This window comes from [Clostridium] citroniae WAL-17108 (assembly GCF_000233455.1).
GTDB classification, from domain to species: domain Bacteria; phylum Bacillota; class Clostridia; order Lachnospirales; family Lachnospiraceae; genus Enterocloster; species Enterocloster citroniae.
This window is the reverse complement of record NZ_JH376427.1, coordinates 1-57,671: the sequence shown is the minus strand read 5'-3', so window position 1 is coordinate 57,671 and position 57,671 is coordinate 1. Positions and strand designations below refer to the sequence as shown.

Genomic DNA, 57,671 nt, shown 5'->3' with positions numbered 1-57,671 from the left:
CAAAAGGGGCAGATGCGGCAGCGGAGGAATTAAAAGCGGAAGAGGGGGCGGAAATTGAAATCGCATATTGGGAAGGATCCACTTCTGACAAAGACGCATGGGATGAGTTGATCGCAAATCTTCAGAAGGACCATCCGGAGATTAAGATCATTCCCCAGACATATCCGTCTTCAGATTACAGAGATATGCTGGACACCAGGATTGCGGGAAATGACTGGCCGGATGTAATGCGTTATACCTATCAGAGACTTGGTAAATTCAAACAGGCGGACGTAATGCTGGACCTGAGCCCTTATATTGCCCAGGAGAGCCTGGATGATGTTTCACCGGCATTTTTATCCGCATGTACATATGAGGGAAAACTGGTAGCCATGCCTCATCATACGGATACAGTGGCAATGTTTTACAACAAGAGGATGTTTGAGGAAGCTGGGATAAGGATTCCCACCAGTGTGGAAGATGGTTATTCATGGGAAGAAATAACTGATATTGCAAGGACCTTAAAGGATAAATACAGCCTGCCTTATGCATTTGGCGGTATCTGGGAGAATAACAGCGGTTATCGCTATCTTCCGTTCATTTACATGAATGGCGGATCTGTGCTGAACGAGGCCCAGGATGCTGTTACAATGGATTCACCGGAGGTATTAGAGGCAATCAAACTGTATGAGGATTGGAGAAAAGAAGATCTGGTTGCCAACACTGCATTTTCAGGAGCCACAACCACCAACTCATTGTTTGTAGCGGAGCAGACTGCATTTACATTCTCAGGAAGCTGGCATTGCTCCTATATGCAGGAGAACATGGGCGACAAATGGGGAATGACATATATGCCGGTCCGCAATGGAAAAACAGGATCTGATATGGGCGGCAACGCAGTATTTGCATATTCAGAAACAAAATATCCCAAGGCAGCGGCAATTGTCATTGATTATATCACCAATGCTGAGAATATGAAGACATTCTGCGAGACAGGTGCGTTCATTCCTGTAAGAACCAGCCTTTTGGAGGGCGGTGTAGAATATAAGGTATTCCCGGACGAGATGAGGATCTTAAATGAGATCGTGGCAACGATTGATCCCAAGATGGCGGCAGATGAGACTTCCGTATCCTTCCAGCAGCTAAATGAAGTATTTAACGAAGAGATGGATCCGCTGGCAGTGAACAATTCTGCAACAGCGGAACAGGTGGTGGCAGCATGCCAGGAGCGTATGACAGAAGTTTTGAATGAGCAATAATACAGGATGTGGAAAGGGGCACAACATGGCTTTGAAGATTACATTTCTGGGCGCAGGAAGTTCCGTATTTGCCAGAAATGTTCTGGGTGACTGTATGATCCATCCGGAACTTGAAGATATGGTATTTTCATTATACGATATAGATGAGCAGAGACTGGAAGACAGCTATCTGATGCTGAATTCCATGAAGCATCATTTTGGGAAAAACGTAACACTGGAAAAATATGTGGGAGAAGCAATGCTTCCCAATGCCCTTACAGGATCTGACTTTGTGATCTGTGCGGTTCAGGTTGGAGGGTATGACCCATGTACCATTTCGGATTTTGAAATCCCGAAAAAATACGGCTTAAGGCAGACGATTGCAGACACGTTGGGAGTGGGAGGCGTATTCCGCGCATTAAGAACCATCCCGGTTCTGGAAATGTTTGGAGAACATGTGGAGAAATATTGTCCCAATGCGGTTTTCCTTAATTATACGAACCCAATGGGAATGTTAAGCGGATATATGCAGCGCTATTCCAATGTGAATTTTATCGGCTTATGCCATAGTGTTCAGGTCGCAGTGCCAAAGCTTTTTGACGGCATCGGCATGGAGTATGACGATAAGGTGCAGTGGAAGATTGCAGGGATCAATCATATGGCATGGCTTTTGGAAGTCAGCCGGGACGGGGTGGATCTGTATCCGGAGATCAAACGCAGGTCAAAGGAGCTTGGATATCCGGAGGGAGACAAAGTACGCCACGAGATCATGCACCGGTTTGGATATTATGTCACGGAATCCAGCGAACATAATGCGGAATATATGCCGTACTTTATTAAAGATAAATATCCGGAATTGATCCAACGGTATAATATTCCCCTGGACGAATATCCAAGAAGATGTATCAGGCATATTGAAGAGTGGCAGAAGATGAGGGAGGAGCTGATCAATTCACCTGATCTGGGACATGAGGCGTCCAAGGAATATGCAGTTCAGATCATCCACTCCATTGTGAACAATAAGCCGTTTAAATTCGGCGGAAATGTGATCAACCATGGAATGATACCCAATCTTCCGGCCAAGGCATGTGTGGAGGTACCCTGTATCTCAGATGCTTCCGGCATTGCGCCGGTTTATGTGGGAGAATTGCCGGAACAGCTGGCGGCATTAAACAGAACCAACATTAATGTTCAGCTTATGACCATCGAAGCCGCGCGTACAAAGAAAAAAGAGGCGGTATACCAGGCAGTAATGCTGGATCCCCATGTGGCGGCGGAGCTTTCCATGGATGATATTACAGCTATGTGTGATGATCTGTTTGAGGCCCATAAAGATTGGATGCCGCAGTACAGGTAGCAAGGGAAAGGGGGAGCATATGACAGCTCCCTCTTCCTTTTTAGGAGGAAGATCCTGCAATGATCAAAAAATTGCGTTTGGGGATACATTTGGGGATACATTTGGGGATCCCCTATGTGGTTTTACCCGGAAATGCAGGCAGGACGGAAGATTTAAGAAAGGCGGTGGGCGGATTGGAAAAGAATGAAAAACCTGTTGTGGCAGTATTAATAGGAGATGGAAGCGGTGTTGGGCCGGAGCTGACGGCAAAACTGGCAGCAAAAGGGATTTTGAATGAACATGCAAGACCCGTTGTGATGGGGGATGTGCATTTATGGAAATACGCATTGGAGACATTTGATCTGAATGTTAACTGGAAGCTGTTTGATTCCATGGATACGGTTGACTGGGAGCATGGGATACCGGTGATCCATGTGGGGGACCAGGATCCGGGGATGATCGAGAAGGGGAAAGTAAATCAGATATGCGGCAAAGCATGTCTTGATATGATCTGCTATGCTGTGTCATTATTTAAAAATGGAAAGATCCAGGGAGTGTGTTATGCTCCTTTAAATAAAGGGGCCATGAAACTGGCTGACAGTCCTGCGGCAAGTGAGACAGAACTTTTTTCCATGCTTTTGGGACAGGAGGGTGAATGCGGTGAGATCAATATGCTGGATCAGGTATGGACAACAAGGGTGACCAGCCATATTCCGGTATCAGCAATCAGCAGCCAGCTGACAGTGGATGGGATCGTACAAGCGATCTGTCTGGCGGATAAGACGTTAAAAAAAGCAGGATACCGCCATCCGAAGATCGGAGTATGCGCTTTGAATCCCCACGCAGGTGAAGGCGGTCTATGCGGAGACGAGGAGGGCAGGGTGATCTCTCCGGCGATCCGGGAAGCGTCTGGAAGGGGAATTGATGCACAGGGGCCATTTGCATCGGACACTCTGTTTAAACAGGCCTTTGACGGAACATATAATGCGGTGGTGACCATGTATCATGATCAGGGGCAGATCGCCTTAAAGCTAAAGGGATTTGAACGGGGGATCACGATTGTGGGAGGACTGAACATGCCGGCAACAACCTGTGCCCACGGAACAGCCCATGATATTGCCTGGAAGGGAATCGCATCCACACAATCGCTGGAGAATGCTTTTTGTATGGTTTGCAGGATGGCGGGAGAATCCATTTAAAAATAACGTTTGTAAAATAAAAACCTCGGACTGCCTGATAGGCAAGCTTTCGAGGTTTATCAGTAGCAAAAGGGAGACATGAACTCTCGACATAGGCCCATAAAAACCAATAAAATAAGGAGATTTGAGCACATCATCCGAAAGTGTAATGAAAGGTGTAATCAAAAATCAAGTATTTGGACATCTGAATAAGTCCATGAGTATGTAATCACTACACATATTCCTGGACTTATTTTAGTGCTCAAGGTAGCTGCTTAGAACGACCAGATAATTGCTGGGACGATAATAACCTTGTGGAGGAACGTATTGATGGTAAAAAACTTAATATGTACATGCGAGGTATCGATGTAATTGCCGCAGAAGCAGATAACGTGGTATACTACTATATATTGGACGAGCATGGGGACGTATCTGAGCTAAGAAATCAAGGTGGAATCTGCAAAGCCTCATATGAGTATGACGCGTTTGGGATTGAGAGAAATTCTAACAAAGAGGATGATAATACAATGAAATAGGTAGGCGCCAGGGGGAGGGGATGATCCAAATCGGATAGTAAAATGGGAAGATATACTAATGGATTTATCCGATTGGGGTAATCACTAAAATTTGGAGGCAATTATGTATATATTAAGAGAAGGCGATGAGCCAATGGAACTGCCAGTAGACAAGGTGAAAGAAAATGTCTTTGATGATATTTGTTTTTCAAGATGTATATTTACAAACCTGGATATGAGTCATTCCAGCTATTTGAACTGTGATTTTAGATATGCAGAAACAAAATGTACTCTATTTAATTATTCTAATTTTGAGAAATCGAGATTGATCGGGATGGAATCTGCTATGGCTGATTATAGCAAGGCAAATCTGAAATCGACTTTAATTATTTCCAGTGATTTTTCTGGAGGAAGCTTAAATGGAGCAGATTTAACAGGTTCAACACTTTCCAACGTAAACTTTAACTTTTGCGACTTAAGAGGCGCTATTTTAGAGTGCGAGGGACTGGATACATGTACTTTCAACAACGCAGTATATGATGATAGTACAGTATGGAGTTTGGGTTTTAAGCCTAATTTATTTGGTGCTAAGTTAATCAGCTCCTCTTATTTTAATGATGCATCAAGCAACGATAATGTAGCTAAACATCTTCTGCATTATTATAAGGACGAGGGTACAACAATGTGATTCTATTACTTAATTGCAGTGTTGCATACATATGAGGACTACAAAATATACTCAAATATGCGTATAAATAGCAATTAAATAATGATTGGAGGAATTAATATTGGATGAAATATTAAAACAATTAACAATCGAGTATTTAGAGGCTGTTGAAGATAGGTGTAGTCTTCTTTTTCAAGCATTAAATGTAAAGAATAAGTTTGAATTAGGTCCTATTATGAGGCAGTGTCAAGAACCGCGAAAAGAGTTTTTTGTGAACGGAAAACGGTACGAAGCTTATTTGCATGGTAGAGGGTGCAATGTATTTGATGGACAAATAAATATTGATTGGGATTTTGATGCTGTGGGTTATGGTATCAACCCACATTTGCTATCGTATTATATTGAGCAAAGTGCACCAGAGTTAAATAAGTTATATCCTGAAGCAAGAATAAAAGATGAGTTTGAAAAGGCATTAACCACTGGAGAATTAGTCAAGAGATGTTTTCTTTATTATTATGTATAAATTTATGAACTGATAAAGTTATTGAAAGTATCATATCAATAAAATGATGATAAAATACCACAATAGTAAAAGCAAAAAATTAGACTACCGCACCAGGAATGATAATAGATAGAACTTTGGATCTATTAAAAAATTGGGAGGTTAAGCTTATGAATTTTCATTTTAGCGAAGAAGAGATTTCGCTTATAAAAGATTTGATTGAAACATCATATGCCTGCACGTTAGGAGGAAAAGAGTTGACATATGGAGAAAAACTGGAGAAATTGTTATCTTACCATGGATAAAGTGGTTTTAAAATCAAAAGGGTTTGCTTTGACCTTAGTTGCGGAATCAGATTGGCAATGCCACGTGTATTTTTCAAAACGCAGTAGCTTTAAAAAAGTTTATCTTGGGATAGAAAGAGTTGAATATGTTTGTTCACACTTGATATCTGGATTAACGAAGAAGTTGATGGAGGGAGAGGGGATATACAAGCATGGAGATATAGATGTTTTTTGGATCATGTCACTATTTGTCGGACATGCCAGTCTTTATGGAAATGTATCCGATATGGGTTTTAAACTCTTTTGTGTTGAGGATGGAGGGCATTATCTTCCGACAATTACTTTAACTCAGCAGTGCATAAATGATTGGGTTGCACAGTTGTCAGATCTTCGCATGAAATATCAATCAGAAAGTTAATTGAACGATTTCAAGCATTAAAAAATGGTTGCTTCAAGAAAATCCTGAACACACCATCGTATGATCAGGTTTTTCCCAAAATAGTACATTTGGATTTGCAGTTGTGGAATATTAAAAAGGGGCAGCAAAGAGTGCTGTTGTATCTAACGGAATGGGAATAGCGAAACACTATGGTTCAGAAATATGGAACAATATTAATTATTACACACCATATAGTTGCAGTAATTCCATAGATGATGTTTTGTTGAAAAATTATGACTTCATAGATCATACTGTGAAAATGATGGCACAACGGCAGAATAAAGTGGATGAACTATTAAGATCTCTAAATCCTCGTTACCATAAAGAAAGTATTTTAAATCAGATTTAATGTAATAACGGTTGATTAAGTTCATTTCCAACGAAGTTATGTGTTTTAATGATATGTGCTTTGTTGGCAATGGTATGAACAGAAAAAATAAGTTAGGGAGATTATAACAGTGAAAAAACAATTTTGGATGGCTGCTTTTTATATGACATTATCTATATGTTTATTTATTTCTATCTTTTTCCTTCCAAAAGAAACAGATGATATATTAATCCTTTCTCTCTTTACTATAAGTTTTTTGTTTCTTATTTTGTTTGGTGCGATCTTTGCGGTAACCTTGTTAGAAGTTATACAACCATATAAATTTCTTCTTGGTAAAAGAGAAGATATGGATGAGTGTATTGTACGAAAAGAAACTAATATTGTTTCAATAAATAATCTATGCGATGAAATCAGTAAGAAAGGTTATGTTTTAGAAGAGAAGCTATCCTGTGAAATGGGAAATATAAAGATTTTTCAGCAAATTGAACACAGAAAGAGAAGAACGATTGTGAATTATATAATTATTATGGATTATTTTCCGGATATCAGTTCTTATCAGTCTGAAAATGTTCAAATATTAATGGATTCAGCAATAGCTAAAAGTGAAAAAAGAAAAAAGTTAAAAGGATTGATTAACAGGAAGTATATATTATGTGTATTTTCAAACAATGTGAGTAAGGATAACATTAAGAAATTCATATTTAGTGCTAATTTTGCGAATACGATATATTTGCCGTTGATAGTAGATACTGAGTCTAAAGTTGTTTACCATGCATCAATATTATTAAAATACGATAGTGGGAAAGTACTTGAAGAGTTAACACAAAGAGTTTCTTCTATTTTTTATAAGTAGAGCTTGTCCGATAAAGGTATAACACGGACAAATGGAAGGGGCGTGGCATGAGGCTATAACTTTGCATTAAATATGGATATTATGATGAAGGTTACCTTTTTATTGCCAGCAGAACTAGAAAGAGGGGGACAGGTAGAATCTTTACAAAATATCTGGAAAGCTTATGTAACTGGACATGAAGATTAAAAAAACATTGCTGAATCATTATTGTTTTGATCAGAAGGATGTGTCAGATAAAGAACTTGGACTGGAACAAGCAGCAAATAAAAGAATGATTATATGAGTGTAAACAAAAGTAAACATGGTTTTTCAAAAGCAAAAACCCCGAAACACTTGATTTATCAAGCTTTCAGGGGCATTCACAAGTAGCGGAAGGGAGACTTGAACTCTCGACACCACGGGTATGAACCGTGTGCTCTAGCCAACTGAGCTATTCCGCCATATTAGATTTTGGTAGGTAGTGGGGCCTACAGGGCTCGAACCTGTGACCCTCTGCTTGTAAGGCAGATGCTCTCCCAGCTGAGCTAAGACCCCACATTCCAAGGCTTTCGCAGCAGCTTAATCGCGACTGCCTGTACAGTATATGATAAATTGTGGTAATTGTCAAGACTTTTTCTGCAATTTTTTTTTATAGAAATTTTCTTAGTGTTTTATAGGGGATTATGGTATAATATCGGAAGGCAATATGTAATTGTAAAGAACTAGGAAAGGACCCCTGATACCGCTTATGTATAACTTTATTGTAAACCCTAATGCGGGAAGCGGCAGAGGCATGAATCTCTGGAAAGTCATGGCCCGCTATATGGATAATCATAATATAGAATATGAAGCTTTCCTGACAGAGGGGACCGGCGATGCCAGATCCATTGCCAGGAAGCTGACTGATGGTGTGCGGGAACCGCGGTATATCATCGTGGTGGGCGGCGATGGGACCATGAATGAGGTCCTGGACGGCGTTTCTTTCCATGCCCCTTTAAGCCTGGGGTATATACCGGCTGGTTCCGGCAATGATCTGGCCAGAAGCCTGCATATGCCCAGAAGTGTGATCAAGTGTCTGAAAAAGCAGCTTACACCCAGACATTTTACCATGATCGATTATGGAGTCCTCTCTTACGGGGAACAGGAACTGTCCCACAGACGTTTTCTGGTGAGCGCAGGCATCGGATATGATGCGGCTGTGTGCCAGGAGGCGCTGACATCCAGATGCAGGCAGCGTTTAAGCCGCATGGGATTGGGCAGACTTTCTTATATCATTTTAGGCATCCGCCAGTTTTTCAGATGCAAGTCCTCCAAGGGCTACATTGTGCTGGACGGTGTCAAGAAGGTAGAGTTTAACAACATACTTTTTATCTCATGCCATATCCAGCCTTCAGAGGGCGGCGGTTTTTTGTTTGCCCCCAAGGCGGATGGATGTGATGGAAAGATGAATATATGCGTGGTCAGCCACGCAACCAGGACAAAGCTGATCCCGGTGCTTTTGTCAGCCTTTGCAGGCCGCAGAGGCAGGCAGAAGGGGGTCAGGAATTTTGAGTGCAGGGAGATCGCTATCCACACGGAGGCAGCCCTTCCCGTCCATGCGGATGGGGAATTCTGCGGGCTTCAGACAGATATCCAGGCAGGATGTATTGCCCGGAAGGTGCGGATGATGATATAATACTGCCAAACCGAGACGGTTATAGTGACAGTTATAGAGACAGTTATAAGGAGATATTATGAGAATCGGACAAGGATATGATGTGCATAAGCTGGCAGAGGGCCGCAGGCTGATCCTGGGCGGTGTGGATGTGCCCTATGAAAAGGGGCTTTTGGGACACTCAGATGCGGACGTGCTGGTACACGCAGTGATGGATGCCCTGCTGGGGGCTGCTGCCCTGGGTGATATCGGACAGCATTTTCCGGACACGGACCCGGCATACAAAGGGATTTCCAGCATAGAACTGTTAAAGAAGGTGGGGGAACTCCTGGAGGAAAAGGGATATGTCATAGAAAACATTGACGCCACCATCATTGCCCAGAGGCCGAAACTCGCGCCCTACAGGCTCCGGATGGCATCGAATATAGCCGATGCACTCCATCTGGATGTGTCCAGGGTCAGCGTCAAAGCCACCACGGAGGAAGGACTTGGTTTCACAGGAACCGGGGAGGGGATTTCTTCTCAGGCAATTACCTTATTGACGGAAGTGGCTGATTACTGCTATGATAATAAAATGATGGCAGAGGGCTGCAAAAGCTGTCCTGGCTGTGGCCGGGGATGAGATCAAAAGATTTATAATGATAAGCAGCTTATTAGGATATGAAGGTAAAACATAACCCTTGTCCGCTTAGGGTATGCAAAGCAGAGAAAGAAATAATCCATGAGGAGAATGAGAATATGAAAATATTTAACACATTAAGCAGAAGAAAAGAAGAGTTTGTACCCCTGACGCCAGGTGAGGTCAAGATGTATGTCTGCGGCCCCACTGTCTATAATCTGATCCATATCGGGAATGCAAGGCCCATGATCGTGTTTGACACAGTGCGCAGATACTTTGAGTACAAGGGATATAATGTGCGCTATGTCTCCAACTTTACGGATGTGGACGACAAGATCATCAAGAAGGCGATCGAGGAAGGTGTGGATGCGGATACGGTTTCCCAGCGCTATATTGAAGAATGCAAAAAGGACATGGCAGGCATGAATGTTAAGCCGGCCACCGTTCATCCCCAGGCAACCCAGGAAATCTGCGGTATGCTGGAGATGATCCAGACCCTGATCGACAAGGGCCATGCTTATACGGCTGCGGACGGAACCGTTTATTTCAGGACAGGTTCCTTTAAGGAGTACGGCAAGCTGTCCCATAAGAACCTGGATGAGCTTCAGTCCGGTTTCCGCGAGATCAAGGTGACCGGTGAGGAAGGTAAGGAAGATCCCAGCGACTTCGTGCTGTGGAAGCCGAAAAAGGAAGGGGAGCCATACTGGGAGTCCCCATGGTGCAAGGGCCGGCCGGGCTGGCATATTGAGTGCTCTGTGATGTCCAAACGGTATCTGGGTGACCAGATCGATATCCATGCGGGCGGCGAGGATCTGATCTTCCCTCACCATGAGAATGAGATCGCACAGAGTGAATGCGCCAATGAAAAACCGTTTGCAACCTACTGGATGCACAATGCATTCCTTAACATCGATAACAGGAAGATGTCCAAGTCCCTTGGAAACTTCTTTACAGTGCGTGAGATCAGTGAAAAGTATGATCTGCAGGTACTGCGCTTCTTTATGCTCAGCGCCCATTACCGCAGCCCGCTGAACTTCAGCGCGGATCTGATGGAGGCGTCCAAGAACGGCCTGGAGCGTATCTTAAACTGTGTGGATAAGTTAAAGGATCTGGATGCAAAGGCTGAGGGTGTGGACGTTACCGATGCAGAGAAGAATAATATGGAAGAAGCAGGCAGGCTGCTTGGCAAGTTTGAGGAAGCCATGGATGACGATTTTAATACAGCTGATGCCATTTCCGCAGTGTTTGAGCTGGTGAAGCTGGCCAACTCCACGGCGGATGCTTCCAGCACCAAAGCATACGTGTCCTATCTGAAAAAGACCATTGAGGATCTGTGCGATGTCCTGGGCATTATCACAGAGAAAAAGGAAGAAGTGCTGGACAGCGATATCGAGGATATGATCGCGGCCAGACAGCAGGCAAGAAAAGATAAGAATTTTGCGCTGGCAGATGAGATCCGCGGAAAACTTCTGGATATGGGTATTGTCCTGGAGGACACCAGAGAGGGTGTAAAGTGGAAGAGAGTGTAACCACAACAGATTTTCTCACATATTATAAACAGTGTATGAAGCTTGAACCAGTGGACGCGAATTCCTACTCGCCACTGGTTCTGGCCTATATTGGGGATGCGGTGTATGAACTGATCATCCGCGCCAGGGTCATCAACCAGGGCAGCATGCAGGTGAACAAGATGCACAAGCGCAGTGCCCAGCTGGTAAAGGCACCCACCCAGGCCGCCCTCATAAGGGCGGTGGAAGAACTGCTGACAGAGGAAGAACATGGGGTGTACAAGCGTGGACGCAATGCAAAGTCCGCCACAACGGCAAAGAATGCTTCGGTCATCGATTACCGGACCGCTACCGGAATGGAGGCCCTGGTGGGCTGGCTGTTCATTAAGGAAGAGTTTGAACGTCTGGTATACATTGTAAGCCAGGGCCTGATCCGGCTGGGGGAACTGCCTGTGGAAAGCGGGGCTGATCCGGCTGGAAGGACTGACTGTGAGGACAGGGACGGAAAATCCACAGGAGAAACCGAAGAAACAGGAGACATGAGATGAGATATGAAGAACTGACCATAGAAGGGCGCAATGCAGTGCTGGAAGCCTTTCGCTCCGGCAAGACCATTGACAAGCTGTTTGTACTGGACGGCTGTCAGGACGGGCCGGTGCGCACCATTGTCCGGGAAGCAAAGAAACATGACACGATCGTCAATTATGTGACCAAGGAACGTCTGGACCAGATGTCTGAGACAGGAAAGCACCAGGGCGTTATTGCATCTGCCGCCGCTTATGAATACGCAGAGGTGGAGGATATGCTGAAGGCCGCTGAGGAAAAGGGGGAACCGCCCTTTTTGATCCTTTTGGACGGGATCGAGGATCCCCATAATCTGGGAGCCATCATCAGGACAGCCAATCTGGCCGGCGCCCATGGAGTCATTATCCCAAAGCGCAGGGCCGTGGGACTGACAGCCACGGTTGCCAGGACTTCCGCAGGGGCCCTTAACTATACCCCGGTTGCAAAAGTTACCAACCTTACGGCCACCATGGAAGATCTGAAGAAAAAGGGCATGTGGTTTGTGTGTGCCGACATGGGCGGTGAAGTGATGTATAAAGTGAACCTGAAAGGACCCATTGGACTTGTGATTGGCAATGAAGGGGAGGGTGTGGGCAAGCTGGTGAGTGAACACTGCGATATGACAGCATCTATACCCATGAAGGGTGATATTGATTCGCTGAACGCCTCTGTGGCAGCAGGCGTGCTGGCCTACGAGATCGTAAGGCAGCGCACCATGGCTTAACACCGGGGCGGTCCGCAGATATACGCATGAATCCCATTGATTTAGTAAGAGGTGATCTTATGTTGAAAATAATCGGTCAAACATCTGTTAAATTAACGGCATTCCTGGCAGCGGCCTGTGTGGCCGCGGGTGGGATCTCATCACCGGCGGCCCTGGCCCAGTCCGGCAAGGCGGCGGTGGAGATAGACGATGCCCAGGTGCCCCTTTACAGCAAACCGGCCGGAAGCTATGTGCGCACGCCCATTGCGTCCGGCACAACTACTTATAAGAACGAAAAGGCTACTCTGGACGCCTCCAATGTCTCAGAGGGTTATATCATGGTCAAGTACACGGGCAGCGTTGGGAAGATCAAGATACAGATAACCAAAAGCGGCTCCGAGACTTATACATATGATCTGAACAACAGCGGCGTTTATGAGGTGTTCCCACTGTCGGAGGGCAGCGGATCCTATCAGGTAAAGGTGTTTGAGAATATTCAGGGCAACCAGTATTCCCAGGCCTTCAGCCAGAGCATTGACGCGGGGGTCACCAACCAGTTTGGTCCGTTCCTGTACCCCAACCAGTATGTGAATTTTAATGCTGCCAGCGCAGCGGTCCAGACAGGTGCGGCGGTTGCGGCAGGTGCATCGGATCAGATCGGGGTAGTGACAGCTATTTACAATTACGTGATTGACAACGTATCCTACGATACGGCCAAGGCCACCTCCGTTCAGTCGGGCTATCTTCCCAATGTGGATGTGGTGCTGGCCCAGAAAAAGGGGATTTGCTTTGATTATGCGGCACTGATGACGGCCATGCTCCGTTCCCAGGACATTCCCACCAAGCTGGTGGTTGGTTATACAGGGAACCTGTATCACGCATGGATCAACGTGTACCTGGAAGGACAGGGCTGGGTGGATAACATTATTTATTTTGATGGGAACAGCTGGAAACTGATGGATCCCACATTTGCATCCTCCAGCGGCCAAAGCCAGGAGATCATGCAGTACATTGGCAATGGCGCCAATTATAAGGCAAAATACAGCTATTAACAGGAGGCAAGGAGATGGCAAAGCAAGGAGAGGCGTATTACCGCTATTCCTACCGGGAGCTGTCCGCGTTCTGCCTGCAGATATCACTGCTGCTGGAAGCCGCGGTGCCGCTGGATGAGGGTCTTTCCATTATGGCCGAGGACGCGGCGGACAAAAAGGAAAAGGATATGCTGCTCTACATGGCGGAGGGCGTGGAACTGGGAGATCCTTTTTTTAAGGTGCTGGAAGACGCAAGGGTATTTCCCGACTATGTGGTGAAGATGGCTAAGCTGGGCCAGCAGACAGGCACCATGGACCAGATGATGCAGTCCCTTTCCCAATATTATGATAAGGAATACCGCCTGATACAGGCCATCAAGAATGCAGTGACCTATCCCATTATGATGGTTGTCATGCTTTTGGTGGTTTTGTTTGTTCTGTTTTCACGGGTCATGCCGGTATTTAACAAGGTGTATGAGCAGCTGGGGGCTCAGATGTCCCCGGTGGCTGTCTCGGCGATCCGCCTGGGAGGCGTATTCAGCGGAGGCGCCCTGGTGGTATCCGCCCTTTTGGCAGTGTTCATAGGCGGTATCTGGCTGGCTTCCAGGTTTGGCAAGAAGTTTGGCTTTGTGGAGCGGTTCATCAGCTATGTAAAGGGACGCAGCAAGATTGCCCTGGCCGTGGCCAACCGCCGTTTTACCGCTGTGCTGGCCCTGACCTTAAAGAGTGGAATGGAGCTGGAAAAGGGAATGGAACTGGCAAGGGAACTGGTTGCCAACCAGACAGTGGCTGAGCGCATTGGCAAATGTTCGGAACAGCTTCAGATGGGCGAGAGTTATTACCAGTCTATGAAGGACACTGGCCTGTTCTCAGGCTTTTATATACAGATGATCAAAGTGGGAAGCAGAAGCGGCCATCTGGATCAGGTCATGGAGGAAATCTCCGGTGATTACGAGGAGATGGCGGATGCCGCCATAGACAATATGATCGCCAGGTTTGAACCTACGATCGTAGCGGTCCTGGCAGTGTCTGTGGGGCTGGTGCTTCTGTCTGCCATGCTTCCGCTGGTGGGAGTGCTGTCAGCGATCGGTTAGGAGGCCGGGTCATGAAGGTTCGGGACACAAAGAAAGAAAAGAATACCGTATATGGCTACCTGTTATCCCTGACAGCCATGGCAGTGGCAGTGGCGGTATTTGCCATTGTCACAATGAATTTTGCGGGCCGGACAGGGGGCAGGGAGGAAGAGACTTTAAAAAAAGCCGTTACAAGGGCTTCGGTCCAGTGTTATGCCATTGAGGGGCGTTATCCGCCCAGCGTGGAATATTTGGAGGAAAATTACGGGGTTCAGATCAACCGTAAGAAATATAATGTATTTTACGATGGCTTTGCATCCAATGTAATGCCGGAGATCAATATCATACCCATAGAGGAATAGGGGGCAACAGAATGATTCAGAAAACAGAGAAAAAGGGCCATACCATGAGTGTGCTTTTTACAATGCTGCTGTTTCTGGTATTTGTTCTGAGTGCCCTTTTTACGGTGCTGATCGGAAGCAGGGTATATGAGAACATTACAGTGCGCAGTGATCTGAATTATACGGGCAATACAGCCCTCAGCTATATTGCCAATAAGGTACGCCAGGGCGACCGGGCCGGCCTTGTGGATGTGGTGGACGTGGACGGGACCGGTGTGCTTGAGATGAAGCAAGAGATCGGGGGATCTGAATACGTGACCTGGATCTACTGGAAGGACGGTACTATCCGCGAGCTGTTTACAGATACTCAGAGCGGGCTGGGGCTGGAGGACGGACTGGAGATACTGGAGTGCGGCGGGCTGGAACTTAAAAAAAGCGGACCGCTGCTGCACATAGAGACGCTGGGAGAAGGGGGAGGCGCCATCAGCCTTTCTCTCAGGAGCGGAGGACTTGAGACGGATGAATAGGAAGAGCGGGTCCGGTTCAGGGCCATTTTTGATGGAAATGCTGGTGGTGGTGGGTTTTTTTATTATCTGCGCCAGCATCTGTGTAATGGTGTTTGTGAAATCAGACCGCATCAGCAGGGATGCCAGGGATATCAATCAGGCGGTCCTCATGGCCCAAAGCCTGGCAGAGGAGCTGAAGGCGGGACAGGAACCCCAGTGGAGCGGGACACTGCCGGACCGGAATATATGGGAGCATCTGGTAAATGCCGACAACGAGGATCAGGCCCGGGCCGACTGGCTTAAGGAACTGACGGCCGGCCCGGGATACGAGGGGATGCATGCCATATATTGGGACAGCGAGTGGCAGGTTACTGAACCGTCATCCCATACGCCATATCTGGGAATCATTTACCAGGGTACGGTGGACAGCATGAGGCGGGCCGATATCCTGGTGATGCGCTATGATAACGGAGGCGATAAGGGGAAGGTCCTTTACCGCCTTCAGACGGAAGACTATGAGGCTCCGTAGAAGATGGTTTGGGAATATAAAATCCATGAAAGAGGAAACAGATGGCAGGACAGAACTCCAGAAATAAAGTTAATATCGGTGTCTCCTCCCTTATCCTTATTTTTATCGTGCTGTGTATGGCCACCTTTGGCCTGCTTTCCCTGAGCAGCGCCCAGGGGGACCTAATGCTGGCCAGCCGCAATGCAGAAGCGGTCACCGGATATTATGAGGCGGATAACAAGGGACAGCAGTGGCTGAAGGAGGTGGACCAGGTCCTTATGGAAGAGATGGGGAAGGGGAGGGATTCCACCCAGTGCAGCCTGGAAATAAAGGACCGGTTAGGCGAGCTTTATGACCGGGAAGCCGGCCTTATCACCACGGATATCCCCATGGACAGGGGGCAGTCCCTCCACATTGAACTGGTGCTCATGTGCGGGGAAAAACGTTACGAGATAAAATCCTGGTATGTGTACAGCAGTGAGGAGTACGAGATCGACAACTCCATGCCGGTATGGGATGGTGGAGCCTCGTCCTCACAGGGGTGAGGGGGATCCTTAAGAGGCGGGGGAAGCTGTTTTTTTGAACATTGGATCCTGTGCGCCTGCAGGCTGGGGACACGTATCGTGATATAAAGGAGCAAGAAGTTATGAATGTTATGGAATTACTCACAGCAGCAGTGGAAAAGAATGCAGCCGATATTTTCCTGATTCCCGGCATGCCCTTTTCCTATAAGATAGGAGGCAGGATCATCTATCAGGGCGATGACAGGATCATGCCGGATGAGATGAATGAGATGATCGGGCAGATCTATGGACTGGCCAAGAACAGGAACATGGAAAAGGTACAGTCCCACGGGGATGATGATTTTTCCTTTGCCATCCCCGGCGTATCCAGGTTCCGTGCCAGCGTATTCAGGCAGAGAGGTTCACTGGCCGGGATCATCCGTGTGGTACGTTTTGAACTGCCGGACGCGGGGCAGCTGCATCTGCCCAAGAGCATCATTGACGTGGCAAAGCTGACCAAGGGCATGGTGCTTGTCACAGGTCCTGCGGGCAGCGGGAAAAGCACCACCCTGGCCTGCATCATAGATGAGATCAACCGTACCAGGAACGCCCATGTCATCACCCTGGAAGATCCCATTGAGTACCTTCACAGGCATAAGCTGAGTGTTGTGACCCAGAGGGAGATCGTGACTGATACGGACAGCTATGTCACCGGCCTGAGGGCATCCCTGCGGCAGGCCCCGGATGTGATCCTCCTGGGTGAAATGAGGGATTATGAAACCATCAGCATTGCCATGACGGCGGCTGAGACAGGACATCTCATCCTGTCCACCCTGCACACCGTGGGGGCGGCTAATACCATTGACAGGGTCATTGATGCATTTCCTCCCAATCAGCAGCAGCAGATCCGGACCCAGCTGGCCATGGTGCTGGACGGGGTCATTTCCCAGCAGCTGATCCCCACCGTGGACGGAGGCGTGCAGCCTGCATTTGAAATCATGTTCCTGAATAATGCCATCCGCAACATGATCCGTGAGTCCAAGATCCACCAGATTGACGGAGTGATCGCCACATCCCAGGAGGAAGGCATGGTATCCATGGACAACAGCCTGATCCGGCTTTACCGCGAAGGCAGGATCTCACGTGAAAATACCATTGCATACAGCAGCAACAGTGAGCTGATGGAAAAGAAATTGGCAAGATAGAGGGATATGGATAGAATAACCGTGAGTCTTTCCTGATATACTATACTTATGTCAGAGGGCAGTCAATGTCCTGGAAAGGAGCAACTCAATGAAGGTGGATAAGAGAAAAGTTGTGATCGTGGGAACCGGAATGGTTGGTATGAGTTATGCGTACAGCCTTCTGAACCAGTCGGTGTGTGACGAACTGGTGCTCATTGATGTAAACAGAAAGAGGGCGGAAGGAGAGGCCATGGACCTAAACCACGGCCTGGCATTTGCCAACGCCAGCATGACCATATATGCAGGTGATTACAATGACTGTTCAGACGCGGATATCGTGGTCATCTGTGCAGGGGTTGCCCAGAAGCAGGGGGAGACAAGGCTGGATCTTTTAAAGCGCAACGCCCAGGTGTTCCGCTCCATTATCGATCCGGTGACTTCCTCGGGATTTAATGGGATCTTCCTGGTAGCCACCAACCCGGTGGATATCATGACAAGGATCACCTGTACATTGTCAGGGTTTAATCCCAGGCGTGTGCTGGGCAGCGGCACGGCCCTGGATACAGCCAGGCTGCGCTACCTTTTGGGGGATTACCTGAAGGCTGACCCAAGGAACGTCCACGCCTATGTGATGGGTGAACATGGGGACAGCGAGTTTGTGCCCTGGAGCCAGGCGCTTTTGGCCACCAAGCCCATCCTGGAACTGTGCAGTGAATCCGGGGATGAACTGTGCCGCACCAGGTTTGAGGAGATCGAGGAGGAGGTGCGCACCGCCGCCTATAAGATCATTGAGGCCAAAAATGCAACATACTATGGCATCGGAATGGCCCTTACAAGGATCACGAAGGCCATTCTGGGCGATGAACACAGTGTGCTCACCGTATCGGCCATGCTCAGGGGAGAGTACGGCCAGAGGGACGTATACGTGGGTGTGCCGTGTATTATTAACCAGAACGGGATCCAGCGGGTTCTGCCCCTGTCGCTGACAGAGGAGGAGCTTGAGAAGCTGGGCCGGTCCTGTGATACACTCAGGGAGAGCTACGAAGGTATTTTTTAGACAGCAGAAGCCGGATGTTCCAATACTGTTGTGGCATCCGGCATTTCACTTCAATTTTGTATACGGATCACTTGTATTATCACTTGTGTTCTCTACCTGACAGGAGTCTGACAGGGGAAAATAAAAAAAGTAAAATTAGTTGTTGACAAATATCTGGGCTCATGATAATATATACAAGGTTCGCGTGAGCGATACCAAATAAAGTTGCTGCTGTGGCTCAGTCGGTAGAGCGTCGCATTGGTAGTGCGGAGGTCACGGGTCCGATTCCCGTCAGCAGCTGAATGGATCCCTTGATTATTCAAGGGATTTTTTTGTTGCCCAAAAGCCATCCAAAGGTTCCGCCTTCAGAACGGAGGGGCATGTAATTGTTCCGTTTCTACAATTAATTTTGAATAATTACAAAATAAGCCCAAATTAATCATAAATAGAAAAATAATATCCGGGCAAATCCCTTCCGTTTTTAGCCACTTTGTGATAAGATTGATATTGTCCGTAAAATACAATCTTTTTGTAATGCGTTAATTGTGAGTTATTGTCATATATATGGGGGAGACTGCATGAGTAAATTTGTGAGTGATTTCATACGGGGGTCAGATATTTTTAGATATGCTGACTTCCGTTTTTTCTTTTTGGCAGGGGGGCTAATGAATGCTTGACTGGATACTTGGCCTGGGGGCTTTTGGGATGTTTTTTTTGTATGACTGGAACAGGGTCTTTCTTAAAAAGCAGTGGATGTCCCACCTGTTTGCAGCCGGGAATGTGTGTCTGGCAGTGGTGGCTGTCCGTCTGGTACGGCTGTCCCTGACCGTAAGGTTTGGGGGATGGCTTTTGTGGCTTACGGGAGCGGCTGTTTTCCTGGCCCTTCTCATTTATACACTGTATTTTGCCCTCCCCTTTGACAGTACTTACTGCAAGGAGGCGGACCTGCACACGGTGTGCAGGAGCGGGATGTACGGCTGGTGCCGCCATCCGGGTATCTGGTGGTTTTTCGGATGCTTTTTCTGTCTGGGCATGTCCACTTCCCTTGGGGAACGGGTGATACTCTGCCTGGTCCTGTCCTTTCTCAACCTGCTGTATGCCTGGTACCAGGACCGCTGCATCTTTGCGGCGGAGTTTTCTGATTACGAGGATTATAAGAGAACCGTGCCATTTTTGATACCGAATTTCATACAAAACAGTAAAAGGCGGTGAGGATCAATGACATTTGAGGAAAAGCTGGCTAACCAGGAGTACGACCGGATCTGGCAGGAATACTGCGGTTTCCTGGATCTGGATATGGAATCCTATATGAGGATACAGCGAAGGCTGCTGGAAGAACAGATCCGGCTCTGGAGCAGCAGTCCCCTGGGGCAGAAGATATTAAAGGGCAGAACTCCTTCTAATGTGGAGGAATTCCGTTCCATGGTGCCCCTGACCACCTATGAAGACTATGCGGATGTACTGCTTCTAAAAAAGGAGGACATGCTTCCGGATAAGCCCATCATATGGCTTCAGACCACCTGGGAGGGGGGCAAACACCCTATTAAGGTGGCTCCCTACACCAATGCCATGCTGGAGACTTATAAGAATAACATTATCACCTGCCTTATGATGGCTACCAGCAAGGGGAGGGGAAGCTTTGACATCAGTATCGGCGATACCTTTCTCTATGGACTGGCGCCCCTTCCGTATATCACCGGGCTGATCCCGCTGGGGCTGCAGGACCAGTTTCACATGGAGTTTCTGCCTCCTGTGAATGAAGCGGTGAACATGACGTTTTCCGAGCGCAATAAAAAGGGCTTTAAAATGGGGCTCAGCAAGGGGATCGATTTCTTTTTCGGCATGGGAAGCGTGGCTTATTATGTGAGCATGAGCATCGCCAGTCTGTCCGAAGGCGGCAGGAAAGGGGGATCCTCCTTAAAGAAGCTGTTTACCATGCCACCCAACATGGCTGTGAAGTTCCTTAAGGCAAAAAAACAGTGCCAGAAGGACAACCGCCAGCTGATGCCAAAGGATCTTTTTAAGCTGAAGGGATTCCTTTGCGCGGGCACCGACAACCGCTGTTATAAGGATGATCTGGAGGAATTGTGGGGCGTGCGTCCGGTGGAGGTATTTGCCGGAACGGAGCCCAGCTTTGTAGGTACAGAGACATGGAACCGCAATGGACTGTACTTTTTCCCTGATGCATGTTTTTATGAGTTCATGCCTCAGGATGAGATGTACAGGAATATGGAGGATCCCTCCTACGCCCCCAAGACCGTGTGCATGGACCAGGTGGTGCCGGGAGAGGTATATGAGCTGGTTCTGACCGTGTTAAAGGGAGGGGCATTTGCCAGGTACCGGGTGGGGGATATGTACCGCTGCCTGGGTCTTGCCAGCAAGGAGGACGACACCAGGATCCCCAGGTTTGAATACATAGACAGGGTTCCGGACATCATCGATATCGCGGGATTTACCCGGATATCGGAGAATTCCATCAAGAATGTGATCGAGCTCTCAGGGTTAGAGGTGGCAGGCTGGGTGGCCCTGAAGGAGTTTACGCCGGATAAGGGCAGGCCGTATCTGCACATGTATGTGGAGCTGGCGCCGGGCACGGTGGTGAACCGTGCGGTGAGCAGGGAATTGTTAAAGGAGCATCTTACCATTTATTTTAAATATGTGGACCAGGATTACCAGGACCTGAAACGGATCCTGGGTATGGACCCGCTGGAGATCACAGTTCTCAGATGCGGCACGTTTAAGGCATACAAGGAAAGGGCTGGAAAGACGCTGAGACATATTAACCCTTCCATCCATGATGTACAGGAGATGGTAAGGATGCAGGAGCCGACAAACAGGCAGAGGAGATATTGAGTGTATGAGAAGTTATGTTTTTATTTCCGTCACAGCCTTATATTTCTACATGTTTCTCATGTTGGCCTTCCTGTCAGCTAAAAAGTCAAAGCTGGTCAGGGATTTCATCGCTGTTTTGGGAAGCATGATCTTGTGGACAGGCGGCTCTCTGCTTATGAGGCTTACGGCATGGCCGTCCTACCAGGTATGGTTCCATCTTTCGCTGCTGGGAATTGCCCTGGTACCTTATACGTTCTTTTGTTTTATACGGGATTTCTGCGGCCATTCGCCCAGATCATCCCACCGTATGTGGCTGTTTTTGATATTGGCAGTAAATATCTATAACATGGCCACAAGGCATTTGCTGGAAGCGCCGGAGATCACCTGGATCGGCAGCAATGCGTTTTTCGTGTACCACATGACCTGGCGCGTGGTCGCAATCTACGGCATCTGCTTTCTGGTGGTCATCCATTCAGCGGTCATCATATGGAGCTGCAGGAAGAATAAGAGCGTGTGCTCTAAAGTGGTTCCCCTGTTATCAGGCATCCTGCTGCTCTTTGCAGGCAACATGGCAGTGCCTGTGTTTAACGGGTTTCCCATCGATATCCTGGCAGGGGCGGTGAACGCGGGGGTCATGTTCTACACCCTGTATTCCAGGCATGTGTTTAAGATGACCCTGCTGTTTTCACGGGGAAACTGTTACATCATTGCAATGGCCATCAGCGCCCTGGCGTTTTATAACATTGCCCAGACACTGGAGCAGCTGATACGGACCTCGGTTCCCATGCTGGCGCCCTTCAGTGTTATGATCGTGGCCACCCTGACCATGCTGGCCACCATGCTGATCTATACAGTTGCCAAGGGCTTTTTTGACAAGCTGTTCATAAAAGAGGAGGTGAGCCAGACCGAGCGCCTGAGCGAATACACTTCCCTGGTATCCCAGTCCCTGAGGCTGAATGAGATACTTCAGGGCCTGGTGTCCGTGATCACGGATACCCTTCATGCAAAGAAGATCTATATCTGCATCAATGACGGGCAGGGAAATTATCCGGCCGTGTTCAGCAGCAGCCCTCTGGATGATAAGAATTTTATTTTGAACGGAAGCTCACCCCTTGTGGGCTGGCTGAAGAACCATGACACCTGCCTTTTGCTCAGGGACTTTAAGCGGACAGTGGAGTACAAGTCCATGTGGGAGGAAGAAAAAAGTCAGCTGGAAAATCTGAAGATCGAGTGCCTGCTTCCCCTGAAGGACGGAGATGACCTGGCAGGCCTGGTGCTCCTTGGAGGCAAGGACAAAAAGAAGCAAACTGCGGTCAGGCTACACGGAGGAGGATATCATTTTCCTCAACTCCATTGAATCTGTAAGCTCCATTGCAGTAAAGAATTCCAGGCTGTATGAAAAGGCCTACGAGGAGGCCAGGACGGATGAGCTGACCGGCCTTTTAAACAGAAAGTATTTTTATGAGGTGCTGGAAGAAACATTTGAAAAATGCAGACGGACTTCCCTGGCTTTGTCCATTTTTAATGTGGATGACTTTAAGCTGTACAACCAGCTTTACGGCAACCAGGAGGGGGACCGGGCCCTGGTGCATATTGCTCGGATCATCCAGGGCACGGTGGGGGATAATGGTTTCTGCGCCCGCTACAGCGGCAAGGAGTTTGCTGTGATCCTGCCGGACTATGACATCTATTCGGCCCAGAATTTGTCGGAGAATATTTCGCGTCAGATCCAGAACATGAACCGGGACTGCGTGGAGACGTATCTCAAGCCTTTGACTGTCAGCTGCGGCATCTGCGCCATCCCTTACGGGGCGGCCAGTCTGCAGGAACTGGTATCCAATGCGGACTGTGCCGTATATCATGTTAAGCGCTCTGGGAAGAATGGGATCCGGGTCTATTCGGACGGCATCATCGGCATCCGGGACACGGATGAAGGGCTGGCCAAAAAGCACAAGAGCATGTATTCCGAATATGCGCCTACCATCTATGCCCTTACCGCTGCCATTGATGCAAAGGACCACTATACGTTCCAGCATTCCAAAAATGTAGCTTACTATGCGGTATCCATGGGGGAGGCCCTGAGGACCAGCGAGGAGTACAGGGAAATACTCAAGGAGTCCGCCCTGCTCCACGATATAGGAAAGATAGGAATACCTGAGAATATACTGAATAAGACCGGCAAACTCACAGATGAGGAGTACGAGGTGATGAAACGCCACGTGGAGGCATCGGTGGAGATTATCCGCCACCTTCCTTCCATGGATTACGTGATCCCTGCGGTCATCGGTCATCATGAGCGCTATGACGGCAGGGGATACCCCCGCCGCATTGCGGGCAGGGACATTCCCCTTGCGGCCAGGATCCTGTGTATTGCGGATTCCTTTGACGCCATGGTGTCAAAGAGAAGCTATAAGTCCAGCATGTCAGTGGATTTTGCCATCAATGAACTGGAAAAGGGTGCCGGAACCCAGTTTGATCCGGAACTGGTTCCCACATTTGTGGAGCTGGTCCGCACAGGGGTCATAAAACCTGTGCTGGACGAAGTCCAGGAAGAAACATAAAAAACAGCCTGTACGCCCGGTGGGGGATGTACAGGCTGTTTTGAAGATACAGCTGATTGGGGCTACAGCCTGATTTGGGACAGTGCCTGCTTTCAGAATACCATTTGGACCAATATCATGTAGCACACCGTGCCCAGGACAATGCTTGCCAGCGTATTTCTTTTCCACAGGTGGAGGACCACCACCACGGCCACGGAGATCAGTTCCGGCAGGCCGTACGGATAGGTTAAGGGCGTGATGCCCTTCAGGCAGTAGACCACCAGCACGGCCATGATGGCGGCCGGAAGCACGCACCCAAGGTAGCGGATCAGCCTGGGCACCTCCTTTTTGCCGCCAAAGAGCAGAAAGGGGAGCCAGCGCGTGACCTGGGTGCACAGGGCGCAGATCAGTATGGTGGACAGTACATAGGCCGGGTTTGAAAGGTTTGTCATGGGTTGGTTTCCTCCATTTTCTTTTCCACTGCTTTTTGAAGGAACAGCAGAAAGGCTACTGTGGCTGCCAGGGCCGGCAGGATAAAGTTGGATGAGCGGATCAGCATCAGGAACAGGGCGCCGCATATAAATCCTGTTATGGCCGGTATGTGGGTCCTGGCTGCCTTCCACTGGTCCACACAGATCACCACGAACAGGGCTGTCATAGCAAAGTCGATCCCTGTGGTGTCAAACCGGATCAGCTCCCCCATCAGGGCGCCCATGACAGAGCCTGCCACCCAGTAACACTGGTCAAACAGGGCGGTGAAAAATGTGGCCGCCTTCCACTCCCTGTCCGTGAAATCCGATGGCCGGGCCATGGAGCACAAAAGGGAGTAGGTCTCGTCCGTCAATGAAAATACCATATAGGGATAGGTGCGTTTCATTTCCTTAAACCGCTGGATAAAGGTCAGTCCGTAGAAGGCATGGCGGCTGTTGATGAACAGGGTCATGACGGCTGTGGTGATAAAGCTCAGCCCGCCGGTGAGGATACCCACCAGGGCAAACTGCATGGAACCGGCATAGACCAGGGCGCTGATGAGAAAGGCCCAGCCCACCCCCAAACCTGATTTTTGAAGCAGGAGTCCGAAGGCAATTCCAAGGAATATGTATCCCAGAAAGATGGGGACCGTCTTTATCAATGCATACTTAGCTGCTTTTTTCATGATTTGGCAATTCTCCTTAATATTTATATACAATTTAGCACATTAATATAGTATAGCAGACAGACAGGAAGATTTCTACCTGAAAATGTATTTTGCCCTTTCACAGACAAAAGAAATGTGTTATGATTATTTATTATACTCAATTAGAATAGTAACCACGGAGGAACAATTATGGCAGAGAAAGACACCGTAATGGAAACAGAGGAAAAGGAGGTAGTCTCCAAGAACTTTATTGAACAGGAGATTGACAAGGACCTGGCGGAGGGCGTATATGACCATGTCCAGACCCGTTTCCCGCCTGAGCCCAACGGTTATTTACACATCGGACATGCCAAGTCCATATTGCTGAATTACGGGCTGGCACAGAAATACGGTGGAAAGTTCAACCTGCGTTTTGATGATACAAACCCAACAAAAGAGAAGACGGAATTTGTGGAGTCCATTATGGCGGATGTAAAGTGGCTGGGCGCTGATTTTGACGACAGGCTGTTTTTTGCATCCAATTATTTTGAGCAGATGTACCAGTGCGCAGTATTCCTGATCAAAAAGGGAAAGGCATTTGTCTGTGACCTGACCGCAGAGGAGATCAGGGAGTACCGCGGAGATTTTACCACTCCGGGCAAGGAGAGCCCATACAGGAACAGGACGCCGGAGGAGAACCTAAAGCTGTTTGAGGATATGAAGGACGGCAAGTACAGGGACGGGGAAAAGGTGCTTCGGGCCAAGATCGACATGGCTTCTCCCAATATCAACATGAGGGATCCTGTCATTTACCGTGTGGCCCATATGGCCCATCATAACACAGGGGACAAGTGGTGCATTTACCCCATGTATGATTTTGCCCACCCTATTGAGGACGCCATTGAGAAGATCACCCACTCCATCTGCACCCTGGAGTTTGAGGATCACAGACCGCTTTATGACTGGGTGGTGAGGGAATGTGAGTTTGAGAATCCTCCGCGCCAGATTGAATTTGCAAAGCTGTACCTGACCAACGTGGTGACAGGCAAACGGTATATCAAGAAGCTGGTGGAGGACGGTATTGTGGACGGCTGGGATGATCCGCGCCTTGTATCCATAGCAGCCCTGCGCAGAAGGGGCTACACGCCGGAAGCAATCAAGATGTTTGTGGATCTGGTAGGCGTGTCAAAGGCCAACAGTTCTGTGGATTACGCCATGCTGGAATACTGTATCCGCGAGGACTTAAAGCTTAAAAGACCGCGTATGATGGCTATCCTGGATCCTGTGAAGCTGGTGATCGACAACTATCCCGAGGGCCAGACAGAACTGCTGGATGTCCCCAATAACCTGGAGAATCCGGAATTGGGTGACAGGAAGGTGCCCTTTGGGCGTGAGCTTTATATTGAGAGGGAGGACTTCATGGAAGAGCCGCCCAAGAAATATTTCCGTATGTTCCCGGGTAATGAGGTGCGGCTTATGGGCGCATATTTTGTGACATGCACCGGATGTGAAAAGGATGAGAACGGCAATGTGACCGTTGTCCATGGAACCTATGATCCTGAGACCAAGAGCGGCTCCGGCTTTGAAGGGCGAAAGGTAAAGGGAACCATCCACTGGGTTGCGGTTCCCACCGCAAGGCAGGTGGAGTGCCGCCTTTATGAGAATATTGTGGATGAGGAAAAGGGCAAGATGAATGAGGACGGAAGCCTGAACTTAAATCCCAATTCCCTTACTGTGTTGAAAAACTGCTTTGTGGAGCCTGCCCTGGCAGAGGGAAAGGCATATGACAGCTATCAGTTTGTGCGCAACGGCTTTTTCTGTGTGGACTGCAAGGACAGCACTCCGGAGCAGCCTGTGTTCAACCGGATCGTATCCCTTAAGAGTTCGTTCAGACTGCCTAAGTAAAGGGGATTTTATCGGGCCGTATCATGGGAACCGTATGAGATAAGAGATGTTAAGAGGAGCCGCGTATTTTATGCGGCTCCTTTTTGGCAGGCGGGGGCAAATGCCACAGGGATATGCCACAGAGATAAATGTTACGCGCGGATGGGCGAAGGACGGGAACGTGCTTCGCGCCCATTTGATCCAGGGGAGGTGCGATGTATGAAGATAGGTGAGTTTTCGCGGGAATTCCAGGTGCCTCAGCACACCATACGGTACTATGTGGAACTGGGGCTGCTGGTCCCCGAGGTGAAGAACCATCAATACAGTTTTAACGAGGACTGCCGGGCGGATATGAAGCTGATCGAAAAGTCAAAGGCGGTGGGGTTCCCTTTAAAGGATATCCACAAGATCCTTTCCCTTAGAAGGCTGTCCAATTTCGCCAGCCCGGAGGACAGCGGACAGCTGGCCCTGTATATGGAGGAGCGCCTGCGGGAACTGGAGCAGGAGAGGGAACAATGGGAACAGAGGAAAAGGCGCCTGGAAAAGCGGATCGCAGATCTGGAGCCGTAGATAACGGGGGGACGGGGATGAAGATACAGGAATTTTCCACATTATACGGACTTTCGGTGAGGACGGTCCGCTATTATGTCCAGCTGGGCCTGCTGCGCCCGGGAAAAAGGGAGGGACAGCTATTCTTTGACCAGGACTGTAAAAGGGAGCTGGAGACCATCCTGGGGCTTAGGGAGGATGGGTTTTTGTTAAAGGAGATCGGGGATTGGTTTTCCTGGGAACGGGGGGAGAAACCGGAAGGGGAAATATGGGGACTTAAAAAGGAACTGCTAAGGCAGGTGCACAGGCGTGTGTGCGAACAGGAACAGAAGCTGGATACTGCCTGCAGGGAACTGAGGCAGCAGATAAAAGAATTAAACAGGACTCCGCAGCACCGGCGGGCCGGGATCCATCTGAATATCCTGCCCATCCTGTGCTGCCCCCGCTGCGGCGGATCCCTTGTATATGAGGATACCAGGATCGAGGATCTGGAGATCGTAAAGGGAAAAGCATCCTGTGTCTGCGGATATGAAGCTGAGATCCGGGATGGGATCTATATTGGGGGAGACATGGAGGTGGAGGCAGAGGGGAAGGCGGGGAGGGGTACGGAGGAGAAAACAGGGAAGAGTACGGAGAAGGACACGGGAAAGGATGAGGGGAGAGGGATGGAGAAAGGTCCCAGGATCGTGCCTATTGACAGGAACCGGGAGACCTACGGGCGCCTGAAGCCGGACGGGGTGAGCCGCCTTCAAAAGAATTTTTATTGGATCCTCAAGGAGATACAGTCCCAGCCTCTAAAGGGAAAAGTGATATTGGAAAATTTTGTAAATACCATCTGCTTTTTGAGCACCGGGATCCTGTATCTGGACCCGGAGGCAATTTATATTATCGCGGATTCCGATCTGTCGGTGATCCGGGATATCAAGGCCAGGATCGAGACGCTGGACCGGCGCTATCAGATCCTATATCTTGTGACAGACACACTGGCCTATCCGCTGAAGGGGGGATCCGTGGATATTGTGCTGGATTATTTCCACACCGAGATCATCCAGGGATTTAACATATCCTCCCTGGAGCGGGCCATGGCGCCCTATGTCCACAAAGGATCACGGGCAGTGGGGATCTTCACCTATATCAAAAAAGGCAGCAGGACTCTTGCCAATAACAGGCGCAAGTTTCCGGATTCCTACAGGGACAGGTTTATTCTGCGGGCGTTAAAGGAGGATCTTAAATCCTGCGGCCTGGTGACCCTGAAGGAGCAGGATGAAAATACCCTGACATTTTCCGTCATTGAATCTTACGAAGAGGGGGACCTTTTGGGAGAGTATTGTTTTCTGGCCGAATACAGGTAAATATGAGTTTTACAGTCAACTTTAGATTTTGAGAAAAAATACTTTATATTATAGGTTGACAGTATGTGCAGGTCATGGTGTTTAATTAGGACAGAAACAGAAAGCGCGCATGACTGGATTCAAACCATATACGTAGAAAACTTATAATAAGGAGGTCCTTTTATGGATAAGGGGAAGGGACAGGGGGCTGACCGGCCTCAGGAGCTGAAACGCAAGCTGGGACTGGGAGCCGTGGTATCCCTGGGGGTTGGGACCGTGATCGGTTCAGGTATATTTTCATCGGTGGGGGAGGTGGCCGCTGCCTCAGGATGTGCGGCGATCACGATCCTGGCATTTATAGTGGGCGGGATCATCATGATTCCTCAGAACATGGTGGCTGCGGAGATTACAGCCGCATGTCCGGATGACGGAGGGTTCTATGTCTGGTTCAGGGAGGCGGGAAGCAGGCCGCTAGCATTCCTATGCGGCTGGACCACGTTCTGGGGCGGGGATCCGCCGTCCTATTCCATCATGGCCCTGGCTTTGGCGGACTACATAGCATTTTTTATTCCCGGGATTGCCGGGATCGGCATCAAGCTGCTGGCCACTGCTCTGATCGTGACATTCATGATCATCAACATGCGTTCCGTGGAGGTGGGCGGCAAGTTCCTCACCTTTATGACCAGTTTTAAAATGCTTCTCTTTGCGCTTCTCATTGGCGTGGGACTGTTTTATGCGGACAAGACCATGATAAGCGCACCGGCCATGGCAGGGGCATCCACCGGGTTTAAGGCGCTTCTGGCAGGCGTTTCCGCCACCACATGGTCCTATGCGGGGATGGCCACGGCCTGTTCCATGGCAGGGGAGGTGAAGGATCCGGAAAAGACCATTCCAAAAGCCCTGATCATTACGGTTTTTGTCATCATTGCCATTTACACCAGTCTGGCAGCAGCTGTCACCGGCCTTCTGCCCATGAATCTTTTAACCGCATCCTCCGCACCGGTGGCTGAGGCGGCTGCGCAGATTCCGGTGATCGGTTCGGCAGCAGGCGTTATGACTGCATTTATCGCCATTATCGTCATTATCGCATCTCTCCACGGGACCATCATGTGCCAGCCGAGGATCGAGTATGCAATGGCAAAGGATGGCCTGTTTTTCCGGAAATTTGCTGAGATCCATCCCAAGTGGGAGACACCGGCCAACTCCATCATGTATTCCTGCGCTGTTTCCATTGTCCTGGTATTTGCAGCGGATATCGGAGCCTTGTTAGGATTCTTTTCCTTCGTGGCCCTGTGTAAAAATGCCCTTTCCTTTGCAACCATGTTTAAGCTGCATAAGAAAGCGGATTATAATCCTTCCTGGAAATGCCCGGCCTGGCTGCTTATGACCATCCTGTCCGTGGGAGCCAATGTGGTCCTCCTTGTGTCTACCTTTTTGTGGGCGCCCTACAAGAGCCTGTTCAGTGCCTTTGTAGTGGTGGCTACCGGGCTTCCCGCCTATTATTTCTGGGAGAGCAAAAACAGAAAGGAAGGTAGGGCCTGATGATGGAAAACCGTGTATTTGCCCTGAAGGGCGCAGTTGTGTATACGGAGGAAAAAGAGCGTTTTATCTGCCATGACAATGCATATGTTGTGTGTGAAAATGGAGTTTCGGCCGGGGTATACAGAGAGCTGCCGGCAAACTATAAGGATATCCAGGTGATGGATTACGGCAGCCATGTGATCATTCCCGGACTGTGTGACCTGCACCTTCATGCTCCCCAGTACGGATTTCGGGGCCTGGGCCGCAACATTGAAGCCGATGGCTGGGGAACCTGGTTTGATATCTATGCGTTTCCCGAGGAAAGCCATTACAGGGATCTGGAATATGCGGCCAGGGCATATGAACGTTTTACCCATGATCTGATGAAGACCACCACCACCAGGGCGGTGATGTTTGCCACCATCCACCGGCCCGCCACCGAACTGCTCATGTCAATACTGTATAAAAAGGGGTTTGCAGCCTATGTGGGGAAGGTCAATATGGACCGCAATTCCATGGAGGGTCTGGTGGAGACCACAGAGGAAAGCCTGCGCGAGACAGAAGAGTGGCTGCGTGACTGCAGGGGCCTGTACGGCCCGGTAAAGCCTGTGATCACCCCCCGGTATGTTCCCACCTGCACGAACCAGCTGCTGGAGGGGTTGGGAGCATTGGCGGAAAAATACAATGTGCCTGTGCAGTCCCACCTGTCCGAGGGTCTGGATGAGATCAAGTGGGTGAATGAACTGGAGCCGGGGCTGACATGTTATGGGGAGGCCTATGACAGATACGGCCTCATGGGGTCTGCAGTCCCGGCCGTGATGGCCCACTGTGTCTTTCCAAATGAAGCAGAGATGGAGCTGATGAGGGAGCGGAAGGTGATGGTTGCCCATTGTCCGGAGTGCAACATGTTTGCCGCCAACATTGCGCCTGTGAGGGAATATCTGGATTCCGGCATTGCCGTGGGCCTGGGCTCAGACATGGCGGGTGTGGGGCGTCTGGAAATGTTCCAGGTGGTAAAACATGCCATCCTGGCATCCAGGGTCAGATGGGCCCAGACAGAGCAGGGGGACGACCCTGACGCGGTCATGGGAGGATTGTCCTGGTCGGAAGCATTTTACCTGGCAACCAAAGGGGGAGGAAGCTTCTGGGGCAAAGCAGGCAGTTTTGAACCGGGGTACCTGTTTGACGCAGTGGTACTGGATGATACGTCCATTGCGGATCTGAGCCGGCGTTCCACCTGTGAGCGGATCGAACGGCTGATCCAGGCCGGAGATGACAGGAATATTGTTGCAAAATATATTGAGGGGAGACTGGTATACGGATCCGGCAAGTGAAAAACGCTGTAACTGGGAAATGGATCCGCTGTAATAGTGCATCATAACAGTGAGATGGCTGCCGCGCCTTTTAAGCAGGGTGCAGCAGCCATTTTCCTGTGATGACCGGTCTGTCCCGGTCTTAGCACATATACCGGAGACCCCTGAATATTGACAGCACCATGCAAATCTGGTATGATTTATCCGGTTGATATATTTGATTATAACAATGCCAGTTGATGGAAGAAAGGTGGGGACATGGAACTGATCATACCCTTTGACAGCCAGTCGGAAAGTCCTCTTTATGAACAGATCTACCAGTACATCAAGGACGAGATACGCTCGGCCAGGCTGGAGGCAGGCAGCAGGCTTCCATCGACCAGGGTCCTGGCGCAGAATTTGAAAGTGAGCCGCAGTACCACGCAGATGGCCTATGACCAGCTGCTGTCGGAAGGGTATATCGAGGCTCTGCCCTGCAAGGGATATTATGTGTGTAAAATAGAGGAACTGGTGGAGGTACGGCAGAGATCGCCGGGTTCCTTTGTGGTGGAGCAGGAGCCGGGGGAACAGGCCTATGAGGTGGACTTTTCTCCCAGGGGAATCGACCTGGAAAGTTTCCCCTTTAATATCTGGAGAAAACTCAGCCGCAATACATTGGTGGATGACAATAAGGATATGTTTGCAGTGGGCAATCCACAGGGAGAACTGTCCCTTCGTACAGCCATTGGAGCATATCTCCATTCAGCCAGAGGAGTGAACTGCAGCCCGGACCAGATACTGATCGGTGCCGGCAGCGAATACCTTCTCATGCTTTTGGGGCAGATCCTGGGAAATGACCTGGGCAGTGATCCACGGATCGCAATGGAAAACCCCACGTACAAGCAGGCGTACCGTGTGCTGCGCGGGGTGGGATACAGCGTGGTTCCCGTGGAAATGGACCGGTACGGGATGAATGTGGACCGGCTTTCGCACAGCGGGGCACAGGTGGCGTATATCATGCCCTCCCATCAATATCCCACAGGGATCGTCATGCCTGTAAAGCGCCGCCAGGAACTGCTGGCTTGGGCTTACAGCAGCCGGGGCTATCTGATCGAGGATGATTATGACAGCGAGTTCCGCTACAAAGGTATGCCTATCCCCGCCCTTCAGGGCATGGACCGGGGCGGCAGGGTGATATATATGGGAACATTTTCCAAATCCATAGCCCCGGCAATCCGTGTGGGGTTTATGGTGCTGCCCCGTCATTTGATGGAGAAGTACAGGGAACGGGCTGGTTTTTACGCCTCCACAGTGTCCAGGATTGATCAGAATATCTTGTACCAGTTCATTACCCAGGGGTACTATGAGCGGCATTTAAACCGTATGAGGGCTGTGTACAAAGGAAAGCATGATGTGCTCCTGGCCGGACTTAAGGATCTGGAGGACAGGTTTGTGATCAATGGGGAATATGCCGGCCTTCATGTGCTCCTGACCTCTAAGTGGAAAGGCGGCGAGATGCAGCTGGTGGAGCGGGCAGCCGCAGCCGGGGTGAAGGTCTATGCAATGTCGGACTGCTTTATCAACCCACAGCACGGTATGGATTCCTCCACGGTCATGCTGGGATACGCAAGGCTCAGTGAGAGGGAGATTGAAAAGGGGATCAGGCTCTTGGATCAGGCCTGGGAAAAACCGGAGAAAGGGTCGGAGAAAAGGCCGGAGATATGACCGGAGAAAGGGTCGGAGAAAAGGCCGGAGATATGACCGGAGAAAGGAACAGTGAAACCATGAAGAACAGAAAATTCAGCGTGCCGGATATAACAGCAATAGCTGCATTTGCCATTGTGCTGGGAATCAGCGTTTTTTGGGGAATGAAGGGCCAGGGACATATATCCGGCCGTATCAGTGGTGAGATGGCGGCAGACCCTGGTATTGATAATGCAGGAGGAGGCCGCATGGCGGACGGCGCAGGAAGTGAAGACGGCGCAGGAGGTGTGGGCCGCGCAGAAAGCGGGGATGGCATGGGCGGCTCAGGGAGTCGGGCCAGGGCGGACGGCGTCCCTGTTCTGGACCAGGATCAGGATGCATTGGCGGGAGATATCATGAAGGCGCTGAATGAGGGAAATCTGGAAAAGGCGGCGGGCATCATGGAGCGGGAAGAGGAAACACTGCAGGATCTGTTTTACACAACCATGGAGGGCAGGCGTTACCTCTATAATGGGGAAGGCCTTAGTGAAGAGATAGAAGGGCAGGGAATGGTTTTTACAATGGCCGGCACCGTATATTACGGAACATTCCAGGATGGAAAGCCGGAGGGACAGTGTACGGCCCTTCAGGTGGTGAACCTGGACGCTCCCAGGTATGATTACTCCGAAGGGCTCTGGAAGGACGGCAGGATGGAAGGGAAAGGCCATACCGGCTACTGCTATTATCAGTGGAGCCCGGAGGGGGAAGTGAGGGATATCTGCAAGACGGGTACATTTTCAGAAGACCTTATGGACGGTGAAGTGACCTATACCAGCATGAATGATGAGAATGAGACAGTCACTTGGAAACTGGAAGTGGACCGCGGCGTGGTGGTTACGGATGAGAGGTGGGTTTACAGCGAATCCACAGAAGAATACCAGCTTTTGTCAGAGGACAGTGACAACCATGCGTATGTGCTGGGAGAAGAACAGATCAAGCTGCCTGTATGGAAAAATCTTCTGGTATGGGAGGAGTGATCCTGAACCATTAAACACAGGAAAAAAGAAAAACCTCCGGGGCAGCGGCACAATGCCAAAAACCCCCGGAGGTTTTATGCTTTAATCCAGTGTATCTTCCTCAATGGTGGCGGTGGGCTCGGGAGCGGGAGGGATATCCTCCTTTTCCACGGAAGCTTCCTCCTCGTCCATCAGGTCATCGCTGTAATCTTCCGGGTAATTCCTGGGAGGATAGGAAGAATCGCCGTCCATACGGCCATAGTCATAGAGGTCATCCTCGTCCACATAATCATCATCCAGGAACCCTTCGTCCTCGAACAGTTCGGAATCGTCCTCCTTGTTCTGTCCGTGCTCATCCATGAGATCCGCCTTCTTGGCCTTCATAGTGTGTATGGCGATGTGGGCCGTGTCCACGGCTGCTGAGACGGCTTCGTGAGCCGTATCTGACAGAAGGCTGCCTGCATCCTTTAGTACGTTCTTCGTGGCGCTGGCCATGTCCTTGGCAGCTACCTTGAACTCATCTTTGCTGGATGAAAGGGAGATATAATTGCGGTCCGCCTTCCGTGAATCAATGGTGCGGTCAGAAGCATCCGCATCTGCCTCCTCATCGTTGTCCTCAAACTCGCGGAAATCTTTTTCCAGTTCATTATGGTATGTCTTATACTGAAGTACATAAGAAACGCCGGCAGCCACAGCTCCTGCTACAGCTGCAAATGCTACGAACTTACCCCAACCTTTCTTTGACATGACAAAACCCCCTTCTTAGAATAATGATAAAGCATAATTGTGCGATACATTTCATAGTATTCCTTATTGCTACTATTGTAATACGAATGGAAAAAAAAAGAAACATCAATTTGTAAAAAAATAATAAAATTAAAAGAAATTAGCACTCAAGTCTTGACAGTGCTAACAACTGGTGATATAACATATCATGTGAGCAAAATTAAGATGCTTAGTAAGTAACGAGAAAGAAAAAGCAGACAGATTGTAAGGAGGAATTCAATTATGAAGTTGGTACCATTGTTTGACAAGGTCGTATTAAAGCAGTTAGTAGCAGAAGAGACTACAAAGTCCGGTATTGTCCTTCCGGGAGCAGCGAAGGAAAAACCACAGCAGGCAGAGGTTATCGCAGTAGGCCCAGGCGGTGTTGTGGACGGCAAGGAGATCACCATGCAGGTAAAGGCAGGGGATCAGGTTATCTACTCCAAGTACTCCGGTACAGAGGTAGAGCTGGATGATGAGAAGTACGTGATCGTTAAACAGAGCGACATCCTGGCAGTAGTTGAATAATTGAACCCATTTTACAAAATAATGAATAGAACATAAATTTGGAGGTTGATCATCATGGCAAAGCAGATTAAATATGGCGTAGAAGCCCGCAAGGCACTTGAATCAGGTGTGAATCAGTTAGCAGATACAGTACGTGTTACCTTAGGACCGAAAGGACGCAACGTTGTTCTGGATAAATCCTTTGGAGCTCCATTAATTACCAATGACGGCGTGACCATTGCAAAAGAGATCGAACTGGCAGATGCCTACGAGAATATGGGCGCTCAGCTGATCAAGGAAGTTGCTTCCAAGACCAATGATGTTGCCGGTGACGGTACTACAACCGCAACTGTACTGGCTCAGGCAATGGTAAACGAAGGTATGAAGAACCTGGCGGCAGGCGCTAACCCCATTGTTCTGAGAAAGGGCATGAAGAAAGCCACAGACGCTGCTGTTGACGCTATTAAGGCTATGAGCAAGCCCATTAACGGCAAGGCACAGATCGCAAGAGTTGCAGCCATCTCCGCATCTGATGATGAGGTTGGTACAATGGTAGCAGACGCTATGGAGAAGGTTTCCAAGGACGGCGTTATCACCATTGAGGAATCCAAGACAATGATGACAGAGCTTGACCTGGTTGAAGGTATGCAGTTTGACAGAGGTTACCTGTCTGCTTATATGTGCACTGATATGGATAAGATGGAAGCAAACCTGGACGATCCGTATGTGCTGATCACCGATAAGAAGATCTCCAATATCCAGGATCTGCTTCCTCTGTTAGAGCAGGTTGTAAAGATGGGCGCAAGACTGCTTATCATTGCAGAGGATGTGGAAGGCGAAGCACTGACCACCCTGATCGTTAACAAGTTAAGAGGTACATTCAACGTAGTTGCTGTTAAGGCTCCAGGCTACGGCGACAGAAGAAAAGAGATGCTGCAGGATATCGCTATTCTCACAGGCGGAACCGTGATCTCCGAGGAAGTTGGACTGGATCTGAAGGATGCAACCATGGAGCAGTTAGGCCGTGCAAAATCCGTTAAGGTTCAGAAAGAGAACACCATTATTGTTGACGGTATGGGAGATAAGGATACTATCGCAGCGAGAGTTGCCCAGATCCGCAAGCAGATCGAGGAGACCACCTCTGACTTTGACAGGGAGAAACTGCAGGAGCGTCTGGCTAAGCTGGCAGGCGGCGTTGCTGTGATCCGTGTAGGCGCTGCTACCGAGACAGAGATGAAGGAAGCTAAGCTTCGTATGGAAGATGCCCTGAATGCAACAAGGGCAGCTGTTGAGGAAGGCATCATTGCGGGCGGCGGTTCCGCATACGTACACGCTGCAGCTGATGTCCAGAAGATCGTGGACGGCCTGGAAGGCGATGAGAAGACCGGCGCTAAGATCATCTTAAAAGCACTGGAAGCTCCTCTGTTCCACATTGTTGCCAATGCCGGACTGGAAGGTTCCGTGATCGTTAATAAGGTAAAAGAATCCAAGACAGGAACCGGATTTGATGCATATAAGGAAGAGTTTGTAGACATGATCGAAGCAGGCATCCTGGATCCTGTAAAGGTTACAAGAAGCGCACTTCAGAACGCAACCAGCGTTGCATCCACACTGCTGACAACCGAGTCCGTGGTTGCCAACATCAAGGAGCCGGCTTCTGCAATGCCGGCAGCACCTGACATGGGCGGAATGTATTAATAAGATAAACGGTTTATGAGATAGAAGTAAAATAATATCAAGAAACAGCCCGGAACGCGGATGGGATACCGTCTGTTCCGGGCTGTTTCAGCGTGGCGGAAAATCCGCCGTTCTGTTTTGTGGATCGAATTGGTTTTGTGGGACCGAACTGGAGAGGCTCATCCCCTGAGCGCCCTATAACAGAGCTTGGGGTTTTTTGGGTTTGGCCTAAATAAACATCTGCGCCACACAGTTAAATGCAAAGCAGATGACAATGCCGCATACCGTGGGTATCAAAAAGGACATAATTGTCCATTTCAGGCTTCCCGATTCCTTGCGTATGGTGAGCAGGGTGGTGGTACAGGGCCAGTGCATTAAGGAGAAAAGCATGGTGCTCACAGCGGTTATCCAGGTCCAGCCGTTGTTTACCAGCAGTTCCTTTAACTGTGTAAGGCTTTCAAAATCCAGGATGCTTCCCTGGGCCATGTATGCCATGATGATAATGGGGATCACGATCTCATTGGCCGGAAGCCCCAGGATAAATGCCATGAGGATAACTCCGTCCATGCCCAGCATATGGGCGAAGGGGTCCAGAAAACCGGAACAATGTGCCAGAAGGGTGATCCCTCCCACCTGTACATTGGCCATGATCCATATGAGAAGTCCTGCAGGAGCGGCCACGACAATGGCCCTTCCCAGCACAAACAAGGTGCGGTCAAAGATGGAGCGCACGATCACCTTGCCGATCTGGGGACGCCGGTAGGGAGGAAGCTCCAGGGTAAAGGAGGAGGGCATTCCCTTTAAAACAGTCATGGACAGGGCCTTGGAGACCGCAAAGGTCATAAATACGCCCAGAACAATGAACATTGTCAGGAGCAGGGCTGATAAAAGGGATTCAAAGGCACCTCCGGATACCCCCACAAAAAACATGGATATAATGGCGATCAGGGTGGGGAACCTTCCGTTGCAGGGCACAAAATTGTTGGTGATCATGGCAATGATCCGTTCCCTTGGGGAATCGATGATGCGGCATCCCACAATACCGGCCGCGTTGCATCCAAATCCCATGCACATGGTAAGAGCCTGCTTGCCGCAGGCATGGCAGCTTTTAAATGGTTTATCCAGATTATAGGCGATCCTGGGCAGGTAGCCGGAGTCCTCTAACAGGGTGAACAGGGGGAAGAAGATCGCCATGGGGGGCAGCATTACGGATACCACCCATGCCAGTACCCGGAACACTCCAAGGATCAGCAGGCCGTGGAGCCACTGGGGAGCGCCCATGGCCATAAATGCTTCTGTCAAAAGGTCCTGGACCCTAAACAGCGCATCGGCCAGCATCTGAGACGGATAATTGGCTCCGGTGATGGTCAGCCAGAACACCACAGCCAGCATTCCGATCATCACAGGATATCCTGTAAAGCGGCTGGTGAGTACATGGTCTAACTTCCTGTCCCCTTCGTTGTAGCCGTTTTTGTTAAAATGAACCGTATCCCGGCATACCTTTTCCGCAGAGGCCACCAATGCAGCTACCACGCGGTCCTTGAGGATTTCCCTTGTAACACCGTATTTGGCCAGATGACCGTTAGCCTGCTCCAGGGCCTGGGCCACCTGGGGCTTCTCAAGTATATTCTCTCCCAGGTATTCCTTCAGCTCCTTCATAAGGGAGGGATCGCTGTCCAAAAGCTTTAAGGTCAGCCATCTGGAATTCAGCTTTCCTCCCACCTGTGCCCTTACTGCCGGCTCCGCCATGGAGATGGCTTGCTCTATGATGGGGGAATATTGGATCTGAAAATGGCCGGATCCGCCGGTGTTGATGATGGGGACCGCCATGGAGGATTCCATGGACTGGGCGCTTGGGTCATCCTCAGATTTCCCCGCCGGATCCTTGGGCAGGGGATCGTCCGCCGGATCGTCCGCCGGGGAATCCATAAAATCTTCCATCAGGTCATCCACCAAATCCTCCATCGGATCATCCTCCGGGTCAGCGATTGGATCATTTATCGGATGATCTGCCGGATCAGAGATCGGATCATCCGGCAGATTATCCGCCTGGTCCGCTGCCGGTTGCCCTACCAGTTCATCCAGTTTTGCCAGAAAACGTTCCAGGCTCTTTTTCTTTCTGGCAACCGTGCCCACCACAGGCACGCCCAGTTTTTCGGAGAGCAGATCCAGGTCAATGGTAATGTTCTTGCGCGCGGCTTCATCCAGCAGGTTTACGCATACAAGGACCCGGTCCGATATTTCCATGGTCTGGAGGACCAGGTTCAGATTCCGTTCCAGGCAGGTTGCATCGCAGACCACTACTACACCATCGCTTTTTCCAAAGCAGATAAAATTGCGGGCCACTTCCTCCTCGGCCGAATGGGCCATAAGGGAATAGGTTCCGGGAATATCCACCAGGACATACCCGTTTTTTCCGGTTTTGCAGTACCCCTGGGCATTGGTTACGGTTTTGCCCGGCCAGTTTCCCGTGTGCTGGTTCATGCCGGTCAGGTTGTTGAACAGGGTGCTCTTTCCAACATTTGGATTACCCGCTATGGCAATGACTTTATCTTCAGGTGTCTGTTTTTTGATCTCCAAACCGGAATCGACAGCGCCCATTCCGACAGATTGTTTGGTCAGCCCCATTTTAATACTCCTTTAAATTTTTTTAGATGATTATTCATAAATCAGGATATTCCTGCAATCCTCAGAACGTATGGCAATGACGGCGCCCCGGATCAGGTAGGCGCAGGGATCTCCAAGAGGGCTCTTTCCCAGGCACTCCACCTCTGTGTCCTCTACCAGACCAATATCCAAAAGCCTTCTGCGGATGCTCCCATTGGCGGTAAGCTCCTTGATGCGCGCCCTCTGACCGGGCTTTATATCATTCAGACAATGAAATTCTTTCATAATTACAATACCTCGCAATAAATTAGGATAAGGAAACATTTTCTTACTCATAGTGTATTGCAGGAGGTGGACTTTGGTTACAAACAAGGATATAAATCATGAAAATAATGGATTCGATCTGGGAAATGAAGGGTTCTATACATTGAAGGGATACGAACGGTCCAGTGGGGACCAGCTGACCTCCTCCATGGAGGATTATCTGGAAATGATCTGCCGCATGGAGGAAGAGGGACTCCCCATCCGGGTGAGCCTGCTGGCTCAAAGCCTCCATGTGCGCCCTTCCTCCGCCTCCAAGATGCTGGATAACCTGAGAACAGGGGGATATATTGATTTTAGGAAATACGGAAGCATCATGGTTACGGATAAGGGGCATGAGGCAGGGCGCTATCTGCTTCACCGCCACCGGGTGCTCCATGATTTTTTCTGTGCTCTGAACCACACAGACTGCGAATTGGAACAGGTGGAGAAAATTGAACATTTCATTAACCGGAAAACGGTGGAAAACATGGAACGGATCATTACATTTCTCAGAGAAATGCCTTAGAATGCAATTTTCAAACACGCTCTGGAATTATACAGAGAAATATTGTATAATGGGGAGTATGCAAAATGATAAAAGGAGAGACCATATGAGTGAAGACAATTATGTGGAGTGGCTGGTAAAGAGAAAAGATCCGGGCTACGCTGTTCCTGTAAAGATCCTGATGATCGTGCTCTGTATTTTTTCTGTGCTGACAGCGCTGCAGACAGTTCTGGGTGTAATCATCATGCTGGCAGTGGGAGCTGCCACCTATTTTGTATTTCTTAACATGAGCGTGGAGTATGAATACCTTTTTGCTGAGGGAGGTCTGTCCGTGGACCGCATTATGGGAAGGGCCAGAAGGAAAAGGGTGTTTGATTGTGACAAGGAGGATGTTCAGATTGTGGCTCCGGCAGATTCCTTTGTGCTCAAGGATTATGAGAGACAGGGAGCCAAGATAAAGGATTTTTCCTCGGGCCGCAGGGACGCCAAGGTCTATGCCATGATGTACCAGAAGGGCGCTGAGAACTATAAGGTTCTGTTTGAGCCCAATGAGAAGATGATCGGGGCCATGCGCAGGGCATATCCGCGCAAAGTGGTGGTATAAACCATATGATATGTGACAGATTAAAAGAAGGACGGTATCCATACTGAGGAATCAGTACCGATACCGCCCTTTTCCATTCCGGGGTGATCCGGATTTTGCACGTATGCAGGCTGTAATTATTGCGGGTTAAAACTCCTTTTTCCCGTAGATGAACAGGCAGATAAAATAGGAGATGATAAACAGGGCCACGGACAGGATAAGAGCCCCCAGGCCGAATGCGATCAGATGGTCTGCCCGCAGCCCTATGTGGCTTCCCCTTCTAACCATGATGACGGCTGTAAAAAAGATGAGGGCGAACAGCACACTGGGGATGTAGCGGGCCTTTTCCACGCCCAGCCACATGGACAGGGGCAGGGAAAGGGCAGTGTAGAACAGGGAAATGCCCGCGCCCACAGCCAGGGTGGCGGCTATGGAAGGAATAAAATCCGGTTCCATTCCTCCTGTGCGGATCAGCCAGGCAATTGCGACCACAAACGTGGAGACAACCGCGGACATGACAAGGAGCAACAGGGACATGATATATTTTTCCTGAACCATATTTGCCCTGGTCAGGGGCATACTTAAGGCGTAGGTATCCCACCGGGCCTGCTTATCATAGGAGGCCAGAGTGAAGATATGCATGGCGCTTACCATCATGCACAGTGATATGAGTATCAGTCCCCCGTCATCCCTGGGAAGGAAGACCAGCCCCCATATGAGCAAAATAAACATCAGGCTTTTGCCATTCTGTTTCAGACAATATAAATCTTTTATCAGCAGTCCCATCATTGTTTTTGCCCCCTTATATAAAATAACATGATCTCTTCGATGTTGGCCCGGTCAATGATCAGATCCGGGTAAAGCTCACTGACTTCCTGTCTGCTGCGGACCAGACATTCTGCCTGATAGGCATTGTGCCGGACCCCTACGATATCCAGGCCTTTAAGCTCATTAAGGTCCCCGGCCCCGCACTTGATGATGCCCATGTCATCCATAAGAAAATCCTTTTCTTCTGAAAACAGGATCTCACCATCGTGGATCATGGTAATGTAGTCGGCTACCTTATCCAGGTCGCTGGTGATATGGGAGGAGATCAGGATGGAATGTTCCCCGTCCTCGATGAATCCAAAGAAGATATCCAGGATCTCATCCCGGATAATGGGGTCCAGGCCGCTGGTAGCCTCATCCAGGATAAGAAGCTTGGGATGATGGCTCAGTGCGGCTGCAATGGATAGTTTCATCATCATTCCCTTGGAATATTCCTTGATCTTCTTTTTCTCCGGAAGGGAAAATGTCTTTAAATAATCTAAGAACAGGTTCTGGTCCCAGCTGCCATAGACCCGTTTCATTATGTTGGATACCTGGATGGCATTGAGAAATTCGTGAAAATGGCTCTCACCCAGGATGACTCCGATCTGCTCCCTGATCTCTTTTCCACTGGTATCCAGATCCTTCCCAAGGATCTCAATGGTTCCGCTGTCACGCCGGACAAGGTCCAGCATGGCCTTGATCGTGGTTGACTTTCCGGCGCCGTTTTCACCGATCAGACCCATGATGGAGCCTTTGGGCAGGGAAAGATTCACATCTTTCAGGGAAAAGTCTTTGTATGTTTTGGAAAGACCTCTGATATTGATCGCATTCTCCATGGACGTCTCCTCACTCTCCATTATAAATAAGCTCCAGCACTTCCACCAGTTCCTTTAACGGAATACCGCTTTTCTTGGCCAGTTCCGCGGCTTTGGCAAGATACTCCTCGGCAATCCGCAGATTTCCTTCCCGGATGACCTCCGTATCCTTGGCCGCCACAAAACTGCCCTTGCCTGTTATTGTTTCAATAAAGCCTTCCTGCTCCAGATCGTTGTATGCCCGCTTGGTGGTGATCACGCTGATCCGCAGCTCCTTTGCAAGGGCCCGCATACTTGGAAGGGGATCACCTGCACTGAGCTGGCCGCTGATGATCATGTTCTTGATCTGGGATGTTATCTGCTCGTAGATGGGCTTTCCGCTGGAGTTACTGATAATGATATTCACTGCTTTGCCTCCGTGCCATTAACTGGCCATCTGTGCCTAATGTTTTTATTGTATATACTCTATATATACAATATACTATGTATAGACAGATCTGTCAAGAGGGAAGATAAGTCTCTTTCCATCAGGAAGCCAATCGTAAAACAGGGGAAATAATATTAGAAAGGCTGATTGAGGCCTATAAGTAAAATGAATGAATGATTCCATTTGATTTGATTTGACAAGCATGATAAAATTTGCTAGTATTAGATACTAATAAGAAAGAGACAGTTCAAGCACTATCTTACAGATACCCTCAGTGACAGTAACGCGGCAGAACCGCAAATCTGTGGTGCAAAACCGTGTGTTCCCTTGTCCGCTGAGGATAAGTTTCTTGCAAAACAAATTCAATTCAAACACGCAGAAAGAGAGGAACTTTAAAATGGGTACAATAATCGGCGAAGGCATAACCTTTGATGATGTACTTCTGGTACCATCCTATTCAGAAGTGATTCCCAACCAGGTAGACCTGACAACAAACCTGACCAAGAAGATTAAATTAAACATTCCGTTAATGAGCGCCGGCATGGATACGGTTACAGAGCACCGCATGGCGATTGCCATGGCCAGACAGGGCGGTATCGGTGTGATCCATAAGAATATGTCCATAGATGATCAGGCGGAGGAAGTGGACCGCGTAAAGCGTTCGGAGAACGGCGTTATCACAGACCCATTTTACCTTTCACCCGAGCACACATTAAAGGATGCCAATGATCTGATGGCAAAGTTCCGTATTTCCGGCGTACCGATCACAGAGGGTAAGAAGCTGGTTGGTATCATTACCAACCGTGACCTGAAGTTTGAGGAGGATTTTGACCGCCCCATCAGGGAGTGCATGACCACCAGGAACCTGGTCACTGCAAAGGAAGGCGTTACCCTGAAGGAGGCCAAGGCGATCCTGGCCAAGGCAAGGGTGGAGAAACTTCCCATTGTGGATGATGATTTTAACTTAAAAGGGCTTATTACAATTAAAGATATTGAGAAGCAGATCAAGTACCCGCTGTCCGCAAAGGACGAACAGGGGCGTCTTCTGTGCGGCGCTGCCGTGGGTATCACAGCCAATGTACTGGAGAGGGTAGAGGCATTGGTAAAGGCAAAAGTGGACGTGATCGTGCTGGATTCCGCACATGGTCATTCCGCTAATGTGATCCGCTGCGTAAAGATGATCAAGGACGCATTTGCGGACCTGCAGATCGTGGCAGGCAATGTGGCTACCGCAGAGGCCACCAAAGATCTGATCGAGGCAGGCGCTGACTGTGTGAAGGTTGGGATCGGACCCGGCTCCATCTGTACCACCCGTGTGGTCGCAGGCATTGGCGTGCCCCAGGTTACAGCTGTTATGAACTGCTATAAGGTGGCGAAGGAATACGGCGTGCCCATTATCGCAGACGGAGGGATCAAGTACTCCGGCGATGTGACAAAGGCAATTGCGGCAGGCGGAAGCGTGTGTATGATGGGAAGCATCTTTGCAGGATGCGATGAGAGCCCGGGAACATTTGAACTGTATCAGGGACGTAAGTATAAGGTATACCGCGGCATGGGTTCCATCGCAGCCATGGAGAACGGAAGCAAGGACCGTTACTTCCAGTCAGACGCCAAGAAACTGGTGCCTGAGGGCGTGGAAGGCCGTGTGGCGTACAAGGGATTGGTGGAGGACACCGTATTCCAGCTTCTGGGCGGACTTCGCTCCGGCATGGGATACTGCGGCGCATCCGACATCCCCACCCTTCAGGAAACAGCCAGATTTGTGAAGATCTCCGCTGCCTCTTTGAAGGAAAGCCATCCCCATGATATTCATATTACAAAAGAGGCTCCAAACTATTCAATTGAAGAATAACCTTGAATGGTATATAATGATACCCGGCGGGACGTGTTTGTTCCGGCGGGTATTTTTATGAGAAAGGAAGATAAGGCGATGAGAACAGAGGCCAGGATGACCACGCTTTGTTATATAGAAAAGGACGGCGCATATCTTATGCTGCACCGCGTCAGCAAAAAGCATGATGTGAATAAGGATAAATGGATCGGTGTGGGAGGCCATTTTGAACATAATGAGAGCCCGGAGGAGTGCCTGCTGCGGGAGGTGAGGGAGGAGACAGGGCTGACCCTCACTTCATGGAGATTTAGGGGGCTGATCACTTTCATGGCAGACGGCTGGGATACCGAGTACATGTGTCTGTATACTGCGGACAAATATGAGGGGGAAATGATCTCCTGCAACGAGGGCGTGCTGGAATGGGTAAAGAAGGAGGATGTGCTGGGTCTGAACCTCTGGGAGGGGGATAAGATCTTCTTCCGTCTGATGAATGAGGACAGGCCGTTTTTTTCACTGAAGCTGTCCTACCATAACGATTGTCTGGTGGAAGCAGCCCTTGACGGGCAGAGGATGGAGCTCTTTGATATACTGGATGACCATGGGGAGAGGACCGGAAGGGTAAGGGAGAGGACCATGGTCCATCTGGACGGTGATATCCATGGGACTGCCCATATTTGGATCGTGCGCAAGGGGCCCTATGGCGGTTTCGACCTGCTGCTCCAGAAGCGGAGCAGATGTAAGGATTCCTATCCGGGGTGTTATGATATCTCCGCCGCTGGACATGTCCAGGCAGGGGATGATTTCCTTCCCACCGCTCTCAGAGAGCTTAAGGAGGAATTGGGTATTGAGGCATCGCAGGAGGACCTGGAATTTGCAGGCATCCATACAGGTTATATGGAAGAAGAATTTTACGGCAGCATGTTTAAGGACAGTGAGTACAGCCATGTATACGTATACCGCAGGCCGGTGGAGGCTGAGAACCTTAAGCTCCAGGAGGAAGAGGTGGAAAGCGTTATGTGGATGGGACTAGATGAGTGCATGGAAGCTGTGAGGGAGGCCGCGCTGCCCAATTGCCTGTACATGGATGAACTGGAACTTCTAAAGGGATATCTGGAGGGACATCCCCAGGGGGGTATGCAGGGGCATTCCTAAGGGTGCATGCAGGGGCATAAGCAGGAGTATGAGCAAGGGCAGGAGTGTATGCAGGGGCATAAGCATGAATAGGAGTGTAATCAAGAGTATCCAGCCTGATCCTTCGGAAAAAGGGACGTCAGGGGGAGGGGAGCATGAGTGTGAAGAATAATATTTTACTGCGTACCAATATTTTTGTGTGTACCATCATTATACTGGGATTTGCAGTTACGTCCATAACCAGTTACCGTGCCAACATCGGGGTATTTGAAAAGGATGTGGAGGATGTAACGGACCTGGCGTCCGAGGGCATTTATTATAAGATCGATTCTATTTTTACAAAACCGGTAAATGTCTCCCTTACCATGGCCAATGACAGTCTTTTAAAGGAATTTCTGGCAGAAGAACAATCGCGTATGGAGGATGAGACATTTATCAAAAGCATGCGGGACTATTTGTATGCCTACAGGGAAAAATATGCCTATGATTCCGTATTCCTTGTCTCCGCCCAGACAGGCCGTTATTATCATTTTAATGGACTGGACCGGGTACTGGAACAGGGGAATCCGGAGAATACATGGTATTATGATTTTATTGCAGATCCTCATGAATATTCCCTGAATATCGATAATGACGAGGCCGGCGACAATGAGATCACCATATTCATCAACTGTAAGATCAAGGACCGAGATGGAACCGTGATGGGCGTTGTGGGTGTGGGGTTCAGGGTGGATTATCTCCAGGAACTGCTAAAAAGCTATGAGGATGAATTTAATGTCCGGGCCCGACTGGCGGATGAGAACGGTGTGGTGGAGATATCCACCCATCACACGTCCTATGAGCCGGTAAACCTGTTTGATGATGGGAGTTATGATGATATGCGGGATCAGCTGCTTTCAGGCAGGGAGGAGATGCAGACTTTCTGGCATACAGCCGACAGGAGCAGGGGATATATGGTATCCCGTTACATTGAGAACCTGGACTGGTATCTTCTGGTGGAGAATGATACCACAGACCTGAACCGGCACATGAAGGAATCCCTGGAACAGGGGATTGCGGTCATATTGATGATCGTGGCAGGGGTCCTGTTCACCATCACCACGGTAATCCGCCGGTACAATGCCCAGATCATTGAACTTACAACTGCCCGTGAGCGGGAATATAATAAGATACGCCAGGACGCGGCAAAAGAGCTGTACGAGAATATCTATGAGCTGGACATTACCCACAACTGCGCAGTGGGGGAGAACACGGAGCGGTACTTTGAGAGCCTGGGAGTACCGGTAAAAACCCCTTACAGTGAAGCGCTGAACATAATTGCGGATAAACAGATCAAAGAGGAATACCGCCGGGGCTATGTGGACACATTTTCCCCGGAACATGTGATGGAAGTATACTCCCAAGGCGTTAAGAGCCTTACCTATGACTTTATGATCACCAATAATGGGAGCGACTATTATTGGATGCGGATTATGGCCTGCATCTATTTCTGGAGCGAGGACAATTCCGTGCGCATGACGATCTACCGCCAGAATATTGATGAGGTGAAGCGGCAGGAAACAAAGCTGTTTGAGCAGATGCAGAGCGATCCGCTGACAGGGCTATATAACAAGGCGGCAACAGAGGAGATGATCAGCGAACAGGTGAAGGGGGCGGAACCGGGCAGCTCCTATGCCTTCCTTATTCTGGATATTGATAATTTTAAACATGTCAATGATACACTGGGCCATTCCGCCGGTGATTTTGTCATTTCCCAGTTTGCACAAAACATCCAGTCCCATTTCAGGGAGGGCGATATTGTGGGGCGGATCGGAGGAGACGAGTTTGCCGTATTCATTCCCTTTACAGGCATAGAGAGCCTTGAAAAGAAGGTGCAGCAGCTGGTTGCGGACCTGCATACCTGCATTACCACGGAGGCAGGGAAATGCAATGTCTCCGCCAGTGTGGGAATTGCAATCTATCCTGGATCAGGCATGGATTTTGAAACCTTATATAAAAATGCCGACCTGGCTTTGTACAAGACAAAAAAACGGGAGAAAAACGGATATACGGTATTTAAAAAATAATAACTTTTTTGTAAGTTTATCGTCAGAAATAGTTGTTTTTTGTAACCTGGAAGTATGGTATACTGATTAGTACATTGTCCTGTGGAGGGCATTTCATATGCTTTCCTGCACAGGACGGTGTACTTATTTTGTTTTTCAGAGGATATATGTGATAGGAGAGGTAGCCAGATGCGATCAAAACAATGGAAATCATTTTTATGTATATGTACAAGCTGCGCCCTGCTGATGAGCACGGCAGTGTACGCAAACCCCGTGGTTATCGCCCCATTGGAGGAAAGCCAGGTGGCATCCGTCCAGTCAGGGGGACAGTCGGGAAGCCCTGCGTCCAACCAGGGGCCATCGGGCAGCGGGGATGCAGGCACGGTATCTTCCAGCGGACCTGCTGCTGACAACACAGCCGGACAGCCCTCATCCGGCGCCTCTCCCACAGAGGCCGGGAATGGGATAAGCCCAGGGGCGCCGGGGACCGGAAGCCAGGGAAATACGGGAAATAATACAACAGGAAATAACATAACAGGAAATAACGTAACAGGAAATATCGGTACCGTGGACACATCCGCGATCCAGCAGCCGGTGGTTGCAGCTGAGGGTGCGGTCCTTATGGACGCGGCTACCGGAAACGTCCTGTTTTCCAAAAACGGAGAAACCAAGTATTATCCGGCCAGCATCACCAAACTTATGACAGCCCTTTTGGTGGCTGAAAACTGCGGGCTGGACGACAAGGTTACATTTTCTGCCACTGCTACCACCAATCTGGAGTCGGGTGCGGTATCCATCAACATGACGGAGGGGGATGTGATGACCGTCCGCCAGTGCCTGTATGCCCTGCTTCTCAAATCCGCCAACGAGGTGGGGAATGCATTGGCCGAGCATGTGGCAGGCAGCAATGTCCAGTTTGCCGAGAAAATGAACGCCAAAGCGGCTGCCCTGGGGTGTACCAATACACATTTTACAAATCCCCATGGGCTTAATGACTCCAACCACTACACAACGCCCCATGACATGGCGCTGATTGCAAGGGCTGCTTTTCAGAATGATATTGTAAAGACCGTTGCCTCTACCCGTACATACAGTCTGCCCGCCACCATTAAGAACCCGTCCGGGCTTACCGTGTCCATTGGACACAAGATGCTCAACCCCAGCGATTCCAGATACTATGAAGGGGTGATCGGCGGAAAGACCGGCTATACCTCCAAGGCAGGCAACACCCTTGTGACAGCAGCGGAAAAAGATGGGGTAAGGCTGATCGCGGTAGTCATGAAGGCTAAATCCACCCACTACACGGATACTAAGTCCATGTTTGACTATGGATTTGAACTGGCCAAGGCAGGGGCTCTGGGCAGTTCAAACAGCAGCGGGACAGGCCCAAGCAGCACTGGAAATGCAGGCAATGGGACCGTGGGAAACAGCAGTACAGGGACGAATAATACAGCAACGAACAATACAGGAACAAACAGCACAGAAAACAGCGGTCCGGGGACCGCAGCCGGCCAGGGGTGGGTCCAGGATGCCACCGGATGGTATTACGTGAAGGACAACGGCTCCAAGGCGGTCAATGAATGGCTGACACTGGACGGGGTTTCTTACTGGATTGATTCCAACTCCTATATGGCTAAGGGATGGAGACAGATCAACGGAATCTGGTATTTCCTGCGCTCCAACGGAGCCATGGCAAAGAACCAGTGGGAGAAGGTAGATGAGAATGGTCTGTGGTTCTATCTGGGACCGGACGGTGCCATGCTGACTAACACCACTACGCCGGATGGGCATTATGTGGGGAGTGATGGGGCTTGGGTGGAGTAAGATGAGATAGTAGAGTATATTTTGAATTCAGAACAAAAGCAAATATGATTTTGAGGCATCATATATTGATGTATTATCATATCAGTAGAGAAAGTATACTATACCACTTGAAAAATGTAACAGAACGAAATCCCGGAGAGCGGAAACTCTTCGGGATTTCTTTTTAATGTACCTGAAAAATTACTCAACAGGCAATGCAGTATAGGTCAATGTGTCAGGATTCCTCAGATATATGTAAGCCATCTGGGAGACTACGGTATTCAGTGGGAGTCAGACCGGTCAGTTTTTTAAAATTACGTATAAAAGTCTGTTGATTATTAAAGCCTACAAAGGCTGCTACTTCAGCAATAGTTATTTGTGTTGTGCAGAGTAGTTCTTTCGCGTGTTCAATGCGCAGACCAGACAAATATGTGATGATATCGCATCCTGTTTCTTTTTTAAATAGTTTGCTTGTATAAGCTGGGCTGCATCCGATATAGGTGGCCATGGTTTCAAGAGAAATGTCCGAATTATAATTCTCACTCATCCATTTTATCAGATGGTCAATCTTTACTTTCCCTTTATTAGCGCTGGCTGCCAGAACAAGGCCGCATACATCCTGAACAAGGGGTAGAAGAAGTTGACCAAAATCATGAACTTTTGCCATTCTGTTCAGATCTTCCAGAACCTGTTCTTGAAGTTTTACACAGTCTGCATAAATAACAGGCATATCTTTTGTTGTCTCTATTATTACATTGATAATTTGTGATGCTGTTTCCTTTACTGATGCAACAGAGGTATTGGGATTGGCGTGGATAACGGAAAAATAGGACTTTAGAAAGTCCTCGGCCTCCGGTGATTTGCCCAGGCGGATATATCTGGAAAGAAGTTGTTGCTTGTTATAATCGAACTGTACTTCCGAACGCTGAAACTCTTCATAGCAATAGGGAATGATCAGATGATTATGGATCTTGTGATTTAAAAGTTCCGCGGCAGCGCTATAGGATTGATGAAGCTCTTCAATGGAAGACGTGATGGTTCCAAAAGCGATTATGGGAGGTTTATCATTGCCGGAAGCACAAACACTTTGCAGTACACCCCCCAATTTATTCATACCCAAAAGACGGATGTCATCTGAGTGTGTCTTAGACATATCCAATATACCAACAATTGTTCCGGGATTTTCCCATAACCAATAAGACGGAAAATAGTTGTCCGAAGCGGTCTGGCATGTATGCAGCAGATTTTTTTGGGCATCGCTGAACTCGGATTTGTGGAGATTGTAAAAGAGCTGGATGGAAACCGGAACCTGTATTAACACAACAGACACACACTTCAATCGTTCTTCAAGTTTCAAAAAGGCAATACTTTTTACAATGCCTTCTTTTCTGTAATCTGTTCCGCAACACAAGTCAAGTAGTAGCTTTGACTGGAGAACCTGCTGATTAAGATCTAGAATGGAACGCAATGCAGCTATCTCTTTTTGGTCATGCGAATATGTCACAAGGAGAGAACGATATCTTTTGTAGAATATATATGCAATGCCAGACACTGCCATTAATAAAAAAATAGCAATCAGGACCTCCATGGTTGTTCCTCCCTGTAATGTTAAAGAATAAGAATTTATTTGGTTTTATTATAGTATATAAAATTTGAAAAGACAAGATTTGGACATTGAGAAACAGTATAAAGTAAAAGCAAAAGCATAAGGAACATCTTAAGATGTAGTGGCCTATTTCGTAAAATGCAAATAAAAAACGAAATATACAGCATGAAAAGTACAGAATTTGTTAATAAAAGCAGATAATGACTATATACTTTTTGATGCCTCGGAGCTAGTTTATAGGAGTAGGAAGCTGCTGGCAGTAAATAATACCTAAGATCGTCAGAATCAATTTTGATATGGCAGAAAGAAGGATAAAGTGAAAGCGTTTATGATTGAGGATACCAGATTTGCCGGTTTTATTGAGGTGGAAGAACCGCAGATCTGCAGCCCTACCGCTGTCAAAGTACAAGTTGAGTCAGTTGGTATATGTGGAACAGATATTAAAATTTATGAGGGACATCATTCTCTATCCATGGGACAAAAAAGGATACCTGGACATGAGTTTGCCGGGGTTGTCACAGAGATAGGAGGGCAAGTTAAGGGCTTAAAGAAAGGAGACCGTGTTGTCCATGAGCCGATCTCGTATTGCGGCCAATGCTACGCCTGTTTAAAAGGTGAAGGAAATGTGTGTGCACAAGTGAAAGTGACAGGCTGCAATATGTCCGGGGGACTGGAAGAATACTTTGTGTCAGATGAGCGGCAGTGGCACAGGATTCCTGACTGGATCAGCTGGAATGAAGCTGCATTGATCGAACCTTATACCATAGCGGCACAGGTATGTGCCCGGGCTGAACTGGCACCAGAAGACACATTGCTGATATATGGGGCTGGACCTATTGGTCTCATGCTTGCAGATACGGCTATACATATGGGGGCAATGGTAATGATTAGTGAAATTAGTGACGGAAGGCTTAGAATGGCCAGAGAAATTGGAATACCATATGTAATAGATTCCACCAGGGATAATCTCAGGGAGCGGGTCATGGAACTGACCGGAGGCTATGGACCTAACATTATTGCGGACTGCGCAGGTATCGTGCAGTTGGATGAGGAAGCGATTGACATGCTGTCCCCATGCGGAAGATTCGTGCCGGTAGCGGCTGTGCCCTTTATGTTTGATGGCTATAAGGCCATGAGAAAGCAGTTGAAAATCGTGGCTTCAAGACTTCAAATGCATCAGTTTGCACCTGTGATTTCAAATTTTAGGCAGTATCAGGAGCACGCGGACAGGATAATTACGGATGTTTTTGATTTCAGGGATACAAAAAAGGCCTTTGCCCTTGCCGGCCAAAGGCGTCCTGAGACGGGGAAGATTGTTCTTCGTTTTAACAAATACATGGATTAATGGAGGAATCGGTTATGGATACGGTTGTGGTGGTTTATACCTCTATGGGAGGCCTGATTAACACTATGAAAAAAGAACTTTCAGCAGCGCTGCCGGATTGCAGGATAGTAAATATCGCAGATGACAGTCTGATCAGGGAGGTTGTGGAACACGGCAGAGTCACGGACAGGGTGAGGGAACGCATGATGCATTACTTCCAGGCTGCTGCCAGGTGGGATCCCAAAGTGATCATCAGCGCCTGTTCTTCTGTGGGAGAGGTTGCGGAAGCGGCAGATAAAATACTGAGTGTACCGGTTATCCGTATAGACAGGGCCATGATTAAAAAGGCTTTACAGCATGGGGATAGAATTGGCGTGGTGGCATCCCTGGCGACCACCATGGAGCCTACGGCATCTTATATTCGCCGCCTGGCCTCAGATATGGGGAGGAATGTCCGGGTGATCGGCAGAGTGGCACAGGGGGCATATGAGGCTAACAGTCAGGGACGACCGGAACTTCATGACGATCTTATCAGAAAAGAAGCAGAGGTCATGGCGGGAGAGGTGGACGTATTGATTCTAGCGCAGGGTTCCATGGCGGGAATGGAAGCATCTCTCAAGAAAGACACAGGATTGCCGGTATATGCAAGTCCATGTCTTTGTGTAAAGGAAGTGCAGGAGATATGTGAGGTGAACAGATGATAAAGTTGACAGAGGAAAGAGAAAAAGAGTTGGAAGCACTTTGTCGCCAGTTTCGGATTGACATTATATCAATTCTTCATGAATTGCAGACAGGACACGCGGGAGGCTCGCTGTCAGAGTGCGAAATCCTTGTAACGCTGTACATGGAGTGCGCCAATATTTCAAAAGAAAACCAGTATGACAGCGGCAGGGACAGGATTGTACTTTCCAAAGGACATGGAGCGCCCATGCTTTACCGTTGCCTTTGTGAAAAAGGCTTTTTTCCAAAGGAGGAAATGCATACATTAAGGCAGCCGGGCAGCCGCCTTCAGGGGCATCCCTGTTCTGCGAAAACCCCGGGAGTGGAGTTGTCCACAGGACCTTTAGGCATTGGGCTGTCGGCATCAGTAGGAATGGCTTGCGCCAACCAGCTTATGGGGAACGATGCCTATGTATTTACCGTGATGGGTGACGGGGAATTAAATGAAGGGACGATATGGGAAGCGGCCATGTCTGCGGTGAAGTTCAGATGCGACCATTTGATCGGTATTGTGGATTGGAATAAAGTTCAGTTAGATGGGACCACGGCCCAGGTCATGCCCATGGATCATATGGAGGAGCGCTGGAAATCATTTGGGTGGAATGTCCTGACATGTGACGGACATAAGATAGCCGGGATTTATACGGCCATTGAGAAGGCAAAAAGCATGAGAAATGGGAAACCATGTGTGATTCTCGCAGATACTATTAAGGGAAAAGGGGTATCTTTTATGGAAGGTACAAATAAATACCATGGAAAGGCTGTATCAGATGAAGAATACGCGCAGGCAATGAAAGAACTGGGAGGTATAAAGTGATGGGAATGGCGTTAAGGGATATTTACGGTGAAAGTCTTGTTAAATATGCTGGTCTTAATGACAGGGTAGTAGTTCTGGACGCCGACCTCTCAAACAGCAGCAAGACCTGTATGATGGCAGCGGCCTATCCTGAGAGGGCATTTGATGTAGGAATTGCAGAAAGCAATATGGCCGCCATGGGGGCCGGATTTGCTTGCAGCGGATTCATTCCATTTGTCAATACCTTTGCCACACTGGCGTCTTCCATGTGTGCATTATCCGCTAAGGCACTGATTGGATATTCTGGATTGAATGTGCGTATCGTAGGTTCTAACAATGGCCTGGGAGGAGGATATGATGGAGCCACACACCATGCGATCGAGGATATTAACGTGATGCGGGGAATTCCCGGAATGCTGGTCATGTCGCCCTCCGATGGCATTATGCTGGATTGGATGGTGAAAATGCTGGTGGAGGATTATAAAGGACCAGCCTATGTCAGCATACCCAGAAACGGATATAAAAACATCTATGATACAGGAGAAAACTTTAAAATTGGAAAAGCAAAGCAGCTTTCGGAAGGAAAGGATGCGGCTATCTTTGCCGTAGGACTATCTGTTTACAGGGCCGGTAAGGCGGTGGAAATTCTTGCGGCTCAGGGAATCAGGGCCAGACTGTTTGATATGTTTACAATAAAACCGCTGGACAGAGAGACTGTGATCCGTGCAGCGGGTGAAACGGGAGCAGTGGTTATTGTGGAGGAACATTCAATTATTGGCGGGCTAGGAACCGCGGTACTGGAAGTCCTGGCAGAGGAGAAGATCCAGGCAGAGATATCCAGACTCGGAATACGTGACTGCTACACAGAGAGCGGGAGCTATGAGGAACTTGTGGAGATATTTGGCCTTGGAACCGATTCGATTGTTAATGAGGTCCGCAGTGTGGTTTCCAGAAAGGAGGATATGGAATGCGGGAGGAGATAAGGGATTTATATAAAAAGAGCTATGAATTGCGGCTCGATGCTGTTAAAATGGTTTATCATGCCAAAACAGGCCATGCGGCTCCCAGTCTATCCATGGCAGATTTGATTACGGCAATGTACTTTTACATTTTGAAGCTTGATCCGGCCGATCCGGGCTTAAAGGACAGGGACAGGTTTGTCTTATCCAAAGGGCACGCATGCCCCATCTACTATGCGGCTTTGGCTAAACGGGGATTCTTTCCTGAGAAGGATCTGATGGAATACAGGAAGTTAAACAGCAGTCTGCAGGGACATCCCGATATGCGCAAGTGCCCGGGGGTGGATATGACCACAGGCTCTCTTGGAAATGGATTGGCGGCCTCACTGGGGATGGCCCTGATTGGGAAGAAGAACAGGAGCAGTCATTATGTCTATGTTATCTGCGGCGATGGGGAGCTCCAGGAAGGAATTGCATGGGAAAGCGCTATGTATGCCGGAAATGCGCATCTTGATCATCTGATATGGATTGTGGATTGCAATGGCCTGCAGTCAGGGGGAAGGGTTGCCGATATTCAGGATTTGGGGAATCTGGAGATGAAATTCAAAAGTTTTGGATGGGATACTCAAACCATTGACGGCCATAACATGGAGGAGATCCTGGACGCAGTTACTACAGCTAAAGCTGCTAAAGGAACCCCTTCTGTGATCATAGCCAAAACAGTAAAGGGAAAGGGCGTATCCTATATGGAAGACCAGTATCTATGGCATATGAAAGCACCCAATGATGAGGAATATAAAATTGCAGTTGAGGAGCTGGCAGAGGAGGCAGGGAAATATGAATAAGATGGTTTCTACACGGACAGGCTTTGGTACGGGACTGGTAGAGCTGGCAGGAATGCGGGATGATGTAGTAACTACTTCGGCAGACACCTATCGTTCGTTTGCCCTGAATAAATTTGTAGAGAAGTACCCGGACCGGTATTTTGAGTTTGGAATTGCCGAACAGGGGATGTTGACAGCTTCCGCCGCCATGGCGGCAGAAGGCTGCTGTGTCTTTTCCGTGGGTTACAGCCCCTTCCTCTCTATGCGCGGGCTGGAGCAGATACGTACATTTGCCGCATATCCCAACCTCAATGTAAAGGTGGCCGCGGGTCTGTCTGGACTGTCAGGGGATACGGACGGGGTAACACATCAGGGCACAGAGGATATCGGAATTGTCAGGACTATCCCCAATATGGCGCTGCTTTGTCCTGCGGATGCGGTTGCTGCAAAGGCATTTGTGAAAATGGCAGCAGATCTTCAGGGGCCGGTTTATCTGCGCCTCGGGAGGGGGGCAACACCTGTAGTTTATAAAGAAAATCAGAGGTTTGAGTTTGGAAAGGCAATACATGTCCGTTGCTATGGCAGGGAGGCGGTGATCGTGGCCTGTGGTCCTTGTGTGGCTGAAGCTGCTAGGGCAGCTGACCAGCTGAAAGAAGATGGGATTATGGTTACGGTTCTGGATATGTATACGATAAAACCGCTGGATGTAGATACCCTAGCGGGCTGCTGTGAAGGGGCCGGGAGCGTCATAACAGTGGAGGATGGTACGGTCTGTGGTTTGGGAAGCGCTGTGGCTGAGGCGCTGGTGGAACATAATGTACATCCGAAGCATTTTAAAAGGTTAGGAATGACAACATTTGGGACAGCAGGAAGCCTTCCTGAACTGTTGGGCTTTTTTGGCCTGGATTCCAAAGGTATTGTGGAGAGTGTCCAAAGCCTTCAATAGATGGCAGATAGAATAAGCCTGCAAATAAAAAGTCAAGCTAAATTTTAAAGAACATTGAAAAATTTATACAGGTTGAAAAGTGGGTATCAAAATAAGACCGCCAGGATATGCCGGTCTAAAAACAGGTTTTACGTGTTGGTTATTCCGATGCCGGAAGAGAAGCAAGATATTCTTTCACTCGCCCATAGTAAATACGTAAAAATTTATTGGCACCTGCGGTCATGTAAACATAGTAAGGTTTACCTTGTGCGCGCTTCTTGTCCATGAATAGATAAACGGGATCATCCGGTTTGGTTTTAATTAGAACATCCATGACCTGGTACAGTGTTTTGCGTAAAGCGGGTGAGCCATGCTTGGAAACATGCACACTCTTCTGAGAATAATCCCCGGAATC

Annotated in this window: 53 protein-coding genes, 3 tRNA genes and 2 pseudogenes (1 of these 58 running past the window's edge); 46 read left to right on the top strand and 12 right to left on the bottom strand. The window is 48.9% G+C overall.

What is annotated here, in order from left to right:
* The 8 genes from HMPREF9469_RS22105 to HMPREF9469_RS22070 all read left to right on the top strand — a co-directional run.
* A protein-coding gene (locus tag HMPREF9469_RS22105) for an ABC transporter substrate-binding protein (RefSeq protein WP_007867056.1) crosses the window boundary here: on the top strand, nt 1-1,238 show its 3' portion. The gene continues 151 nt to the left of window position 1, outside the view; 1,238 of the gene's 1,389 nt are visible here — the last part of the coding sequence; its start codon lies beyond the left edge, outside the window; the stop codon is at nt 1,236-1,238.
* 25 nt (nt 1,239-1,263) lie between these two features.
* A complete protein-coding gene (gene melA / locus HMPREF9469_RS22100) occupies nt 1,264-2,574 on the top strand; it encodes an alpha-glucosidase/alpha-galactosidase (protein ID WP_007867054.1) in 1,311 nt (436 codons plus the stop codon).
* A gap of 59 nt (nt 2,575-2,633) precedes the next feature.
* The gene (locus HMPREF9469_RS22095; RefSeq protein WP_007867052.1) at nt 2,634-3,752 is read left to right on the top strand and encodes a PdxA family dehydrogenase; all 1,119 of its coding nucleotides are present in this window, start codon (nt 2,634-2,636) and stop codon (nt 3,750-3,752) included.
* 293 nt (nt 3,753-4,045) lie between these two features.
* Nucleotides 4,046-4,267 carry a hypothetical protein gene (locus tag HMPREF9469_RS22090; RefSeq protein ID WP_143111194.1) on the top strand — a complete coding sequence of 74 codons (222 nt, stop codon included), beginning with the start codon at nt 4,046-4,048 and terminating at the stop codon, nt 4,265-4,267.
* 103 nt (nt 4,268-4,370) lie between these two features.
* Nucleotides 4,371-4,934: a pentapeptide repeat-containing protein gene (locus tag HMPREF9469_RS22085; protein ID WP_007867049.1), complete on the top strand. Its 564-nt coding sequence runs from the start codon at nt 4,371-4,373 to the stop codon at nt 4,932-4,934.
* A 100-nt stretch (nt 4,935-5,034) separates the two neighbouring features.
* On the top strand, nt 5,035-5,436 hold the full coding sequence (locus HMPREF9469_RS22080) for a DUF6896 domain-containing protein (protein WP_007867048.1): 402 nt from the start codon (nt 5,035-5,037) through the stop codon (nt 5,434-5,436).
* Nucleotides 5,437-5,679: 243 nt separating this feature from the next.
* Nucleotides 5,680-6,117, top strand: coding sequence for a hypothetical protein (locus HMPREF9469_RS22075; RefSeq protein ID WP_007867046.1), 438 nt, complete (start codon nt 5,680-5,682; stop codon nt 6,115-6,117).
* Nucleotides 6,118-6,596: 479 nt separating this feature from the next.
* Nucleotides 6,597-7,319, top strand: a complete 723-nt coding sequence (locus HMPREF9469_RS22070) for a hypothetical protein (protein WP_007867045.1) — start codon at nt 6,597-6,599, stop codon at nt 7,317-7,319.
* Nucleotides 7,320-7,685: 366 nt separating this feature from the next.
* On the opposite strand, the gene HMPREF9469_RS22065 is transcribed toward HMPREF9469_RS22070, so the two are convergent.
* Together HMPREF9469_RS22065 and HMPREF9469_RS22060 are read right to left on the bottom strand one after the other, a co-directional pair.
* Nucleotides 7,686-7,759: transfer RNA gene (locus HMPREF9469_RS22065), tRNA-Met, on the bottom strand.
* Between the two features lie 21 nt (nt 7,760-7,780).
* Nucleotides 7,781-7,853, bottom strand: a tRNA-Val gene (locus HMPREF9469_RS22060).
* A 193-nt stretch (nt 7,854-8,046) separates the two neighbouring features.
* Here HMPREF9469_RS22060 and HMPREF9469_RS22055 point away from each other — a divergent pair.
* The 17 genes and pseudogenes from HMPREF9469_RS22055 (at nt 8,047) to HMPREF9469_RS33875 (ending at nt 23,921) form a co-directional block, all read left to right on the top strand.
* Nucleotides 8,047-8,973 (top strand): diacylglycerol/lipid kinase family protein, encoded by a 927-nt coding sequence (locus tag HMPREF9469_RS22055; RefSeq protein WP_007867044.1) that lies wholly within the window; start codon nt 8,047-8,049, stop codon nt 8,971-8,973.
* A gap of 58 nt (nt 8,974-9,031) precedes the next feature.
* The gene (gene ispF / locus HMPREF9469_RS22050; RefSeq protein ID WP_007867043.1) at nt 9,032-9,574 is read left to right on the top strand and encodes a 2-C-methyl-D-erythritol 2,4-cyclodiphosphate synthase; all 543 of its coding nucleotides are present in this window, start codon (nt 9,032-9,034) and stop codon (nt 9,572-9,574) included.
* Between the two features lie 116 nt (nt 9,575-9,690).
* Entirely contained in the window at nt 9,691-11,100 is a 1,410-nt protein-coding gene (gene cysS / locus HMPREF9469_RS22045; RefSeq protein ID WP_007867042.1) for a cysteine--tRNA ligase, read from the top strand.
* Nucleotides 11,085-11,627 carry a Mini-ribonuclease 3 gene (locus HMPREF9469_RS22040; protein ID WP_007867040.1) on the top strand — a complete coding sequence of 181 codons (543 nt, stop codon included), beginning with the start codon at nt 11,085-11,087 and terminating at the stop codon, nt 11,625-11,627. Before cysS ends, HMPREF9469_RS22040 begins: the two co-directional genes overlap by 16 nt.
* Nucleotides 11,624-12,367 carry a 23S rRNA (guanosine(2251)-2'-O)-methyltransferase RlmB gene (rlmB, locus tag HMPREF9469_RS22035; protein ID WP_007867037.1) on the top strand — a complete coding sequence of 248 codons (744 nt, stop codon included), beginning with the start codon at nt 11,624-11,626 and terminating at the stop codon, nt 12,365-12,367. Before HMPREF9469_RS22040 ends, rlmB begins: the two co-directional genes overlap by 4 nt.
* Nucleotides 12,368-12,426: 59 nt before the next feature.
* Entirely contained in the window at nt 12,427-13,398 is a 972-nt protein-coding gene (locus HMPREF9469_RS22030) for a transglutaminase-like domain-containing protein (RefSeq protein ID WP_007867035.1), read from the top strand.
* A gap of 14 nt (nt 13,399-13,412) precedes the next feature.
* Nucleotides 13,413-14,471 carry a type II secretion system F family protein gene (locus tag HMPREF9469_RS22025; protein WP_007867033.1) on the top strand — a complete coding sequence of 353 codons (1,059 nt, stop codon included), beginning with the start codon at nt 13,413-13,415 and terminating at the stop codon, nt 14,469-14,471.
* Between the two features lie 11 nt (nt 14,472-14,482).
* The gene (locus tag HMPREF9469_RS22020) at nt 14,483-14,812 is read left to right on the top strand and encodes a hypothetical protein (RefSeq protein ID WP_007867027.1); all 330 of its coding nucleotides are present in this window, start codon (nt 14,483-14,485) and stop codon (nt 14,810-14,812) included.
* Nucleotides 14,813-14,823: 11 nt separating this feature from the next.
* Nucleotides 14,824-15,318 carry a DUF4860 domain-containing protein gene (locus tag HMPREF9469_RS22015; RefSeq protein ID WP_007867021.1) on the top strand — a complete coding sequence of 165 codons (495 nt, stop codon included), beginning with the start codon at nt 14,824-14,826 and terminating at the stop codon, nt 15,316-15,318.
* Complete coding sequence (locus tag HMPREF9469_RS22010; protein ID WP_007867018.1) at nt 15,311-15,826, top strand: type II secretion system protein; 516 nt, start codon at nt 15,311-15,313, stop codon at nt 15,824-15,826. Before HMPREF9469_RS22015 ends, HMPREF9469_RS22010 begins: the two co-directional genes overlap by 8 nt.
* Nucleotides 15,827-15,867: 41 nt before the next feature.
* Nucleotides 15,868-16,350, top strand: coding sequence for a hypothetical protein (locus HMPREF9469_RS22005; RefSeq protein ID WP_007867016.1), 483 nt, complete (start codon nt 15,868-15,870; stop codon nt 16,348-16,350).
* A gap of 101 nt (nt 16,351-16,451) precedes the next feature.
* Nucleotides 16,452-17,513: a type IV pilus twitching motility protein PilT gene (locus tag HMPREF9469_RS22000; protein WP_007867002.1), complete on the top strand. Its 1,062-nt coding sequence runs from the start codon at nt 16,452-16,454 to the stop codon at nt 17,511-17,513.
* Between the two features lie 88 nt (nt 17,514-17,601).
* Nucleotides 17,602-18,549: an L-lactate dehydrogenase gene (locus tag HMPREF9469_RS21995; RefSeq protein ID WP_007866999.1), complete on the top strand. Its 948-nt coding sequence runs from the start codon at nt 17,602-17,604 to the stop codon at nt 18,547-18,549.
* A gap of 206 nt (nt 18,550-18,755) precedes the next feature.
* Nucleotides 18,756-18,828, top strand: a tRNA-Thr gene (locus tag HMPREF9469_RS21990).
* A gap of 369 nt (nt 18,829-19,197) precedes the next feature.
* The gene (locus tag HMPREF9469_RS21985; protein WP_007866996.1) at nt 19,198-19,740 is read left to right on the top strand and encodes a hypothetical protein; all 543 of its coding nucleotides are present in this window, start codon (nt 19,198-19,200) and stop codon (nt 19,738-19,740) included.
* Nucleotides 19,741-19,746: 6 nt separating this feature from the next.
* Nucleotides 19,747-21,381: a GH3 family acyl-acid amido synthetase gene (locus HMPREF9469_RS21980; protein WP_007866993.1), complete on the top strand. Its 1,635-nt coding sequence runs from the start codon at nt 19,747-19,749 to the stop codon at nt 21,379-21,381.
* 4 nt (nt 21,382-21,385) lie between these two features.
* Nucleotides 21,386-23,921: pseudogene (locus tag HMPREF9469_RS33875) on the top strand (histidine kinase N-terminal 7TM domain-containing diguanylate cyclase/phosphohydrolase).
* A 92-nt stretch (nt 23,922-24,013) separates the two neighbouring features.
* Here the strand turns inward: HMPREF9469_RS33875 and HMPREF9469_RS21970 are convergent.
* Nucleotides 24,014-24,352, bottom strand: a complete 339-nt coding sequence (locus tag HMPREF9469_RS21970) for a branched-chain amino acid transporter permease (protein WP_007866984.1) — start codon at nt 24,350-24,352, stop codon at nt 24,014-24,016.
* A complete protein-coding gene (locus tag HMPREF9469_RS21965; protein WP_007866980.1) occupies nt 24,349-25,056 on the bottom strand; it encodes an AzlC family ABC transporter permease in 708 nt (235 codons plus the stop codon). Before HMPREF9469_RS21965 ends, HMPREF9469_RS21970 begins: the two co-directional genes overlap by 4 nt.
* Before the next feature lie 171 nt (nt 25,057-25,227).
* On the opposite strand from HMPREF9469_RS21965, the gene HMPREF9469_RS21960 reads away from it, so the two are divergent.
* The 7 genes from HMPREF9469_RS21960 to HMPREF9469_RS21930 all read left to right on the top strand — a co-directional run bounded on the left by HMPREF9469_RS21960 (nt 25,228) and on the right by HMPREF9469_RS21930 (nt 34,314).
* Nucleotides 25,228-26,922, top strand: coding sequence for a glutamine--tRNA ligase/YqeY domain fusion protein (locus HMPREF9469_RS21960; RefSeq protein WP_007866979.1), 1,695 nt, complete (start codon nt 25,228-25,230; stop codon nt 26,920-26,922).
* 198 nt (nt 26,923-27,120) lie between these two features.
* Nucleotides 27,121-27,471: a MerR family transcriptional regulator gene (locus HMPREF9469_RS21955; RefSeq protein WP_007866977.1), complete on the top strand. Its 351-nt coding sequence runs from the start codon at nt 27,121-27,123 to the stop codon at nt 27,469-27,471.
* Complete coding sequence (locus HMPREF9469_RS21950) at nt 27,417-28,802, top strand: MerR family transcriptional regulator (RefSeq protein WP_007866976.1); 1,386 nt, start codon at nt 27,417-27,419, stop codon at nt 28,800-28,802. The genes HMPREF9469_RS21955 and HMPREF9469_RS21950 overlap by 55 nt, the downstream gene beginning before the upstream one ends.
* Before the next feature lie 162 nt (nt 28,803-28,964).
* Nucleotides 28,965-30,323: an amino acid permease gene (locus HMPREF9469_RS21945; protein WP_007866975.1), complete on the top strand. Its 1,359-nt coding sequence runs from the start codon at nt 28,965-28,967 to the stop codon at nt 30,321-30,323.
* Complete coding sequence (locus HMPREF9469_RS21940) at nt 30,323-31,636, top strand: amidohydrolase family protein (protein ID WP_007866974.1); 1,314 nt, start codon at nt 30,323-30,325, stop codon at nt 31,634-31,636. The genes HMPREF9469_RS21945 and HMPREF9469_RS21940 overlap by 1 nt, the downstream gene beginning before the upstream one ends.
* A gap of 237 nt (nt 31,637-31,873) precedes the next feature.
* Nucleotides 31,874-33,319, top strand: a complete 1,446-nt coding sequence (pdxR, locus tag HMPREF9469_RS21935) for a MocR-like pyridoxine biosynthesis transcription factor PdxR (RefSeq protein WP_007866965.1) — start codon at nt 31,874-31,876, stop codon at nt 33,317-33,319.
* Between the two features lie 59 nt (nt 33,320-33,378).
* A complete protein-coding gene (locus HMPREF9469_RS21930) occupies nt 33,379-34,314 on the top strand; it encodes an MORN repeat-containing protein (protein WP_040417132.1) in 936 nt (311 codons plus the stop codon).
* An 81-nt stretch (nt 34,315-34,395) separates the two neighbouring features.
* Here the strand turns inward: HMPREF9469_RS21930 and HMPREF9469_RS21925 are convergent, their stop codons facing one another.
* Nucleotides 34,396-35,040: a hypothetical protein gene (locus HMPREF9469_RS21925; RefSeq protein ID WP_007866936.1), complete on the bottom strand. Its 645-nt coding sequence runs from the start codon at nt 35,038-35,040 to the stop codon at nt 34,396-34,398.
* A gap of 261 nt (nt 35,041-35,301) precedes the next feature.
* Between HMPREF9469_RS21925 and HMPREF9469_RS21920 the strand changes: the two genes are divergently transcribed.
* A complete protein-coding gene (locus HMPREF9469_RS21920; RefSeq protein WP_007866933.1) occupies nt 35,302-35,586 on the top strand; it encodes a co-chaperone GroES in 285 nt (94 codons plus the stop codon).
* 54 nt (nt 35,587-35,640) lie between these two features.
* Entirely contained in the window at nt 35,641-37,263 is a 1,623-nt protein-coding gene (gene groL / locus HMPREF9469_RS21915; protein WP_007866932.1) for a chaperonin GroEL, read from the top strand.
* Nucleotides 37,264-37,470: 207 nt separating this feature from the next.
* Here groL and feoB read toward each other — a convergent pair whose 3' ends face one another.
* Together feoB and HMPREF9469_RS21905 are read right to left on the bottom strand one after the other, a co-directional pair.
* Nucleotides 37,471-39,870 carry a ferrous iron transport protein B gene (feoB, locus tag HMPREF9469_RS21910; RefSeq protein WP_007866930.1) on the bottom strand — a complete coding sequence of 800 codons (2,400 nt, stop codon included), beginning with the start codon at nt 39,868-39,870 and terminating at the stop codon, nt 37,471-37,473.
* A gap of 30 nt (nt 39,871-39,900) precedes the next feature.
* Complete coding sequence (locus HMPREF9469_RS21905) at nt 39,901-40,134, bottom strand: FeoA family protein (RefSeq protein ID WP_007866928.1); 234 nt, start codon at nt 40,132-40,134, stop codon at nt 39,901-39,903.
* Between the two features lie 187 nt (nt 40,135-40,321).
* Here HMPREF9469_RS21905 and HMPREF9469_RS21900 point away from each other — a divergent pair, with 187 nt between their 5' ends.
* Both HMPREF9469_RS21900 and HMPREF9469_RS21895 read left to right on the top strand, forming a co-directional pair.
* Nucleotides 40,322-40,678: a metal-dependent transcriptional regulator gene (locus tag HMPREF9469_RS21900; RefSeq protein WP_082082489.1), complete on the top strand. Its 357-nt coding sequence runs from the start codon at nt 40,322-40,324 to the stop codon at nt 40,676-40,678.
* An 85-nt stretch (nt 40,679-40,763) separates the two neighbouring features.
* Nucleotides 40,764-41,261, top strand: coding sequence for a DUF6106 family protein (locus HMPREF9469_RS21895; protein WP_007866924.1), 498 nt, complete (start codon nt 40,764-40,766; stop codon nt 41,259-41,261).
* A 126-nt stretch (nt 41,262-41,387) separates the two neighbouring features.
* Here HMPREF9469_RS21895 and HMPREF9469_RS21890 read toward each other — a convergent pair whose 3' ends face one another.
* From HMPREF9469_RS21890 to HMPREF9469_RS21880, 3 genes are read right to left on the bottom strand one after another with little or no spacing between them, the layout of a single operon-like run.
* Nucleotides 41,388-42,029 carry an ABC-2 transporter permease gene (locus HMPREF9469_RS21890; RefSeq protein WP_007866923.1) on the bottom strand — a complete coding sequence of 214 codons (642 nt, stop codon included), beginning with the start codon at nt 42,027-42,029 and terminating at the stop codon, nt 41,388-41,390.
* Nucleotides 42,026-42,886 (bottom strand): ABC transporter ATP-binding protein, encoded by an 861-nt coding sequence (locus HMPREF9469_RS21885; protein ID WP_007866922.1) that lies wholly within the window; start codon nt 42,884-42,886, stop codon nt 42,026-42,028. The genes HMPREF9469_RS21890 and HMPREF9469_RS21885 overlap by 4 nt, the downstream gene beginning before the upstream one ends.
* A gap of 10 nt (nt 42,887-42,896) precedes the next feature.
* Entirely contained in the window at nt 42,897-43,271 is a 375-nt protein-coding gene (locus HMPREF9469_RS21880; RefSeq protein ID WP_007866921.1) for a GntR family transcriptional regulator, read from the bottom strand.
* Between the two features lie 418 nt (nt 43,272-43,689).
* On the opposite strand from HMPREF9469_RS21880, the gene guaB reads away from it, so the two are divergent.
* The 4 genes from guaB to HMPREF9469_RS21860 all read left to right on the top strand — a co-directional run bounded on the left by guaB (nt 43,690) and on the right by HMPREF9469_RS21860 (nt 50,123).
* On the top strand, nt 43,690-45,144 hold the full coding sequence (guaB, locus tag HMPREF9469_RS21875; protein WP_007866920.1) for an IMP dehydrogenase: 1,455 nt from the start codon (nt 43,690-43,692) through the stop codon (nt 45,142-45,144).
* A gap of 57 nt (nt 45,145-45,201) precedes the next feature.
* Nucleotides 45,202-46,275: an NUDIX domain-containing protein gene (locus HMPREF9469_RS31480; protein WP_330363689.1), complete on the top strand. Its 1,074-nt coding sequence runs from the start codon at nt 45,202-45,204 to the stop codon at nt 46,273-46,275.
* A gap of 134 nt (nt 46,276-46,409) precedes the next feature.
* Nucleotides 46,410-48,320, top strand: coding sequence for a sensor domain-containing diguanylate cyclase (locus HMPREF9469_RS21865; RefSeq protein WP_007866918.1), 1,911 nt, complete (start codon nt 46,410-46,412; stop codon nt 48,318-48,320).
* Nucleotides 48,321-48,488: 168 nt separating this feature from the next.
* Nucleotides 48,489-50,123 carry a serine hydrolase gene (locus HMPREF9469_RS21860; RefSeq protein WP_007866917.1) on the top strand — a complete coding sequence of 545 codons (1,635 nt, stop codon included), beginning with the start codon at nt 48,489-48,491 and terminating at the stop codon, nt 50,121-50,123.
* 214 nt (nt 50,124-50,337) lie between these two features.
* On the opposite strand, the gene HMPREF9469_RS21855 is transcribed toward HMPREF9469_RS21860, so the two are convergent.
* On the bottom strand, nt 50,338-51,690 hold the full coding sequence (locus HMPREF9469_RS21855; protein ID WP_007866915.1) for a helix-turn-helix transcriptional regulator: 1,353 nt from the start codon (nt 51,688-51,690) through the stop codon (nt 50,338-50,340).
* A gap of 334 nt (nt 51,691-52,024) precedes the next feature.
* On the opposite strand from HMPREF9469_RS21855, the gene HMPREF9469_RS21850 reads away from it, so the two are divergent.
* From HMPREF9469_RS21850 to HMPREF9469_RS21825, 6 genes are read left to right on the top strand one after another with little or no spacing between them, the layout of a single operon-like run.
* Nucleotides 52,025-53,053: a zinc-dependent alcohol dehydrogenase gene (locus HMPREF9469_RS21850; protein ID WP_007866913.1), complete on the top strand. Its 1,029-nt coding sequence runs from the start codon at nt 52,025-52,027 to the stop codon at nt 53,051-53,053.
* Between the two features lie 14 nt (nt 53,054-53,067).
* Nucleotides 53,068-53,733, top strand: coding sequence for an aspartate/glutamate racemase family protein (locus HMPREF9469_RS21845; RefSeq protein ID WP_007866911.1), 666 nt, complete (start codon nt 53,068-53,070; stop codon nt 53,731-53,733).
* Between the two features lie 5 nt (nt 53,734-53,738).
* The gene (locus HMPREF9469_RS21840) at nt 53,739-54,569 is read left to right on the top strand and encodes a transketolase (RefSeq protein ID WP_195415366.1); all 831 of its coding nucleotides are present in this window, start codon (nt 53,739-53,741) and stop codon (nt 54,567-54,569) included.
* Nucleotides 54,569-55,531, top strand: a complete 963-nt coding sequence (locus HMPREF9469_RS21835; RefSeq protein WP_007866907.1) for a transketolase family protein — start codon at nt 54,569-54,571, stop codon at nt 55,529-55,531. Before HMPREF9469_RS21840 ends, HMPREF9469_RS21835 begins: the two co-directional genes overlap by 1 nt.
* Complete coding sequence (locus HMPREF9469_RS21830; RefSeq protein WP_007866906.1) at nt 55,516-56,352, top strand: transketolase; 837 nt, start codon at nt 55,516-55,518, stop codon at nt 56,350-56,352. The genes HMPREF9469_RS21835 and HMPREF9469_RS21830 overlap by 16 nt, the downstream gene beginning before the upstream one ends.
* Entirely contained in the window at nt 56,345-57,277 is a 933-nt protein-coding gene (locus tag HMPREF9469_RS21825; protein WP_007866905.1) for a transketolase family protein, read from the top strand. The genes HMPREF9469_RS21830 and HMPREF9469_RS21825 overlap by 8 nt, the downstream gene beginning before the upstream one ends.
* 139 nt (nt 57,278-57,416) lie before the next feature.
* Here HMPREF9469_RS21825 and HMPREF9469_RS21820 read toward each other — a convergent pair.
* Nucleotides 57,417-57,671, bottom strand: a pseudogene (locus HMPREF9469_RS21820) (IS110 family RNA-guided transposase); the annotation flags it as partial.

Excerpts from the sequence above, each read along its gene's own strand:
- HMPREF9469_RS22055 (WP_007867044.1), top strand. The coding sequence starts at position 8,047 with ATGTATAACTTTATTGTAAACCCTAATGCGGGAAGCGGCAGAGGCATG.
- ispF (WP_007867043.1), top strand. The coding sequence starts at position 9,032 with ATGAGAATCGGACAAGGATATGATGTGCATAAGCTGGCAGAGGGCCGC.
- HMPREF9469_RS21830 (WP_007866906.1), top strand. The coding sequence starts at position 55,516 with ATGCGGGAGGAGATAAGGGATTTATATAAAAAGAGCTATGAATTGCGG.
- HMPREF9469_RS21900 (WP_082082489.1), top strand. The coding sequence starts at position 40,322 with ATGGAGGATTATCTGGAAATGATCTGCCGCATGGAGGAAGAGGGACTC.
- groL (WP_007866932.1), top strand. The coding sequence starts at position 35,641 with ATGGCAAAGCAGATTAAATATGGCGTAGAAGCCCGCAAGGCACTTGAA.
- HMPREF9469_RS21980 (WP_007866993.1), top strand. The coding sequence starts at position 19,747 with ATGACATTTGAGGAAAAGCTGGCTAACCAGGAGTACGACCGGATCTGG.
- HMPREF9469_RS21940 (WP_007866974.1), top strand. The coding sequence starts at position 30,323 with ATGATGGAAAACCGTGTATTTGCCCTGAAGGGCGCAGTTGTGTATACG.
- HMPREF9469_RS21970 (WP_007866984.1), bottom strand. The coding sequence starts at position 24,352 with ATGACAAACCTTTCAAACCCGGCCTATGTACTGTCCACCATACTGATC.
- HMPREF9469_RS21960 (WP_007866979.1), top strand. The coding sequence starts at position 25,228 with ATGGCAGAGAAAGACACCGTAATGGAAACAGAGGAAAAGGAGGTAGTC.
- HMPREF9469_RS21835 (WP_007866907.1), top strand. The coding sequence starts at position 54,569 with ATGGGAATGGCGTTAAGGGATATTTACGGTGAAAGTCTTGTTAAATAT.
- HMPREF9469_RS31480 (WP_330363689.1), top strand. The coding sequence starts at position 45,202 with ATGAGAAAGGAAGATAAGGCGATGAGAACAGAGGCCAGGATGACCACG.
- HMPREF9469_RS21965 (WP_007866980.1), bottom strand. The coding sequence starts at position 25,056 with ATGAAAAAAGCAGCTAAGTATGCATTGATAAAGACGGTCCCCATCTTT.
- guaB (WP_007866920.1), top strand. The coding sequence starts at position 43,690 with ATGGGTACAATAATCGGCGAAGGCATAACCTTTGATGATGTACTTCTG.
- HMPREF9469_RS21860 (WP_007866917.1), top strand. The coding sequence starts at position 48,489 with ATGCGATCAAAACAATGGAAATCATTTTTATGTATATGTACAAGCTGC.
- HMPREF9469_RS21945 (WP_007866975.1), top strand. The coding sequence starts at position 28,965 with ATGGATAAGGGGAAGGGACAGGGGGCTGACCGGCCTCAGGAGCTGAAA.
- HMPREF9469_RS22015 (WP_007867021.1), top strand. The coding sequence starts at position 14,824 with ATGATTCAGAAAACAGAGAAAAAGGGCCATACCATGAGTGTGCTTTTT.
- HMPREF9469_RS22025 (WP_007867033.1), top strand. The coding sequence starts at position 13,413 with ATGGCAAAGCAAGGAGAGGCGTATTACCGCTATTCCTACCGGGAGCTG.
- melA (WP_007867054.1), top strand. The coding sequence starts at position 1,264 with ATGGCTTTGAAGATTACATTTCTGGGCGCAGGAAGTTCCGTATTTGCC.
- rlmB (WP_007867037.1), top strand. The coding sequence starts at position 11,624 with ATGAGATATGAAGAACTGACCATAGAAGGGCGCAATGCAGTGCTGGAA.
- HMPREF9469_RS21920 (WP_007866933.1), top strand. The coding sequence starts at position 35,302 with ATGAAGTTGGTACCATTGTTTGACAAGGTCGTATTAAAGCAGTTAGTA.
- HMPREF9469_RS21985 (WP_007866996.1), top strand. The coding sequence starts at position 19,198 with ATGCTTGACTGGATACTTGGCCTGGGGGCTTTTGGGATGTTTTTTTTG.
- HMPREF9469_RS22000 (WP_007867002.1), top strand. The coding sequence starts at position 16,452 with ATGAATGTTATGGAATTACTCACAGCAGCAGTGGAAAAGAATGCAGCC.
- HMPREF9469_RS22020 (WP_007867027.1), top strand. The coding sequence starts at position 14,483 with ATGAAGGTTCGGGACACAAAGAAAGAAAAGAATACCGTATATGGCTAC.
- HMPREF9469_RS21905 (WP_007866928.1), bottom strand. The coding sequence starts at position 40,134 with ATGAAAGAATTTCATTGTCTGAATGATATAAAGCCCGGTCAGAGGGCG.
- HMPREF9469_RS21845 (WP_007866911.1), top strand. The coding sequence starts at position 53,068 with ATGGATACGGTTGTGGTGGTTTATACCTCTATGGGAGGCCTGATTAAC.
- HMPREF9469_RS21995 (WP_007866999.1), top strand. The coding sequence starts at position 17,602 with ATGAAGGTGGATAAGAGAAAAGTTGTGATCGTGGGAACCGGAATGGTT.
- HMPREF9469_RS21950 (WP_007866976.1), top strand. The coding sequence starts at position 27,417 with ATGGGAACAGAGGAAAAGGCGCCTGGAAAAGCGGATCGCAGATCTGGA.
- HMPREF9469_RS21885 (WP_007866922.1), bottom strand. The coding sequence starts at position 42,886 with ATGGAGAATGCGATCAATATCAGAGGTCTTTCCAAAACATACAAAGAC.
- HMPREF9469_RS22030 (WP_007867035.1), top strand. The coding sequence starts at position 12,427 with ATGTTGAAAATAATCGGTCAAACATCTGTTAAATTAACGGCATTCCTG.
- HMPREF9469_RS21890 (WP_007866923.1), bottom strand. The coding sequence starts at position 42,029 with ATGATGGGACTGCTGATAAAAGATTTATATTGTCTGAAACAGAATGGC.
- HMPREF9469_RS22085 (WP_007867049.1), top strand. The coding sequence starts at position 4,371 with ATGTATATATTAAGAGAAGGCGATGAGCCAATGGAACTGCCAGTAGAC.
- HMPREF9469_RS22075 (WP_007867046.1), top strand. The coding sequence starts at position 5,680 with ATGGAGAAAAACTGGAGAAATTGTTATCTTACCATGGATAAAGTGGTT.
- feoB (WP_007866930.1), bottom strand. The coding sequence starts at position 39,870 with ATGGGGCTGACCAAACAATCTGTCGGAATGGGCGCTGTCGATTCCGGT.
- HMPREF9469_RS21925 (WP_007866936.1), bottom strand. The coding sequence starts at position 35,040 with ATGTCAAAGAAAGGTTGGGGTAAGTTCGTAGCATTTGCAGCTGTAGCA.
- HMPREF9469_RS21825 (WP_007866905.1), top strand. The coding sequence starts at position 56,345 with ATGAATAAGATGGTTTCTACACGGACAGGCTTTGGTACGGGACTGGTA.
- HMPREF9469_RS21865 (WP_007866918.1), top strand. The coding sequence starts at position 46,410 with ATGAGTGTGAAGAATAATATTTTACTGCGTACCAATATTTTTGTGTGT.
- HMPREF9469_RS22010 (WP_007867018.1), top strand. The coding sequence starts at position 15,311 with ATGAATAGGAAGAGCGGGTCCGGTTCAGGGCCATTTTTGATGGAAATG.
- HMPREF9469_RS21895 (WP_007866924.1), top strand. The coding sequence starts at position 40,764 with ATGAGTGAAGACAATTATGTGGAGTGGCTGGTAAAGAGAAAAGATCCG.
- HMPREF9469_RS21855 (WP_007866915.1), bottom strand. The coding sequence starts at position 51,690 with ATGGAGGTCCTGATTGCTATTTTTTTATTAATGGCAGTGTCTGGCATT.
- HMPREF9469_RS22095 (WP_007867052.1), top strand. The coding sequence starts at position 2,634 with ATGATCAAAAAATTGCGTTTGGGGATACATTTGGGGATACATTTGGGG.
- HMPREF9469_RS21930 (WP_040417132.1), top strand. The coding sequence starts at position 33,379 with ATGAAGAACAGAAAATTCAGCGTGCCGGATATAACAGCAATAGCTGCA.
- HMPREF9469_RS22005 (WP_007867016.1), top strand. The coding sequence starts at position 15,868 with ATGGCAGGACAGAACTCCAGAAATAAAGTTAATATCGGTGTCTCCTCC.
- cysS (WP_007867042.1), top strand. The coding sequence starts at position 9,691 with ATGAAAATATTTAACACATTAAGCAGAAGAAAAGAAGAGTTTGTACCC.
- pdxR (WP_007866965.1), top strand. The coding sequence starts at position 31,874 with ATGGAACTGATCATACCCTTTGACAGCCAGTCGGAAAGTCCTCTTTAT.
- HMPREF9469_RS21955 (WP_007866977.1), top strand. The coding sequence starts at position 27,121 with ATGAAGATAGGTGAGTTTTCGCGGGAATTCCAGGTGCCTCAGCACACC.